The organism is Nocardia sichangensis (genome assembly GCF_047200615.1).
In the GTDB taxonomy this organism is placed as follows: domain Bacteria; phylum Actinomycetota; class Actinomycetes; order Mycobacteriales; family Mycobacteriaceae; genus Nocardia; species Nocardia sichangensis.
The window spans coordinates 169,088-225,369 of sequence record NZ_JBJZOK010000011.1; the positions used below are offsets into that span (position 1 = coordinate 169,088).

At 69.4% G+C, this 56,282-nt stretch carries 57 protein-coding genes (2 of these 57 running past the window's edge); 24 read left to right on the forward strand and 33 right to left on the reverse strand.

From position 1 onward, the window contains the following. From ACL03I_RS17850 to ACL03I_RS17860, 3 genes are all read right to left on the reverse strand, one after another. A protein-coding gene (locus tag ACL03I_RS17850; protein ID WP_412806503.1) for an arylamine N-acetyltransferase family protein crosses the window boundary here: on the reverse strand, positions 1-337 show its beginning. Its footprint begins 524 nt before the window's first position; only the first 337 of its 861 coding nucleotides appear in the window; it begins with the start codon at positions 335-337; the stop codon falls past the left edge of the window. Positions 338-399: 62 nt separating this feature from the next. Further along, positions 400-1,284 carry an alpha/beta hydrolase family protein gene (locus ACL03I_RS17855; protein WP_412806504.1) on the reverse strand — a complete coding sequence of 295 codons (885 nt, stop codon included), beginning with the start codon at positions 1,282-1,284 and terminating at the stop codon, positions 400-402. Between the two features lie 123 nt (positions 1,285-1,407). Next, complete coding sequence (locus ACL03I_RS17860) at positions 1,408-2,628, reverse strand: MFS transporter (RefSeq protein WP_412806505.1); 1,221 nt, start codon at positions 2,626-2,628, stop codon at positions 1,408-1,410. 106 nt (positions 2,629-2,734) lie between these two features. Here ACL03I_RS17860 and ACL03I_RS17865 point away from each other — a divergent pair, with 106 nt between their 5' ends. From ACL03I_RS17865 to ACL03I_RS17875, 3 genes are all read left to right on the forward strand, one after another. Continuing rightward, positions 2,735-3,082 carry an ArsR/SmtB family transcription factor gene (locus tag ACL03I_RS17865; RefSeq protein ID WP_355078280.1) on the forward strand — a complete coding sequence of 116 codons (348 nt, stop codon included), beginning with the start codon at positions 2,735-2,737 and terminating at the stop codon, positions 3,080-3,082. A 117-nt stretch (positions 3,083-3,199) separates the two neighbouring features. Further along, positions 3,200-3,544, forward strand: a complete 345-nt coding sequence (locus ACL03I_RS17870; RefSeq protein ID WP_412806506.1) for a hypothetical protein — start codon at positions 3,200-3,202, stop codon at positions 3,542-3,544. Between the two features lie 29 nt (positions 3,545-3,573). Continuing rightward, positions 3,574-4,752: a winged helix DNA-binding domain-containing protein gene (locus ACL03I_RS17875; protein ID WP_412806507.1), complete on the forward strand. Its 1,179-nt coding sequence runs from the start codon at positions 3,574-3,576 to the stop codon at positions 4,750-4,752. A gap of 106 nt (positions 4,753-4,858) precedes the next feature. On the opposite strand, the gene nadC is transcribed toward ACL03I_RS17875, so the two are convergent. The 3 genes from nadC to nadA all read right to left on the reverse strand — a co-directional run bounded on the left by nadC (position 4,859) and on the right by nadA (position 8,508). Further along, on the reverse strand, positions 4,859-5,719 hold the full coding sequence (gene nadC, locus ACL03I_RS17880; RefSeq protein ID WP_355078283.1) for a carboxylating nicotinate-nucleotide diphosphorylase: 861 nt from the start codon (positions 5,717-5,719) through the stop codon (positions 4,859-4,861). A gap of 67 nt (positions 5,720-5,786) precedes the next feature. Then, entirely contained in the window at positions 5,787-7,355 is a 1,569-nt protein-coding gene (locus tag ACL03I_RS17885) for an L-aspartate oxidase (RefSeq protein WP_355078284.1), read from the reverse strand. Between the two features lie 109 nt (positions 7,356-7,464). Further along, positions 7,465-8,508, reverse strand: a complete 1,044-nt coding sequence (gene nadA, locus ACL03I_RS17890; RefSeq protein WP_364430509.1) for a quinolinate synthase NadA — start codon at positions 8,506-8,508, stop codon at positions 7,465-7,467. Between the two features lie 77 nt (positions 8,509-8,585). On the opposite strand from nadA, the gene ACL03I_RS17895 reads away from it, so the two are divergent. Then, positions 8,586-9,350, forward strand: a complete 765-nt coding sequence (locus tag ACL03I_RS17895; RefSeq protein ID WP_364430512.1) for an NUDIX hydrolase — start codon at positions 8,586-8,588, stop codon at positions 9,348-9,350. A gap of 70 nt (positions 9,351-9,420) precedes the next feature. On the opposite strand, the gene ACL03I_RS17900 is transcribed toward ACL03I_RS17895, so the two are convergent. The 6 genes from ACL03I_RS17900 to bioB all read right to left on the reverse strand — a co-directional run bounded on the left by ACL03I_RS17900 (position 9,421) and on the right by bioB (position 12,988). Next, the gene (locus ACL03I_RS17900) at positions 9,421-9,600 is read right to left on the reverse strand and encodes a hypothetical protein (RefSeq protein ID WP_364430515.1); all 180 of its coding nucleotides are present in this window, start codon (positions 9,598-9,600) and stop codon (positions 9,421-9,423) included. Between the two features lie 140 nt (positions 9,601-9,740). Next, positions 9,741-10,286, reverse strand: coding sequence for a P-loop nucleotide/nucleoside kinase family protein (locus tag ACL03I_RS17905; protein ID WP_412806508.1), 546 nt, complete (start codon positions 10,284-10,286; stop codon positions 9,741-9,743). Positions 10,287-10,438: 152 nt separating this feature from the next. Further along, positions 10,439-10,972 carry a DUF1353 domain-containing protein gene (locus tag ACL03I_RS17910; RefSeq protein ID WP_355078288.1) on the reverse strand — a complete coding sequence of 178 codons (534 nt, stop codon included), beginning with the start codon at positions 10,970-10,972 and terminating at the stop codon, positions 10,439-10,441. 89 nt (positions 10,973-11,061) lie between these two features. Beyond that, positions 11,062-11,715, reverse strand: coding sequence for a DUF2567 domain-containing protein (locus ACL03I_RS17915; RefSeq protein ID WP_397279444.1), 654 nt, complete (start codon positions 11,713-11,715; stop codon positions 11,062-11,064). Further along, complete coding sequence (gene bsaP, locus ACL03I_RS17920) at positions 11,715-11,942, reverse strand: biotin synthase auxiliary protein BsaP (RefSeq protein ID WP_355078290.1); 228 nt, start codon at positions 11,940-11,942, stop codon at positions 11,715-11,717. The genes ACL03I_RS17915 and bsaP overlap by 1 nt, the downstream gene beginning before the upstream one ends. Before the next feature lie 32 nt (positions 11,943-11,974). Continuing rightward, positions 11,975-12,988, reverse strand: a complete 1,014-nt coding sequence (bioB, locus tag ACL03I_RS17925) for a biotin synthase BioB (protein ID WP_355078291.1) — start codon at positions 12,986-12,988, stop codon at positions 11,975-11,977. Between the two features lie 103 nt (positions 12,989-13,091). On the opposite strand from bioB, the gene ACL03I_RS17930 reads away from it, so the two are divergent. Further along, entirely contained in the window at positions 13,092-13,676 is a 585-nt protein-coding gene (locus ACL03I_RS17930) for a TetR/AcrR family transcriptional regulator C-terminal domain-containing protein (protein ID WP_355078292.1), read from the forward strand. A gap of 96 nt (positions 13,677-13,772) precedes the next feature. Here the strand turns inward: ACL03I_RS17930 and ACL03I_RS17935 are convergent, their stop codons facing one another. The 10 genes from ACL03I_RS17935 to ACL03I_RS17980 form a co-directional block, all read right to left on the reverse strand. Further along, the gene (locus tag ACL03I_RS17935) at positions 13,773-14,915 is read right to left on the reverse strand and encodes an alpha/beta hydrolase family protein (RefSeq protein WP_412806509.1); all 1,143 of its coding nucleotides are present in this window, start codon (positions 14,913-14,915) and stop codon (positions 13,773-13,775) included. Between the two features lie 100 nt (positions 14,916-15,015). Continuing rightward, positions 15,016-16,236 carry an MFS transporter gene (locus ACL03I_RS17940; protein ID WP_355078294.1) on the reverse strand — a complete coding sequence of 407 codons (1,221 nt, stop codon included), beginning with the start codon at positions 16,234-16,236 and terminating at the stop codon, positions 15,016-15,018. A gap of 394 nt (positions 16,237-16,630) precedes the next feature. After that, positions 16,631-17,980, reverse strand: coding sequence for an LLM class flavin-dependent oxidoreductase (locus ACL03I_RS17945; protein WP_355078295.1), 1,350 nt, complete (start codon positions 17,978-17,980; stop codon positions 16,631-16,633). Next, on the reverse strand, positions 17,977-18,729 hold the full coding sequence (locus ACL03I_RS17950) for an ABC transporter ATP-binding protein (RefSeq protein WP_355078296.1): 753 nt from the start codon (positions 18,727-18,729) through the stop codon (positions 17,977-17,979). Before ACL03I_RS17950 ends, ACL03I_RS17945 begins: the two co-directional genes overlap by 4 nt. Next, the gene (locus ACL03I_RS17955) at positions 18,705-19,568 is read right to left on the reverse strand and encodes an ABC transporter permease (protein WP_355078297.1); all 864 of its coding nucleotides are present in this window, start codon (positions 19,566-19,568) and stop codon (positions 18,705-18,707) included. The genes ACL03I_RS17950 and ACL03I_RS17955 overlap by 25 nt, the downstream gene beginning before the upstream one ends. Further along, positions 19,568-20,659, reverse strand: a complete 1,092-nt coding sequence (locus ACL03I_RS17960) for an ABC transporter substrate-binding protein (protein ID WP_355078298.1) — start codon at positions 20,657-20,659, stop codon at positions 19,568-19,570. Before ACL03I_RS17960 ends, ACL03I_RS17955 begins: the two co-directional genes overlap by 1 nt. A gap of 64 nt (positions 20,660-20,723) precedes the next feature. Beyond that, positions 20,724-21,887 (reverse strand): alpha/beta fold hydrolase, encoded by a 1,164-nt coding sequence (locus tag ACL03I_RS17965; protein ID WP_397080467.1) that lies wholly within the window; start codon positions 21,885-21,887, stop codon positions 20,724-20,726. Positions 21,888-21,938: 51 nt separating this feature from the next. Next, positions 21,939-22,139, reverse strand: coding sequence for an SRPBCC family protein (locus tag ACL03I_RS17970; protein ID WP_412806510.1), 201 nt, complete (start codon positions 22,137-22,139; stop codon positions 21,939-21,941). 260 nt (positions 22,140-22,399) lie between these two features. Then, a complete protein-coding gene (gene bioD, locus ACL03I_RS17975; RefSeq protein WP_355078301.1) occupies positions 22,400-23,074 on the reverse strand; it encodes a dethiobiotin synthase in 675 nt (224 codons plus the stop codon). Continuing rightward, complete coding sequence (locus tag ACL03I_RS17980) at positions 23,071-24,219, reverse strand: 8-amino-7-oxononanoate synthase (RefSeq protein WP_364430546.1); 1,149 nt, start codon at positions 24,217-24,219, stop codon at positions 23,071-23,073. The genes bioD and ACL03I_RS17980 overlap by 4 nt, the downstream gene beginning before the upstream one ends. Before the next feature lie 59 nt (positions 24,220-24,278). Between ACL03I_RS17980 and ACL03I_RS17985 the strand changes: the two genes are divergently transcribed. Beyond that, the gene (locus ACL03I_RS17985) at positions 24,279-24,674 is read left to right on the forward strand and encodes a hypothetical protein (protein WP_355078303.1); all 396 of its coding nucleotides are present in this window, start codon (positions 24,279-24,281) and stop codon (positions 24,672-24,674) included. Here ACL03I_RS17985 and ACL03I_RS17990 read toward each other — a convergent pair. Next, positions 24,661-25,143 carry a MarR family winged helix-turn-helix transcriptional regulator gene (locus ACL03I_RS17990; protein WP_356967743.1) on the reverse strand — a complete coding sequence of 161 codons (483 nt, stop codon included), beginning with the start codon at positions 25,141-25,143 and terminating at the stop codon, positions 24,661-24,663. The two genes, ACL03I_RS17985 and ACL03I_RS17990, sit on opposite strands and share 14 nt — an antisense overlap. A 61-nt stretch (positions 25,144-25,204) precedes the next feature. Between ACL03I_RS17990 and ACL03I_RS17995 the strand changes: the two genes are divergently transcribed. Further along, positions 25,205-25,576 carry a cupin domain-containing protein gene (locus tag ACL03I_RS17995; RefSeq protein WP_412806511.1) on the forward strand — a complete coding sequence of 124 codons (372 nt, stop codon included), beginning with the start codon at positions 25,205-25,207 and terminating at the stop codon, positions 25,574-25,576. Positions 25,577-25,580: 4 nt separating this feature from the next. Here ACL03I_RS17995 and ACL03I_RS18000 read toward each other — a convergent pair whose 3' ends face one another. Beyond that, positions 25,581-26,861, reverse strand: coding sequence for an adenosylmethionine--8-amino-7-oxononanoate transaminase (locus ACL03I_RS18000; RefSeq protein ID WP_412806512.1), 1,281 nt, complete (start codon positions 26,859-26,861; stop codon positions 25,581-25,583). Positions 26,862-27,027: 166 nt separating this feature from the next. Here ACL03I_RS18000 and ACL03I_RS18005 point away from each other — a divergent pair, with 166 nt between their 5' ends. From ACL03I_RS18005 to treY, 3 genes are all read left to right on the forward strand, one after another. Further along, positions 27,028-27,963: a bifunctional helix-turn-helix transcriptional regulator/GNAT family N-acetyltransferase gene (locus tag ACL03I_RS18005; protein WP_412806513.1), complete on the forward strand. Its 936-nt coding sequence runs from the start codon at positions 27,028-27,030 to the stop codon at positions 27,961-27,963. A gap of 394 nt (positions 27,964-28,357) precedes the next feature. Next, the gene (glgX, locus tag ACL03I_RS18010) at positions 28,358-30,478 is read left to right on the forward strand and encodes a glycogen debranching protein GlgX (RefSeq protein WP_412806514.1); all 2,121 of its coding nucleotides are present in this window, start codon (positions 28,358-28,360) and stop codon (positions 30,476-30,478) included. Between the two features lie 35 nt (positions 30,479-30,513). Further along, positions 30,514-32,922 (forward strand): malto-oligosyltrehalose synthase, encoded by a 2,409-nt coding sequence (treY, locus tag ACL03I_RS18015; RefSeq protein ID WP_356967888.1) that lies wholly within the window; start codon positions 30,514-30,516, stop codon positions 32,920-32,922. Here the strand turns inward: treY and ACL03I_RS18020 are convergent. After that, positions 32,815-34,107, reverse strand: coding sequence for a DUF2235 domain-containing protein (locus tag ACL03I_RS18020; RefSeq protein ID WP_355078309.1), 1,293 nt, complete (start codon positions 34,105-34,107; stop codon positions 32,815-32,817). The genes treY and ACL03I_RS18020 overlap by 108 nt on opposite strands. 93 nt (positions 34,108-34,200) lie before the next feature. Further along, entirely contained in the window at positions 34,201-34,434 is a 234-nt protein-coding gene (locus ACL03I_RS18025; RefSeq protein ID WP_355078310.1) for a hypothetical protein, read from the reverse strand. Positions 34,435-34,522: 88 nt separating this feature from the next. On the opposite strand from ACL03I_RS18025, the gene ACL03I_RS18030 reads away from it, so the two are divergent. Both ACL03I_RS18030 and ilvA read left to right on the forward strand, forming a co-directional pair. After that, positions 34,523-34,957 (forward strand): nitroreductase family deazaflavin-dependent oxidoreductase, encoded by a 435-nt coding sequence (locus ACL03I_RS18030; RefSeq protein ID WP_355078311.1) that lies wholly within the window; start codon positions 34,523-34,525, stop codon positions 34,955-34,957. A gap of 75 nt (positions 34,958-35,032) precedes the next feature. After that, the gene (gene ilvA, locus ACL03I_RS18035; RefSeq protein ID WP_355078312.1) at positions 35,033-36,388 is read left to right on the forward strand and encodes a threonine ammonia-lyase IlvA; all 1,356 of its coding nucleotides are present in this window, start codon (positions 35,033-35,035) and stop codon (positions 36,386-36,388) included. Between the two features lie 460 nt (positions 36,389-36,848). Here the strand turns inward: ilvA and ACL03I_RS18040 are convergent, their stop codons facing one another. Continuing rightward, the gene (locus ACL03I_RS18040) at positions 36,849-38,099 is read right to left on the reverse strand and encodes a serine hydrolase domain-containing protein (protein ID WP_412806515.1); all 1,251 of its coding nucleotides are present in this window, start codon (positions 38,097-38,099) and stop codon (positions 36,849-36,851) included. Positions 38,100-38,212: 113 nt separating this feature from the next. Then, positions 38,213-39,952 (reverse strand): malto-oligosyltrehalose trehalohydrolase, encoded by a 1,740-nt coding sequence (gene treZ, locus ACL03I_RS18045; RefSeq protein ID WP_379255674.1) that lies wholly within the window; start codon positions 39,950-39,952, stop codon positions 38,213-38,215. A 228-nt stretch (positions 39,953-40,180) separates the two neighbouring features. On the opposite strand from treZ, the gene ACL03I_RS18050 reads away from it, so the two are divergent. Continuing rightward, entirely contained in the window at positions 40,181-40,798 is a 618-nt protein-coding gene (locus tag ACL03I_RS18050; protein WP_412806516.1) for a class I SAM-dependent methyltransferase, read from the forward strand. 4 nt (positions 40,799-40,802) lie between these two features. Here the strand turns inward: ACL03I_RS18050 and ACL03I_RS18055 are convergent, their stop codons facing one another. Next, positions 40,803-41,204: a hypothetical protein gene (locus tag ACL03I_RS18055; RefSeq protein ID WP_379255678.1), complete on the reverse strand. Its 402-nt coding sequence runs from the start codon at positions 41,202-41,204 to the stop codon at positions 40,803-40,805. A 156-nt stretch (positions 41,205-41,360) separates the two neighbouring features. Between ACL03I_RS18055 and ACL03I_RS18060 the strand changes: the two genes are divergently transcribed. Together ACL03I_RS18060 and ACL03I_RS18065 are read left to right on the forward strand one after the other, a co-directional pair. Next, the gene (locus ACL03I_RS18060) at positions 41,361-41,933 is read left to right on the forward strand and encodes a TetR/AcrR family transcriptional regulator (protein WP_412806517.1); all 573 of its coding nucleotides are present in this window, start codon (positions 41,361-41,363) and stop codon (positions 41,931-41,933) included. A gap of 73 nt (positions 41,934-42,006) precedes the next feature. Then, positions 42,007-43,203 (forward strand): Cmx/CmrA family chloramphenicol efflux MFS transporter, encoded by a 1,197-nt coding sequence (locus ACL03I_RS18065; protein WP_412806518.1) that lies wholly within the window; start codon positions 42,007-42,009, stop codon positions 43,201-43,203. Positions 43,204-43,280: 77 nt separating this feature from the next. On the opposite strand, the gene ACL03I_RS18070 is transcribed toward ACL03I_RS18065, so the two are convergent. Then, positions 43,281-43,490, reverse strand: coding sequence for a DUF397 domain-containing protein (locus ACL03I_RS18070; protein ID WP_412806519.1), 210 nt, complete (start codon positions 43,488-43,490; stop codon positions 43,281-43,283). Beyond that, positions 43,487-44,380: a helix-turn-helix domain-containing protein gene (locus tag ACL03I_RS18075; protein WP_364430583.1), complete on the reverse strand. Its 894-nt coding sequence runs from the start codon at positions 44,378-44,380 to the stop codon at positions 43,487-43,489. The genes ACL03I_RS18070 and ACL03I_RS18075 overlap by 4 nt, the downstream gene beginning before the upstream one ends. A gap of 161 nt (positions 44,381-44,541) precedes the next feature. On the opposite strand from ACL03I_RS18075, the gene ACL03I_RS18080 reads away from it, so the two are divergent. The 3 genes from ACL03I_RS18080 to ACL03I_RS18090 all read left to right on the forward strand — a co-directional run bounded on the left by ACL03I_RS18080 (position 44,542) and on the right by ACL03I_RS18090 (position 45,817). Continuing rightward, positions 44,542-44,793 carry a hypothetical protein gene (locus ACL03I_RS18080; protein WP_412806520.1) on the forward strand — a complete coding sequence of 84 codons (252 nt, stop codon included), beginning with the start codon at positions 44,542-44,544 and terminating at the stop codon, positions 44,791-44,793. Positions 44,794-44,910: 117 nt separating this feature from the next. Continuing rightward, positions 44,911-45,267, forward strand: a complete 357-nt coding sequence (locus ACL03I_RS18085; RefSeq protein WP_412806521.1) for a hypothetical protein — start codon at positions 44,911-44,913, stop codon at positions 45,265-45,267. Between the two features lie 349 nt (positions 45,268-45,616). Beyond that, the gene (locus ACL03I_RS18090) at positions 45,617-45,817 is read left to right on the forward strand and encodes a hypothetical protein (protein ID WP_355078323.1); all 201 of its coding nucleotides are present in this window, start codon (positions 45,617-45,619) and stop codon (positions 45,815-45,817) included. A gap of 314 nt (positions 45,818-46,131) precedes the next feature. Here the strand turns inward: ACL03I_RS18090 and ACL03I_RS18095 are convergent, their stop codons facing one another. Further along, complete coding sequence (locus tag ACL03I_RS18095; RefSeq protein ID WP_412806522.1) at positions 46,132-46,593, reverse strand: MarR family winged helix-turn-helix transcriptional regulator; 462 nt, start codon at positions 46,591-46,593, stop codon at positions 46,132-46,134. 85 nt (positions 46,594-46,678) lie between these two features. Here ACL03I_RS18095 and ACL03I_RS18100 point away from each other — a divergent pair, with 85 nt between their 5' ends. Both ACL03I_RS18100 and ACL03I_RS18105 read left to right on the forward strand, forming a co-directional pair. Further along, positions 46,679-47,002, forward strand: a complete 324-nt coding sequence (locus ACL03I_RS18100) for a rhodanese-like domain-containing protein (RefSeq protein WP_356967711.1) — start codon at positions 46,679-46,681, stop codon at positions 47,000-47,002. A 285-nt stretch (positions 47,003-47,287) separates the two neighbouring features. Next, entirely contained in the window at positions 47,288-48,457 is a 1,170-nt protein-coding gene (locus ACL03I_RS18105) for an epoxide hydrolase family protein (protein WP_412806523.1), read from the forward strand. A 334-nt stretch (positions 48,458-48,791) separates the two neighbouring features. On the opposite strand, the gene dnaE is transcribed toward ACL03I_RS18105, so the two are convergent. Further along, the gene (gene dnaE, locus ACL03I_RS18110) at positions 48,792-52,340 is read right to left on the reverse strand and encodes a DNA polymerase III subunit alpha (protein WP_355078332.1); all 3,549 of its coding nucleotides are present in this window, start codon (positions 52,338-52,340) and stop codon (positions 48,792-48,794) included. Between the two features lie 494 nt (positions 52,341-52,834). Between dnaE and ACL03I_RS18115 the strand changes: the two genes are divergently transcribed. The 4 genes from ACL03I_RS18115 to ACL03I_RS18130 form a co-directional block, all read left to right on the forward strand. After that, positions 52,835-54,031 carry a sensor histidine kinase gene (locus ACL03I_RS18115; RefSeq protein ID WP_355078333.1) on the forward strand — a complete coding sequence of 399 codons (1,197 nt, stop codon included), beginning with the start codon at positions 52,835-52,837 and terminating at the stop codon, positions 54,029-54,031. A gap of 393 nt (positions 54,032-54,424) precedes the next feature. Then, positions 54,425-55,222, forward strand: coding sequence for a LytR/AlgR family response regulator transcription factor (locus ACL03I_RS18120; RefSeq protein ID WP_364430606.1), 798 nt, complete (start codon positions 54,425-54,427; stop codon positions 55,220-55,222). Further along, on the forward strand, positions 55,219-55,584 hold the full coding sequence (locus ACL03I_RS18125) for a hypothetical protein (RefSeq protein ID WP_355078335.1): 366 nt from the start codon (positions 55,219-55,221) through the stop codon (positions 55,582-55,584). Before ACL03I_RS18120 ends, ACL03I_RS18125 begins: the two co-directional genes overlap by 4 nt. A 139-nt stretch (positions 55,585-55,723) precedes the next feature. Beyond that, positions 55,724-56,282, forward strand: partial view of a sodium/solute symporter gene (locus ACL03I_RS18130; protein WP_355078336.1) — the 5' portion only. 1,196 nt of this gene lie beyond the right edge of the window; 559 of the gene's 1,755 nt are visible here — the first part of the coding sequence; it begins with the start codon at positions 55,724-55,726; the stop codon falls past the right edge of the window.

The window sequence follows — 56,282 nt, forward strand, 5'->3', positions numbered from 1 at the left end:
TGCCCGCGCCCATGCTCACGCGACCGCTGAGGCCGGTGACACCGAATCCGAGCCGTTCCAGCGCGGCCGCGAACAGTCCGACGTTCTCGTAGCAGTAACCGCCGCGGCGGCGCCGCACGAGTTTGTCCTGCAAGGTCGCCAGATCCAGGGGGATCGATCGGCCCAGGATGATCTCCAGGTTCTCGAACGGGATCGCGGTGGTGTGCGCCCGCACCAGCTCGTGCAGCGTCCGGACGGTGGGGGCGCGCTCGCCGTCGAACCCGATCCGGGCCAGGTAGGCGTCCAGATCGAGATCCGCTCCGTTCCAGTGGTAAGCCGGGTCGGCGGGTTTGCTCATCGCGTCCTCACTTCGTCGTCGGTTCTTCTCGGTCAACTGCGCGCAACTGCGATCGTGTTCCCTCACGCCGCGCACTTCGCGCCCGGCGGGGCGGCCGGTGCGGTGACGACGTCGTGCGCGACGTCCACGAGGTAGTCGCGATCCGGGCCGTCGACCGGCTCCGCGCCGAGCAGCAGGCGCTCGACGACGCAACCGCCCTCGAAGAGGGCCGGTCCGACGCTGTGGTCGCCGGGAACCACTTGCCCGTTCAGATCGCGCCCGGTCACGACGGTGTACATCGAGGTGGGTCGGCCCGCGGCGAGCAGCCCCGCGCGCATCTCGACGCTGGTGGCATACGGCACCACGTCGTCGGCGGTGCCGTGCACGAGAAACGCCCGCCGCACGTCCATCCGGGCCGCCAGCAGCGCGGGCGAGCGTTCGGCGTAGCCGAGCGGGCAGGTGGCGGGCGGGCAGCCACCCGCGTCGCGCTCGATCTGCGCGGGCAGCGCCGGATCCACGGACCCGGCGCCCAACCACATCGTGAAATCGTCGGCGGGACCGTAATTGTCGACCCAGTAGTCGAACATCCCGCGCGGGCCGTGCGCCACCGCGAGACCACTGGTGATGCCGCCCTGGCTCCAGCCCCACAGCACCGTGCGGGTGATCGAGCGATGGGTATCCCGGTACCACGTGGTCGCGGCGACGATGTCGCGCCACCCTGCCCACAGATTCCATTCTCCGGTGAGCCACATGCTCTGCGCCGAGCGCAGATCCATCGACAGGATCGGCGTCGCGGTGCGCCGGGCGATCGACTCGAGGTAGCCCGCGAAATCGGCCGACGATCCATCGTGCCCGTGCACCGCGACCACGAGCGCGTGCGCGGTCGCGTCGTCCTCGGCGCACCGATAGGGCTCGTATACCCGGCCGGTCGCCTCCTCCCCGTCCACGGTCAGCGAAACAGGGCGCACCGCCACATCGACGGCGCAGTCCCCATCCGCCGAAACTCGTGGCGCCACAAGAACTGTCGTCAGGAGCACACCGGCCAACGCGCAGCACGATACGAGAGATGCCCATCGCATCCCCGGATGATGTCACGCCGTCAGCGCGGCATCGCGACGCAGGCGCGCCACGACGAGTAGTCCGCCCGCTGCGGCCGCGAGGCCGACCGCCACGCCGAACGCGATCACACCTGCGCTCAATCCATAAGCGTCGCCGAGAAACCCGGCGGCCAGCGGTAGCACCGCGGCGGGGAGATACCCCCCGACGTTCTGCGCGGCGTTGGCCTCGGCCAGCCGCTCGCCCGGCACGCTCGCGCTGATCGCCGTCAGTCCGCCGAACTGGCCGAGCCCCTGACCGGCACCGGCGAGCACGGCCGCCGTCACGAACAGCGGAAGCGAGGTCGCGACCAGTGAGAGCACCAGCGCGGCCATGCTCGTCACGGTCGCGATCGTGCCGCCGAGCAGGATGACGCCCACACCGAACCGCCGGGCCGCGAACTGGACTCCGGTCGCGGCCAGGAACATCGCGAACGCCACCGCACCGGCGAGCACCCGGTCGGCGACACCGAGCAGATGTGCCAGCACCGACGGCCCCAGCGACAGGACGAACGACGTCGCGGTGATGCCCGGTCCGAACACCGCGATCCCCAGCAGCACCGCGGTGCGACCTTCCCTTTCGACCGACGGGATCCGGATCCACGGTCCGCGCCCGCCGGCACCGGCGGGCAGAGGCAACCGGGCCACCACCGCGAAAGCCGTAGTGAGCACGGCGATCTCGACCAGGAAGACCGTCACCGTCGGGCCGGGCAGCGCTTCGGACAGGATGCCTGCCAGCAATGGCCCGCTCCCGGCTCCCAGCACCATCGCCGTGGACGCGGCCAGCGCGGCGACCCGTTTGCGGTCGGACCCGCCCACATCGGTGACCGCCGCCATTCCCGCCGACACCGTCGCGCCGACCGCCAGGCCGGTCAACAGCCGCGCCAGGGCCAGCAGCGGGACCGACTGCGCGACCGCGAACAACACACAGGCCGCCACCGCCGCCGCCACCGCGGGCAGCAGCACCGGTTTGCGACCCACCCGGTCCGACACCACGCCCGCGACCAGCAGCGCACCCAGCAATCCGGCGATGTAGCAGGCGAACACCGCGGTCAGCGTCCCGGCGGAGAAGCCGATCGCCCGCTGCCACACCACGTACAGCGGGGTCGGCGCGTTCGACAACACGAACACCGCGAACACCGGCCACGCCGCCGCCCACACCGAACGTCCGCCCGTCCGTGGTGCTTCCGTGCGTAGCACCGTCACCGTCGATCCCATCACCACTCCTTGGTTCGAATTTTTTCGTACTGGTACGACAGTAATCGAACTTGGCGCCTAGTACGATAGAAGTCGTACAAGTCGTCCGAAATCCGAGGAGAACGCGATGCCAGCGGCCGCCGACACCGCCGATGCCACCTCCGTCCTGCCCGAGCCGGCCCGCGCCGACCTGCGACTGGATCACGTGCTGGCCGCGCTGAGCGACCCGCTGCGCCTGACCATGGTCCGCCGGTTGCTACTGGACTCCCCCGACACCGACCGGTCGTGCTCCTGGTTCGGCATCGATCGCCCCAAATCCACGTTGACGCACCACTTCCGGGTCCTGCGCGAGGCGGGCGTCACCCGGCAGCGACGCTACGGACTCGAACGCCGCAGCCAGGTCCGCGTCGACGATCTCGAGGCGCGCTTTCCCGGCTTGCTCGACCTGGTCCGCTCCTGGGAGCCTGCCGACTGATCCAGAATTTTGGGGGCAGGACCCGACGCCCGAGACCGCCGCGACCTGGCGCGAACAACTGCTCGCCAGGCGGAACGCATCGCGCGGCGGGTCCTTTCGCGACGCCGCCGTGGCCCTGTGCGCGCTGGTCGCCGTGGCCGACGACGCGACGTCGGCGGCGGACGCGGCACCGTCGCCGAACTGGTCGCGGCGGATCCGGTGCTGCGCAACTTCCCGGTCGACGACTCGCGCGCCTTGTTCGAGGACAACTGCAATCGGCTGGCGAACGATCCGGTCCTCGGCTGCGCGCACGTGCTGCGGCAGATCGCCAAAGCGATGCACAAGCCGGCCGAGGCGGACGCGGTCGTCCGCACCGGCATCCCGATCGGCGGCGCGGCGGGCGCGTGCGGCCCGGCGGCGACCGAGGCCGTCCGCGACGCCTGCCGGACGCTGCGCCCGGCTCCGGAGCGCTTCGGCCTCTGACCCGACGGTGCGAACGCTACGATTCGCCTATGCGTTCGATTGATGTCGCCGAGCGGCGCGCCCGGCTGGCGGTGCGACACCGGCTGGCCATCCCGGAGCGGGCCGGACAGGTCGCGGAGATCGCCCGCTCGCTGGTCGCCCTGCACGCGACCGATCCGGCGACTGTCTTCCTCTCCGTCGCGGCCCGCGCCGAGGGGCTGGCGCCCGCGGATGTCGAACAGGCGCTCTACGACGACCGTTCGCTGCTGCGGATGCTGGCCATGCGCCGCACCATGTTCGTCGTGCCGGTGGAGCTGGTCGCGATCCTGCAGGGTTCGTGCGCGGACGCGCTGGCGCACAAACAGCGGCGCACCTACGGCAAGTACCTGGAACAGGCGGGCATCGGGGACGGCGATGTGCGGCGCTGGTGGGCCGAAGTCGAGACCGAGACGCACAAGGCGCTGCTCGATCGCGGCGCGGCGACCGGCGCGCAGCTGAGCAAGGACGTCCCCCGCTTGCGCACCCAGGTGAACACCGCGCCGGACAAGCCGTATTCGAAGCCGACGAACATCACCACCTGGGTACTGGTGACGCTCGGCTGCGAAGGCCGCATCGTGCGCGGACGGCCGAACGGCAGCTGGACCAGCAGCCAGTACACCTGGGCGCCGATCGAATCGTGGTTGCCGGACCCCGTCCCCGTGATTCCGGCCGCAGAAGCCCGCGTCGAGCTGGTCCGCCGCTGGTTGCGCGCGTTCGGTCCCGCGCCGGTGTCCGACATCAAGTGGTGGACCGGGTGGACGCTGGGCGAGGTGCGCGCGGCGCTCGGCGCGCTCGAGCTGATCGAGGTCGACCTCGATGGCGTGACGGGCGTACTACTGGCCGACGACGTGGAGCCGGTCGCCACCCCGGAACCATGGGCGGCATTGCTTCCCGCGCTCGATCCGACGCCCATGGGCTGGCAGGCTCGAGAATGGTTCCTCGGCCCCCACGCACCGAACCTGTTCGATCGCAACGGGAACATCGGGCCCACCGTCTGGTGGGACGGGCGCATCGTGGGCGGCTGGGCGCAGCGCGGTGACGGCGAGATCGTCTACCGCCTGCTCGAAGACGTGGGGACCGACGCCGAGGCGATGATCGCCGCGCAGGCGCAGCGAGTCGCCGAATGGTACGGCGACGTGCGCGCCATTCCCCGTTTCCGGACGCCGCTGGAACGGGACCTCACCGCCTGACCGAGCGCCCCGGCGCACCGCCGGGTAGCTCGGGCGACATGGAGATTCGCGCATTCGCCGAGTCCGACCGAGCCACGCTGCGCGGCTTGCGCGTTCGGGCGGGTACCTACATGTCCAGTCCGAGGTCGAGGACGCGGACCGAGTGGGTGAGCGCGCCGACGGCCAGGTAGTCGACGCCGGTGCGGGCGTAGTCGGCGGCGACGTCGAGGCTCAGGCCGCCGGAGGACTCCAGTTTCGTCCGCGGTGAGGCGGCGTTGCGGCGCTGCACTGCCGCCTGGGTCTGCCAGAGCGGGAAATTGTCCAGCAGTACCAGTTCCACGTTCTCGGCGAGCACGGCGTCGAGCTGTTCGAGGCTGTCGACCTCGACCTCGCAGGCGATGTCGGGGGCGGCGGCGCGGACCGCGCGCAACGCCTCGACCACCGACCCCGCGGCGACCACGTGGTTGTCCTTGATCAGGGCGGCGTCGCCGAGACCCATCCGGTGGTTGACGCCGCCGCCGACCCGCACGGCGTACTTTTGCAGCGCGCGCAGTCCGGGCAGCGTCTTGCGGCTGTCCCGGATGCGGCAGCGGGTGCCCGCGACGGCGTCCACCCAGGCGGCTGTCGCCGTCGCGATGCCGGACAGATGGCACACCAGGTTGAGCATGGTGCGCTCCGCGGTGAGCAGCCCACGGGTGGGCGCGATCAAGGTCAGCACGGACTGTCCGGGCGACACCCGGGTGCCGTCGGCGACGCGGTCGGTGATCTCGTAGGCGTCCGCGCCGATCACCTCGTCGAGCACCAGCAGCCCGGCGTCGAGCCCGGCCACGGTTCCCGGTTCCCGCGACACCACCGATGCCTTGATCACCGCGTCCGCGGGCACGGTGGCCGTCGTCGTGACGTCCGGGCCGTAGCGCAGGTCCTCGTCCAGCGCGGCGCGGATGACGCGCAGCACCTCGTCGCGATCCAGGGCGTCGTCCAGAGCCATCGAAGCGTTCCTCTCTGACCGAGCGGGGTTCTCGCGGTCCACCGGATGCCGCGCTCGGTGCGTGTGATCAGGGAATGGGGGCGTACTCGGGGACGCCGTCGCCGTTGAGCCGGATCGGGAGGCTGTGGCGGAGTTCGGGCAGGGCGTCCGGGTGATCGGACCGGGTGTGACAGCCGCGGCTCTCGGTGCGGGCGAGCGCGGCCAGCAGCAGCGCGCGGGCCGCGAGAGTGAGTGCGGCGTCCTCGATTCCGGCGATCGGGTGGGTGGCGGCGGCGAGCGTGTCGCGGTTGGTGACCACGTCGTCGAGTCGCTTGAGCGCTTCCGCGAGTCCGGCGCGGTCGCGGACCACCGAGGCGTGCGTGGTCATCAGGTGCTGCACTACGTCGCGGTCGACGTAATCGGCTACGCGAGTGGGGATCTCGCTCACCCGGGCCCGCTCACCGAGCCGCTCGGCGGCGGCGGCTCCGGCGCGCTCGCCGACCACCAGCCCCTCCAGCAGACTGTTGGACGCCAACCGGTTCGCCCCGTGCAGTCCGGTGCGCGCGACCTCTCCGGCCGCGTACAGGCCGGGTACTGCGGTACGGCCGTGAGTGTCGGTGACGACGCCCCCGCACTGGTAATGCGCGGCAGGCGCGACCGGGATGAGGTCGGTGCGCGGATCGATGCCCGCCGCCAGGCACGAGGCGGTGATCGTCGGAAACCGCTGCGGGAAACCGTCGATCGAGCGGGCGTCGAGATAAACGTGCTCGGTGCCCAGCGCCCGCATGCGCGCGGCGATGGCGCGGGAGACGACATCGCGAGGCGCGAGATCGCCCCGTGGATGCACCCCCTCGGTCACCGCGTTGCCTTCGGTGTCGACCAATGTCGCACCTTCGCCGCGCACCGCTTCGCTGATCAGCGGCCTGCGCCCGATACCGCCGGGGGTGTACAGCACCGTCGGGTGGAACTGCACGAATTCGAGGTCGGCGACGGCGGCGCCGGCCCACAGCCCGAGCGCGATGCCGTCGGCGGTGGCGCCCGGCGGATTGGTGCTCAGCGCGTACAACTGGCCGAGCCCGCCGGTGGCCAGCAACACAGCGGGCGCGTGCACGACACCGAAACCTCGGTCCGACAGCGCGACCACGCCCCGCACACCGTTCGGCCCCGTGACGATCTCGCCGACGGCCGCGCCGAACAGCACCGGCAAGCCGGCTTCGTTCAGCGCCCGCTGCACCTCGGCGCCGGTGGCGTCGCCCCCGGCATGGATGATCCGGCGGGTGCTGTGGCCGCCCTCGCGGGTCCGCGAGATCTGGCCGTCGCGGCCGAGGTCGAACACCGCGCCCAGGTCGGTCAGCGCGGCCACCGCGTCCTGCCCGCCCTCGACGATGGAGCGCACGGCGTCCACGTCGCACAGGCCGACGCCCGCCTCCACCGTGTCGTGCACGTGTGACTCGACCGAGTCACCGTGCGGCGCCACGACGGCGATGCCGCCCTGGGCGTACTGGGTGGACGTATCCGTCGGCCCGCCCTTGCTGAGCGTGAGCACCCGCAGCCCGCGCAGTGACGCGGTGCGCGCCGCGGTCAGTCCCGCGACGCCACCGCCGATCACGACCAGATCGGCCTCGGCCTCCCAGTCGATGGAAACCCGGGTTGTCATCGCCCCGCGCCTCTCTGTCTTCCGATCCGCGAACGTTCCGCGGCGCGGGCGCTGTGGTCAGCGCGTTGCGCCGGAGAGCGACCCGCCGCCGCGAGGGCAGCGGTCGGACTCATTCACCGCCGCCGGGATTGCCGATCGCGATCATCCGCTGCACCGAGTTGCGGCCCAGCGCGGCGGTTTCCGGATCGACGTGGACCTCGTCACGGCCCTCGACCAGGCAGCGAAGCAGGGCCGCCGGAGTGATCATCTTCATGTACTTGCACGACGCCCGGTCGTTCACGGCCTGGAAGTCGATGCCGGGGGCGGCCTTGCGCAGCTGGTGCAGCATGCCGACCTCGGTGGCCACGAGCACCTGATTCGACTTCGCCGCCTTGGCCGCGTCGATCATGCCTCCGGTGGACAGGATGTGCACCCGATCGGCCGGGAACGCGCCCTCGCCCGCGAGGTACAGCGCCGAGGTGGCGCACCCGCATTCGGGGTGCACGAACAGTTCCGCGTCCGGGTGGGTACGCGCCTGCTCGGTGAGCTCGTCGCCGTTGATGCCCGCGTGCACGTGGCACTCGCCCGCCCAGATGTGCATGTTCGTGCGGCCGGTGACCCGCTTGACGTGCGCGCCGAGGAACTGGTCCGGCAGGAACAGCACCTCGCGGTCCGGGTCGATCGAGGCGACCACGTCCACCGCGTTGGAGGAGGTGCAGCAGATGTCGGTGAGCGCCTTCACCTCGGCCGTGGTGTTCACGTAGGACACGACCACCGCGTTCGGGTGCTCGGCCTTCCAGGCGCGCAGTTCGTCGGCGCTGATCGAATCCGCGAGCGAACATCCCGCACGCTGATCGGGGATGAGCACGGTCTTCGCCGGGCTCAGGATCTTGGCGGTCTCGGCCATGAAGTGCACGCCGCAGAACACGATGGTGTCCTCGGGCGCCTCGGCCGCGATCCGCGACAGCGCCAGCGAGTCGCCGACGTGGTCGGCCACGTCCTGGATCTCCGGCAGCTGATAGTTGTGCGCCAGGATCGTCGCGTTGCGCTCCCTGGCCAGACGCTTGACTTCCTGCGCCCACTCCGGCGTCGCCTCGACACCCGCGAACCCGGAGGGTCCGTCGAACACCTGCCCCATCAGCGGGGGCGCCAGTTTCGCACCCGTCGTCGCCATGGATGGCTCCCTTCCTCGTGCGGTCGGCTACACCGCCGATTCGCACCAAACCAGGTTTTCGACTTATAATCGAAAACGTGGCCCATAGTAGCACCATCCACGAATCGCTCACCGCGGTGTTCCAGGTTCGTCGCTACCCCCGGGACATCGCCGCAGGTCACGCCCCCGCCGACCGGGCAGAAGGCATGCTGCTACGTTGCCCGCCCGACCAGCGGACCGAACTCGCGGTGTTGTTGTGGGAACGCGCACTCGACCCGCAGAAGGGCACCTGGTCGCTCCCCGGCGGACGTCTCGGCGACGACGAGGACCTCGACGCCTCCGCGCGCCGCCAGCTCGCCGAGAAGGTCGACGTGCGCGAGCTGAGTCATCTGGAACAGCTCTCCGTGTTCAGCGCTCCCGATCGGGTGCCGAGCCCGCGCCGCATCGCCTCGGCCTACCTCGGGCTGGTCCCGCTGACCGCCGACCCGCAGCTGCCCCCGGACACCGCCTGGCACCCGGTGTCGGCACTGCCGGACATGTCCTTCGACCACCGCACGGTAGTCGACCACGCCCGCACCCGGCTGGCGGCGAAACTGTCCTACACCAACATCGCCTTCGCTCTCGCGCCGGACCGGTTCACCATGTCGACACTGCGCGAAATCTATTGCGCCGCACTCGGTTACGACGTGGACACTACGAACCTTCAGCGAGTTCTCTCCCGCCGCAAGGTGATCACCCCCACCGGAGCCACCGCCGCCCCCGGCCGCGCGGGCGGCCGCCCCGCCGCGGTGTACCGCTTCACCGACTCCGGCCTGCGCGTGACAGACGAATTCGCGGCGCTGCGCCCACCCGGCCCTTCGTAACCGGCCGGAAAGCCGGCGATATCGGCGGGTACGCCAGATGCCGGCCGCGGAAGCGGCGGTCAGGCATTGCTCAGCCTTCTGCCGCAGTCTTGCGATGCTTGTCCCGGCGACGGTACTGCCGTTTGCTCGGAATGGGCCGCGCCGCATTACCGCGACGCAGCGCATCCCGCCGCCGCCACGCCGCCAGATCGGCCCGTTCGCCCCGCGCAGAAGCCGCCCCGTCCTCCACCGCGTGCGCGGTCTTCACCACCCCAGCCCCTTTCCGACAACCCTCGGCCACTCCGGCCGCCCACCATATCCTCGCGCCCACGTCGGCTCCAACGGATTTTCAAGATCAGCGGCACATGGTTGCGGCATTTCGCGAGAAGGCCCTCCGTCGTGTGCCGTTGATCATGAGGAGGCGTCGAGGAAGGCGACGATCGCCGGGAGGTCGGGGCGGTAGGCGGAGGTGGTGTCGACCTCGAGTGTCGGCGCGTCGAGGGAGATGCGCTGGAAGGCGGCGGGTGCGGGGTGGTCTGGATCGTCGTGGGCGCGGCGGAGCGGATTCGAACGGTGGCGCTGGTGGATTCGCTGTGTCGCGAGAGCTGGATCGATCGTGCAGTGCACGATGCGGAGCTGGGCGTGAGCGCGCAGCGGCGTGAGGCCGGGACGCCACAGCCGGTCTTGGAAGGCGGCTTCGGCCACCACCGTGACACCGGCCCGCAGGAGCAGTTCCAGCGTCTGGAAGAACACCGGCAGCGTGCGGAGGTTCAGCTCGTTCGAGCGGCTCGGGGCGTAGTTCTCCGTCGCGTGGACCATGCCCTCCTTGATCTCGTCCCGGCAGATGGCTGGGCAGCCGATCGCCCGGGCGAGAGCGTGCGCGAGCGTCGTCTTGCCCGACCCCGGCGGGCCACTGACGACGACGAGGGTGGGGAGCCTGGGCGATCCGTCGCTCATATCGGCACCGTAACTCGTGCGCCGCTGCGGCAGCCGAGAACTCGTCCGCGCCGGTGGCGGGTTGCCCGCGCGGATCCGGCGCCCCGGCCGGGCTCGCCGGCGCGAGGCTCGCCAGCAGCGCGCACGAAGTTCGCACCGAGACCCCAGGTCGGTCAGGCGGTCTTCATCTGCGGACCGGGCGGCGGAGCTTCGGTCCGCTGCGTTAGGCGCGACCCGGCCCAGAAGGCCAACTCCACCAACCAGAACAACAGGAGGAACACCGTCACCACGGTCGCGGGAACGGCGAGGAAGAACACCGAAGGGACCGCGACGACGACGAACCGGGCGACGTCGCCCGCACTCGCGCCGCGTAACCGGTGCGCCGCGCGCACGGCCGCCCACATCATCCAGCGGCGTGGCAGGGAGACTCCGAGTTCGTGCAGGCATCGGCGGAAGATGCCGTCGGCGTCGGCCACGCCGACCGTGTTCGTGCTCAGCAGGTAGTCGTGCAGGATGGCGGCACGGGTATAGCTGCCGTAGCGGGGAATCAGCCAGATCAACGGGCGCGGCACCGAGGCGAAGTCCGTCCGGAAACCAGCTGGGACCACGAATTCCTCACTCGCACCGCGATAGACCAGTGGTTCGGTCACCCGCCAGAACTTGGCGTCGAGCTCTTCGACGACCGGACCGCCACCCACGAAGGCCACGTCCCATTCCTTCCCAGCACGCCACGAGTTCCCGACCCCGAAGTGGTTCGGAAAACCTTCCCCGTCGCGGCGACGTGCCGGACGACGCGTCAGCGGCGCTGGCGATATTCGGGCAGCGAATATCCCTCTGGGGCAGGCTGGTAGCCACCATAGGGCAGCTCTGCGCTGCTCGCAGCGTCACCATAGGGCATGAAGGCGCCCTGGCCGTCGTAGGAGGCTTCCTCCTTCCGGGCGGCGCGGCGGCCACTGCCGAGATCCGCCGAGGTACTCAGCGCCGCGAGGAACAGCATGACGAACGACGCGATCAGCGGCTGCACGATCAGCGCGAGGTCGCTGCCGAGTTCGATCGGCAAGGTGACGATCTGGCCCACCGGTGGGTCGTGCGGGCGCGGATGCGACCACTCGGCGACCTGCTCCCCTACACCGGCCATCACCACCGCACCCAGGCCGGAACCGATCAGCAGGCCCAGCTGCAACAGCGGCCCACGCGCCGAGCGCCAGCGCCACACGGCCAGTGCGCACAGCAATCCGAGCACCGCCCCCGCGAGGACGAACAACGCCAGCGCGTCGAACTGATGCGCACTCTCCCCGGTCAGTCCGACACCGCGACCCGGCTCGACCACGAGCAGCCGCTCGGTCGGCGCGAGCAGGCCCCAGCCGACACCGGCGAGCGCGCTCACCACCACCACGGCGACGGCGACCACAGCCGCCGCCCGCACCTCACCGCGCAACGGCGACGCCACTAGCGGCGTTCCAGTTCGGCCGAGTCGACGACGCCGTGCCGGGAGCACTTGGCCCACCAGCCGTCCGGGCTCACCTGCACGATCATGCGGCGTCCGCACTGTTCGCAGAAGCGCGGCGGCTCCAGGCCCAGCGCGGCGGCGGCCGGGATCGCGTCGTCGAGGCCCGGCACGATTCGCTTGCCGGTGAACGGGTTGTAGCGCTCGTCCATGTCCATGACAGTACTCATGCTCGCTCGCCTCTTCGTCGCAACCGAGCCGGTCAGAGCGTTTCGTTGAGCGCCTTGATCGGCATCTTCAGCTCGCCGAGCAGGTCCAGGTCCTGTTCGGCCGGGCGGCCGAGGGTGGTCAGGTAGTTGCCGACGATGACGGCGTTGATGCCGCCCAGGATGCCCTGCTTGGCGCCGAGGTCACCGAGGGTGATCTCCCGGCCGCCCGCGAAGCGCAGCATGGTGCGCGGCAGCGCGAGCCGGAACGCGGCCACGGCGCGCAGCGCGTCGGACGCGGGCAGCACCTCCAGGTCGCCGAAGGGCGTACCCGGACGCGGGTTGAGGAAGTTCAGCGGCACCTCGTCGGGCTCGAGTTGGGCCAGGTTCGCGGCGAACTCGGCGCGTTGCTCCAGCGTCTCGCCCATGCCGAGGATGCCGCCGCAGCAGACCTCCATGCCCGCTTCGCGGACCATGCGCAGGGTGTCCCAGCGCTCCTCCCAGGTGTGCGTTGTCACCACGTTCGGGAAGTAGGACCGCGAGGTCTCCAGGTTGTGGTTGTAGCGGTGCACACCCATGGCGGCCAACTGGTCCACCTGCTCCTGGGTGAGCATGCCCAGCGAGCAGGCGACCTGGATGTCCACCTCGTTGCGAATCGCCTCGACACCGGCGGCCACCTGGGCCATCAGGCGCTCGTCGGGACCGCGCACGGCCGCCACGATGCAGAACTCGGTGGCGCCGGTCTTCGCGGTCTGCTTGGCGGCTTCCACCAGGCTGGGAATGTCCAGCCACGCGGCGCGCACCGGCGACTGGAACAGGCCCGACTGCGAGCAGAAGTGGCAGTCCTCCGGGCAACCGCCGGTCTTGAGGCTGATGATGCCCTCGACCTCGACCTCGGGGCCGCACCACTTCATGCGCACCTCGTGCGCCAGGGCGAGCAACTCCTCCAGCCGGTCGTCACCGAGCCGTAGCACCTCCAGCGTCTGCTCCTGGGTCAGCCCCACCCCGCGCTCGAGCACCTGCTCGCGGGCGATCGACAAGATTTCGGTGTCTACAGGTGCCTGGGTCACTGCACGAATCCCTTCGTCCGGCCGAGGTGGCCGTGCAACTTGAACGGTGTTCAGGCTAGGGTAGCGGTAGGAGTGAGTCAAAGCACGACGGGAAGGGCATCGAGTGCAGCTGCACCGGGCGGACGTGGTCGACGGAGCCATCGCGATTCTGGACCGATACGGCCTGGCCGACCTCACCATGCGCAGGTTGGCCGGCTCGCTCCAGGTGCAGCCCGGCGCGTTGTATTGGCACTTTCCGAACAAGCAGGCGCTGCTCGGCGCGGTCGCGGACAAGATCCTCGCGCCCATGGAGGACCCGATCGCGGCCGAGGAATGGTCCGGGCAGATCACCGAACTGGCGCACCGGCTGCGCGACTGCTTGCTGGCCTATCGCGACGGCGCCGAATTGGTGTCGGCGACCTACGCGTCCCGGCTCACCACGAGCAAAGGGCGAGAACGGCTGGTGAGCGCCGCCATCCGCGCGGGCATGCCGCGCCAGGAGGCCGAACTCGCGGCGTTCACGCTGCTCTACTACGTCCTCGGTGAGACCGTGGACGAGCAGTCCAGGATGCAGATGGACTCGGCGGGCGCCCTGCCCGAGGGCGCCTCGCCGTTGGAGGAGACCACCGACCCCACCGCCCGTTTCGACTTCGGCCTGCAATTGTTCGTCGCGGGCGTGCGGCACTTGCTCGGCACCCGCGTCCGCTGACGCCGGGGGCGTCCCGATCACGGTTCCGCAGTAGGTGTAGCGGCCGTTTCCGAAGCAGTCGACAGCGACTGTTCCCTCGCGGGTGCGCGCCGAGCGTCAGCGCAGGTGCGTGTTCAGGAATCCCAGCGCATCCGGAAGCGATGCCAGGAACGCGCCGCTGTGGTCCTTGCCGGGGTACTGCTGGACCGTCACTCGTATTCCGGGGTTCAGCTCTTGCAGTTCTTTCCCGTAGTTCGCGGTGTCGGTCGGAGGCACATCGATGTCCGCGGTGCCGTAGCCGATCAGGAGATCGCTGGTGAACCGGTCTTCCGGATATCCCGTCAGGGCGGCGATGTCTTCGGCGAAGGTGGGCGTCGGCCGGTCGGGGTCGGCGACGAGCGCCGACGGTCGGCGGCCGTCGGCGCGCTCGACCAGATGCGAAAGGCATTCGTGGGCCGCTCTTTCCACGAAGTCCTTGCCGAAATCGGACAGGTACGGGGTGACGCTGCCGGGGTTCAGTTCCTCCAGCGAGGCCAGATAGTACGCGGCGTAGGCGATCTGGTTCTTGGAGCCGGTCGAGTCCGCCCGGAACATCTCCGGCAGGCTCTTGCTCGGGTCGGTGCGCAGCCCGGTGGCCACCACTCCGCTCAACCCCGTAGCGGAACCGCCTTTCTCGGCATACAGACCGGCCGCGCTCATCACCGCGTGCGCTCCCTCCGACTGACCGACCAAGGCCCATCTGCGTGATAGCGGAATCGGAGTCGTGCGCATCGCCGCGACCGCGTCGATTATCGACATCCCCTCGACGTTCGTGTTGTAGTAGCTGAACTGCCCGCGGGTGCCGAGGCCTTGATAGTCGGGAGCCAGTACCGCGTACCCGTTCTCCAGGATCTGGTCGAAATAGGTGATGTTCCGCTCGGACTGCGGGCGGCGCGACGGCGCGCAGGCATCGCCGATGCCCGCGGTTCCGTGTGCCCACACCACCAGCGGCCATCCTCCCTGCGGCGGCAGGCCCGGGGGCAGATAGAGCGCACCGGATGCCTGCGCGGGTGCGCCGTGCTGATCGGTCGTGGTGTAACCGATCCCGAGCGACACCGCGGCCTTGGGGAAAGTCCACGCGGGATCGAGCAGCTCGATCCCGCTCAATTGCCCGGTCGTCGGGCTTTCCGCTGTCGCAGGGGCCACCCCGAGCGTGACCGCGACGCACATACTTATCGAGGCGGCGACCAGGCCGGATCGCCGAAGGAACGATAGGGACATGCCGCAGCACCATACCGACGCACTCCGATGACCAGACCCTAGCGACACGTGCCACCAGTGGAAATTCTCGAATCCGCGCAACCGCGGCGAGGCCGAGCGCCTACCCGGTCTGGGCCGACCGCCGCCCTGGCGCCCCGACCACGCCCGGAAACCAGCGATGCATCGTGTAGGCGCCCGCCGCGGCGGTGAGCGCGAGCGCGATGGCCGCTCCGCCGAGCACGGTCACGGCGCTGATCGCGCCGACCGCCACCGGTCCGACGAACATGCCGATGTCGTGGGTGAGCCGCCAGGCCCCGAGGAACTCCGCCCGCTGCCCGTCGGGCGCGACATCAGCGCCGACCGTCATGATCAGCCCGTTGCTCATGCCGTTGGCCAGCCCGAGCAGCACAGCGGCGCAACCGAGCCCGAGCACCGAGGAAGTGCACGGCAGCACACCGAAACCGGCGGCGAACAGGACCATCGACGGCACGCCGGTCGCCCGCCTGCCGTAGCGATCCAGCCACACGCCCGCCGGATACGACATCAGCACGTCCACCGCGCCCGCCAGGCCGAACACCAAACTGGTGGTCGACGCGCTCAGTCCGATGTGCGCGGCCCACAACGGAAGCAGCGCCAGCCGGGCCGCACGCGCGGCCCCGACCAGCAGCGCGGCCAGGCCGAGTGTGCCGAGGGTCCTGCGGTGCTCGACCACGATCGCCGTCAGCGCGTGCCCCGCGCCCGCCTCGCCCGATCCCTCCGGCGATCGGATCGCCGCCATGGCCGCGCCGGACACCACCGTGGTCACCAACTGCAACCACAACGCGCCGTTGGGACCGAGCGAATGCACCACGGCCGCACCGAGGAACGGTCCGCAGAAGAACCCCAGCCGCATGGAACCGGCCAGCGTCGACATCGCGCGGCCGAGGTCGTTCGGGGGCACCACGGCAACCAGATAGGACTGGCGAGCCAGGCCCCACACCGCGCCCGCCGCACCGTTGAGCAGCATGCCCAGCGCGAGCACGCCGACATTCGGCGCCACGATCGCCGCGAGCACGCCGATCGCACCGACCACCGAACCCACCGCAAGCGCACCGCGTTCCCCGATGGTCGCGACGACCCGCCCCGCGGGCAGGTCGGTGAGCACCATGCCCAACCCGGACAGCGCGACGATGATCCCCGCCAGCCCGGCCGACGCGCCCAGGTCGAGCGCGCGCAGCGCGTACATCGGCGCCGCCGCGCCGGACCCGATGCCGTACACCACCATCGGCACGAACACCGTCCAGGTCAGCGACCGCAACCGCACGCCGCCGATGTCGCCCGCTACGACGGACCGCTCGCTCATCGCATCGCCGATCGATGCCGCGAGACCGCGCTCCGCCCGATCACATCCGGCCCGAAGCCGCTGCCCGAGGCGAACCGCACAACCGGCGTGGTGGAGGCAACCCGCGACACGACAGCAGGAGACTCGGAACCGGCCGACCACCAGCACCCGGAGCGCACCTGGCTCGCATTGCCCTGGAACCCGACTCGCTGGTTCGAGTCGACCAGCACAGCGTGTGGATCGAAGACGCGCACGCTAGCGTGTGCGACCGACTTCGAATGCCCGACCCGTGAGCGGGGCACGGCGTCGGCCGGCCCCGCACCGAACGCGCGGGGCCGACCCATCGCATGCACCGGCGCCGTCCTGTGGCGGACAGCCCGGCGCCCAGGCGGACAGTCGCTTTCGTCGGCGCCGCTCACCGGGCCAGCGCGGGCTGCGGGGCGAAACGGCTGTCGGGGCGGGGCAGGCCGAAGTGGTCGCGCAGCGTGGTGCCGGTGTACTCGGTGCGGAACAGGCCGCGTTCCTGCAGGATCGGCACGACCGTCTCGGCGAAGATCTCCAGTCCGCCCGGGTAGTACGGCGGCATGACGTTGAACCCGTCGGCCGCGCCGTTGCGGAACCATTCCTCGATGGTGTCGGCGACCTGCTCGGGGGTTCCGGCGAACACCCGGTGGCCGCGCGCACCGGCGAGGCGGTGCAGCAGGCCGCGCACGGTCGGCCGTTCGCGCTGCACGATGCCCGCCACGACCTGCAAGCGGCTCTTCCCGTTGTCGGTCACATCGCCCGCCGCGTCGAACAAATCGACCGGGATCGGCTCGTCCAGCGGCAGGTGCCGCAGGCTGATCCCGACGATGCCCTCCAACTGGGCCAGGCCGTATTCCGGCACGGTGAGCTCGTTGAACTCCTGCTCCAATTTCTTGGCCGCCGCCTCGGTGTCGGCGATGAACGGGCTGATCCCCGGCAGGATCTTGATGTGCTCGGGGTCGCGGCCGAAGCCACGGGCCCGCTCCTTGATGTCGGCGTAGAACGCCTGGGCGTCGCTGAGCCGCTGATGCGCGGTGAAGATCGCCTCGGCGTACTTGCCCGCGAACGCCCGCCCGTCGTTCGACGCGCCCGCCTGCACCAGCACCGGGTGGCCCTGCGGCGTGCGCGGCGCGTTGAACGGTCCACGCACCCGCAGGTATTCGCCGGCGAAGTCGATCTGGTGGATCTTCTCCGGGTCGGCGTACACGCCTGAGGCCTGGTCCAGGACGATGGCGTCGTCCTCCCAGCTGTCCCACAGCGCCACCACGGCGTCGACGAATTCCCGAGCACGGGCGTACCGTTCGGCATGGTCGGGATGCTTGTCCAGACCGAAGTTCGCCGCGGCGAGATCGGTGCCGGTGGTGACGATGTTCCAGCCCGCCCGGCCGCGGGAGATGTGGTCCAGCGTGGAGAACAGCCTGGCCAGGTTGTAGGGCTCGTAGTACGTGGTCGACGCGGTGGCGATGAGGCCGAGATGCGTCGTCGCGGTGGCGATCGCGGTGAGCAGGGTGATCGGTTCCAGGCCGGAGGTCGCGTTGTGCTTCACGTTGTTGTGCAGGGCGGGTCCGTCGGCGAAGAACACCGCGTCCAGTTTCGCCGCTTCGGCGGTGCGTCCGATCTCCTGGTAGTAGGCGACGTCGTAGATCCGTTCGGGGCTGCTCGACGGATGCCGCCATGCCGCCTCGTGGTGGCCGGAGGGGTAGATGAAGGCGTTGAGGCTGAGTTGGCGCGGTGCGGTCATGAGGCTTTCTTCTCGTCGGTGGGCGTGTCGACGACGTCGACGCCCAGGCTGGCCAGCAGCAGGGAACGGTGCCGCAGGAAGGCGGGATCGCCGTGGCGGCGGGGGCGTTCCAGGTCGATGCGCTGGTCCACCGCGATGCGCCCGTCGTCGAGCACCAGGACACGGTCGGCCAGCAGCACCGCCTCGTCCACATCGTGGGTGACCAGCAGCACGGCGGGCCGATGCTCGGCGCACAGGTCCTGCAGCAGTGCGTGCATCTTGATCCGGGTCAGCGCGTCCAGCGCGCCGAACGGTTCGTCCGCCAGCAGCAGCTCGGGTTCGCGCACCAGCGAACGCGCCAAGGCGACACGCTGTTGCTCGCCACCGGAAAGCTCCTTGGGCCAGGCCTTCTCCCGGCCCGCGAGCCCGACCTCGGCCAGTGCCGCGCGACCGCGACCGGCGGCGTCCGAACCTCCTAGACCGAGGGTCACGTTGTCGAGCACCCGCACCCAGGGCAGCAACCGGGAGTCCTGGAACACCACCGAACGCTCGGTGGGCACGCTCAATTCGCCGGAACCCGGCACGTCGTAGTCCAATTCGGCGAGCGCCCGCAGCAGCGTGCTCTTGCCCGAACCGCTGCGGCCGAGCAGCGCGACGAACTCGCCGCGCGCGATGTCGATGTCGATGTCGCGCAGCACCACCCGGTCGCCGAAGCCACGGCGCAGCCGCCGGGCGCGGACGACGTTCAGTCCCCGAGTGTCTGCCGCCATGACAGCGCCTTCCTTTCCACCGCGCGCACCAGGATGTCGCCGAACAGGCCGAGCAGGCCGTAGATCACCAGGCCGACCACGATGATGTCGATCTGGCCGTAGGTGCGGGCCTGGGTCATCAGGTAACCGATGCCGCTGGTGGCGTTGACCTGTTCCACCACGACCAGCGCCAGCCAGGAGATCGTGACGGCCAGCCGCAGGCCGGTGAAGAAGCCGGGCAGCGATCCCGGCAGCGCGATCCGGCGGACGAATCCCCACCGCGACAGTCCGACGGTCTGGGCGAGTTCCACATACCTGGCGTCGACGCTGCGCAGGTGCGCGTGCGTATTCAGGTAGATCGGGATCGCCACGCTGGTGGTGATCACCACCAGCTTCATTTCCTCGCCGATGCCGAACCACACGATGAACAGCGGAATCAGCGCGAGCGTCGGAATGGCGCGCTTGATCTGGATCGGCCCGTCCACCAACGCTTCACCGACCCGGCTCAGCCCGGCCAGCAGCGCCAGCACCAGGCCGATCGCGACACCGAGCCCGAGCCCGATCACGGCGCGCTGCACCGAGGTCAGCAGATTGCTCTGTAAACGGCCGTCGGCGAGCAGGTCACCGGCGGTCTCGGCGACCGTCCACGGCGCGGGCAGGGTCTCCGGATCCAAAGCGCCCGTGGCCGAACCGGCCACCCAGGCGGCGATCAGCAACGCCGGTCCCACCGCGATGCCGAACGGGATGGGGCGGCCAGGACCGAGGCGCGGCCGGGTCGGTTTGCGTTTCGCCAGTATCGGTTCCGCCGTGGAGCGGCCGAGGCCGAAGCGGCGCAGCACCCCGGCGTCGAGGGTCGCCATCAGCGTGCCTTCGGTTCGAACGACGCGCCGCTCTCGGTGACCGCTTGCGTGATCGCGGCGTCGAAGCGCAGGTCGAAGCCGTTGGACGCCTGCACCTTCTTGGGCAGTTCGCCCGCCTTGGCGATGGCGTCGATGGTGGCCTGCTGCCGGTCGACCAACTGCTGGTCCAGATGCGGGAAGACGTAGGTGCCCAGCGAGTCGACGATGCGCTTGGCGTCGTCGGCGCTCACCTTCTGGTTGTCCACGTAGTAGCGGCGCGCCCAGTCCTCCGGGTGGGTGTTGGCCCACTGGTAGGCGCGGACGAACGCGCCGACCAGCGCCCGGGTGGCGGCCGCCTTCGCCGGATCCCGCACGACCGCGCGGCGGGCGTACAGATAGGCGAGACCGCCGTAGAGACCTACGGTCTCGGAGTCGGGGACCAGCGAGGTGCCCGGCGTGCGCAGGAACCGGGTGACGTTCGGCTCGATCAGCGGCGCGACGTCGACCTGGCCGGTGCGCACGGCATCGAGGAACTCGGCCAGTTGCAGCCGGACCAGCTGCACGTCGGAGGTGGTGAGCCCGGCCTTGTCGATGGCGCGCAGCACGGCGGCCTGCTGTGCCGTGCCCTCCGCGTAGGCGATCTTCTTGCCCTTCAGATCCGCGAGCTTCGTCACCGACTTGCCCGGCGCCACCGCGAGTTTCAGGGCGGTGGTGCTGGTCTGGTAGGACGCGATGATCGGGACGTCCTGCCCGGCCACCAAGGCGTGGATCGGCGGGACGTCGCCGACCTGGGCGACGTCGGCGGCGCCCGCCCGGAACGCCTCCAGGATGGCGGGACCGCCGACGAAGTTGGCGAACTCCACCTTGAACGGAAGCTTGTCGAGCTCGCCGGAGATGCGCAGCACCGATTGCAGGCGCTCGGATTGGTCGGCGACCACGAGGGTGGTGCCTGCGGGAACCTCGGTCGGCAGTGGTCCTTCGGCGGTGGGACCGACCGGCTTGTCGTCCTTCGCGCAGCCGGTGAGTCCGAGGGTCGCAACGGTCGCCACGGCGAGCAATGCGGCGGTCGCGCGGCCACGGAGGCCGGACCGGAACGTACTTGGTCGGAACATAAGGCGAATTAGAACAAGACGAAACCGGCGCGAAAACGGTTTGTCTCACCCTGGTTCGAACCCCTCAGCGGGGCGGCGCTGCCACCGTCGTCGACCGGACCTGCTGCTGGTAGCGCTGCACGAACGGCAGAATCTGCTGCTCGATCACCGTGTTGTATTCCCGGGGCCGCTGCATCGGATTCGCGTGCCCGGTGTTTCGCGCCAGCACCACCAGCAGCGTGCCGTCCACTCCGCCGGACCGCTCGATCAGCACCCGATGGGAGTACTCGACGTCGACCACGCGGTCGGCGCTCGCGTCGCGCGGCCGGATGAAGACGATGGCGGGCCGTGGCTTGTCGGCCACGGGCTGGGCGAGGGCGCGCAGGTCGTCCGTCGCGCCACCGGCCACGATTGCGGTGAACTGGGATTCGATCAGACCGTTGCTCGCCGCGTCGCGCGAGACGATCTTCTCCCGCATCACTTCCGCCAGCACCTGGCCCAGTTGGCCGAACCGGATGCCGGGCAGCCCGTCGCCCCGGTCGACGAAACGGTCCCGGCGAGCGTAGGTCTCCACGGCCAGCCGGAGCATGCGGCTTTCCCGCGCACCGGGCAGCCAGCCCATCCACCGCAGCATGTCCTCACCGCGCCCGCGACTTTCCGGACGGACCGCGTTCAGGTCGACCGGCGTGCAGTCCAGGATCACCCCGACCAGTCTGCGGTCGCTGTCCCGGTGGATGTGCTCGGCGACCTCCAGTGCGATCACGCCGCCCATGCTGTGGCCGACGAGCACGATGTTGCGCAGGCCCGACAGTTCGGCGGCGCGCACGACGAGGTCGGCGATCACCTTGGTGTCGATACCTTGATTGTCGTAGCGGATCGCCCACACCATGCCCATCCTGCGCAGAGCGGGCAGCGCGGCGGCGGTGTCACTGGCGTCGAGCCCGCCGAGCCCGACCAGATCCACCACGACGGTGTCCCAGTTCTGCGGGTCCACCGGCGGGGCGACGGGCAGGATGGCGGGCTCGGTGCGCGCCAGTCGCGCCTGTTCCGGCGCGACGTCGTACTTCCAGTACTGCGCGAACACCACGAGTCCGGCCAGCAGCAGTGCGGCCACCCGAAGCAGCGTCACCCTGGTGCGGCGCAACGTCTTCCACCCGTGCCCCAGGCTCGTGTCCCGCAGCCGAGATCGGCGTCGCGCGTCGTCCCAGTCGGAGACGGTGGACGGGTGCCTCTCGTCCATCGGCGACATCCATCCCACTGTAGGCACGGGTGCGGGCGGTCGCCATGAGCCCGCTATCGTTCAGCGTGCCGCCTCGGCCTTGGCCGCGAGTTTGCCCAGCGAGTTCCGCCGCCCGAGTTTGTTGTCGTCGAGCGCGATTAAGCTCGACAGACCGTCGGGTACCTCCTGGATGTCGGTGCCGCCCTCGACATAGTGCCAGGTAGCTGACAGTGTGCTCGTCGCCACCGACGGATCGCAGGTCGTGAATTCGATGATCTGCACCACGTGCTCGTGCGGGCCGCGCGAAATGCTGTGCGCGGTGGCCTTGCCGCTACCGTGGACTCGTCGCGCAAGCGAGCGTGATTCGGAACACGCCGATCTCCCCGGGCATCGAATTCGCGCACGGGTCCGGTCCTGCTGCCTGGCACCATCCACTGCCGCACCGCTTCCGCGCGCAGATGCCACCGAACACGGGTTGCGCGTCCGCACTCAGCGGGTCACCGACAGGTTCGGGGAGACTCGCGTCGCGGAAACGCCATCGATCAGCGGAAAGGCGACCAGGCGGGCTCGAACCAACCCGGGGCGGCGGCGATGAATCGCGCACGCTCCCAGCCGCCCGCGCCTTGCGGCACCGAACCCACCAGGTCGACGCCGCTGACGCGCGGCAGGTCGATGCGATTGCATTCGGCGGCGAGATCCGGTTCGGCGGGCCAAGAGCCGATCACCAGGCCTTGGCACCGCACGCCCGCCGATTGCAGTGCGCGGGTGGTCAGTTCGGTGTGGTTGAGCGTCCCCAGCCCGGCCGCGGTGACCAGCAGGACGGGCGCGCCGAGTTTCTGGGCGAGGTCGAGCAGGGTGAAATCGCCTAGGCGCACCAGCAATCCGCCCGCGCCCTCGACCAGGACGAGGTCGGCGTCGGTCAGGGAATCGACGGCGGCGGCGGTCTCGGCGAGTGTCAGCTCCGGCAGCCCGGCCCGGCGGGCGGCGGTGTCGGGCGCCAGCGGGTCCGGGTAGCGGGCGAGTTCGAGCGTGCGGGTGACGCCGGACAACCGTTGGATCTCCGCGAGGTCTCCGGGTTCGCCCACCGCGACACCGGTCTGGCCCGGCTTGCACACCGCCACCGAACGGCCGTTCGCCATCGCCGCGGCGGCGACGGCCGCGGTGACGACGGTCTTGCCGACATCGGTGGAGGTTCCGGTGATCAGCAGGACGGTCATGCCGGCACCGCCTCTCGCGCCTGCGCCAGCACTTCGCCGAGCACCGTCGCGATGGAGTCGAGTTCGGCCGGTGTGAGATTCGCCCGCGCGGTCAAGCGCAGTCGCGACGTGCCTTCCGGAACCGTCGGCGGACGGAAGCAGCCAACGTCCAGCCCGTGCGCTCGGCACGCCTGCGCGGCGTCGAAGGCCACTTGCGCCGGACCGAGCACGACCGACACCACCGCCGAAGGCGGCGCGGGCACACCGGCGATCCCGGCGATGTCCGCGGCGCGCGCCAGCACCCGCTCGGCCAGCTCCGGCTGGGCGCGCAGCACCCGCAACGCGGCCCGCGCGGCGCCGACGGCGGCGGGCGCGAGACCGGTGTCGAAGATGAACGTGCGCGCGGCGTCGATCAGGTGGGCGCGCACCCGGCCACTGCTCAGCACCACACCGCCCTGCGCGGCAAGGGATTTCGACAGCGTCGCGGTGATCACCAGATCCGGCGCCCCCGCCAGGCCCGACTCGTGCGCCAACCCGCGTCCGCCCGCCCCGCGCACACCGATGCCGTGTGCCTCGTCCACCACGAGCACCGCCCCGTTGGCCCTGGTCACCCGGTGCAGTTCGGTCAACGGCGCGAGATCGCCGTCGGCGCTGAACACCGAATCCGTGAGCACCAGCGCACGTTCCTCGACGCGCTCCGACAGCAGCCGCTCCACCGCCGCGACGTCGCGATGCGGCGCGATCTCCACCCTGGCGCGGGAGAGCCTGCACGCGTCCACCAGCGAGGCGTGGCTGCCCGCGTCGGAGATCACCAGCGAGCCGCGCCCGGCCAGCGCGGTCACCGCGCCGAGGTTGGCCGCGTATCCGGAGGCGAATACGAGTCCCGCTTCGACGCCGACGAATTCGGCCAACTCGGTCTCCAGCAGTTCGTGCTCGGTGGTGGTGCCGGTGACCAGCCGCGACCCGGTCGACCCCGCACCCCAGCGGCGCACCGCCTCGATCGCGCCTTCGATCACCTCGGGGTGGCGCACCAGGCCGAGATAGTCGTTGGAGGCGAGATCGATCGACGGCGCCTGCGGGGCGCGCGGCCGCAGCTCGCGGCGCAGTCCCGCGGCCACGCGCGCGGAAGCGCGTTCGTCCAACCAGCTCAACGGATCGGTAGTCACAGCTCCGAAGCATACTTGAACACCGTTCAGGGCACTCTCCCGCAGGTCCGCTGGTACCGTTGAGCCCATCGTTGGTGGTGTCACCGGCCCGCGGTGACAAGCTGCACCGGGAGGTACACGGCCGGATGCCGCGGTGGGCGATAGTCGTCGAGGAAACAACGGGCTCGGGCGATCACAAGCGCTGGTCACCCCGAATCCTGACGGAAGTGGTCGGCACGCGCGCACAAGCGCTGGCGAAACTGGCCGGAGTGCTGCCCACCTACACCCCGGAGCATCCCAAGCTGCGCGGTCGCCGCGTCGTGCTCCGCGACGGTGACACCTATCTACTGATGGTGCGCGGCTGGTCGGACGACTACCACTGCATCTTCCGGGTGTGGGAGATGCTGTCCGACAGCGATCGTCCCGACCTCGCCGACGGCCGCCCTAATTCGTCCGATCGGCTCACGGACCGGTGAACCAGTTCGGCGTATCCAGCCGGAACACCTCGCCGGGCGTCAGCGAGCGCAGATCGCGCTCCAGTTCGGCCAGCCGATCCGCGCCGAGCAGTTCCGCCCAGCGATCGTGGATCCGGTCGAACGTTCGCGCCGATCGGGTCAGCACGTCATCGGCGCGTTCGGTGAGCGTGTAGACCTTGCGCCGCGCGTCGGACGGATCGTGCCCGCGGCGAAGGTAGCCCAGCCGCTCCAACGCCTCGATATGCTTGCCCGCGGCCTGTTTCGAGACACCGAGCGCGCGCCCCAGGTCGGCGGCCGTGCAACCGTGCGGCCCGCCCGCGCGGCCGATCGCCTGGAAGACGAAGCCGTGCATCGGCCGCAACTCGGCGTGACCGTGCTCGGCCAGATCCGCGTGCACCTCGTCGATCACAGCCCGGAAGCCGAGCAGCATGCGCAGCGGCAGCTCATAGCCACCCCTGTCACTTGACATGATGGACAACCTCGTTGACTATATAGACAACCATGTTGTCTATTATAGAGGTGGTAGCCCGATGACCGTCATCCGACACTCCGACACCCGCCGCACCGAAACCCCTGGCGGCGTCATGACCACGCTCGCCTCCCCCACCCAGGGCGGCTCCGGACTCGCGCTGTGGCGGGTCGAGGTGCCCGCCGACACCGCGGGACCGCTGCACTTCATCGACGCCGAGCAGATCTGGACCGTCCTCGCCGGACGGCTCGACGTCACGCTCGACGGCACGGAACTCACCGCGGCCGAGGGGGATACGGTGATCCTCCCGCCGAACGTGCTGCGACAGGTGCGCACCGGCGACGGCTTCACCGCCATCGTCACCGCCCCCGCGGGAGCGCGCGCAGGCACACCGGACGGCGACGGCACCATAGTCCCGCCCTGGATCGCCTGACCGGTCACCGGCCGATCTGCGCGGCGACCGCGGCGTGCATCCCGGCGGTGATCGTGGCGATGTCGCCGGACGTGCTGATGAACGGCGGCATGGTGTAGACGAGGTTGCGGAACGGACGCAGCCACGCCCCGGCCGCCACCGCGGCGTCGGTCGCGGCGCGCATGTCGACCGGGTGGTCCAGCTCGATCACACCGATCGCACCGAGCACACGGGCCTCGACCACGCCCGGCAGCTCGCGCACCGGGGCCAGGCCCGCAGCCAGCTCCGCTTCGATCCGGGTCACCTCGCCGCGCCAGTCGCGTGAGCGCAGCAACTCGATCGACGCGACGGCGACTGCGCAAGCCAGCGGGTTGCCCATGAACGTGGGGCCGTGCATGAGCCCGCCGTGCGCCGCGCTGATCGTCTCGGCGATCCGCGTGGTGCACAGCGCGGCGGCCAGGGTGAGGTAACCGCCGGTCAGCGCCTTGCCCACGCACATCACATCCGGGCTCACCCCGGCCTGGTCGGCCGCGAAAAGCGTTCCGGTGCGGCCGAATCCGGTCGCGATCTCGTCGAAGACGAGCAGCACCCCGTGCTCGTCGCACAACCGGCGCAGGTCGGCGAGATAGCCGGGGTGGTGCCAGCGCATCCCGCCCGCCCCTTGGACGATCGGCTCCACGATGACCGCCGCGAGTTCGCCCGCGTGCGCGGCGATCATGCGCTCCAGTTCCGCCGCGTATTCCGGGTGGTACTCACTCGGCGGCACCGGAGCGAACAGCTGATTCGCCAGGATGTCGGTCCACAGCGAGTGCATGCCGCCCTCGGGATCGCACACGCTCATCGGCGTGAAGGTGTCGCCGTGGTAGCCGCCGCGCCAGGTGAGCAGCCGCCGCTTCTCCGGCTTACCCAGCGAACGCCAGTACTGCAGGCACATCTTCACGGCGACCTCGACCGACACCGAGCCCGAGTCGCACAGGAACACCTTGTCCAGCCCGGCCGGTGTCGATTCGACCAGCAGCTCGGCCAGCCGGGCCGCCGGCTCGTGGGTGAGGCCGCCGAACATCACATGACTCATCCGCCGCGACTGGTCGACCAGCGCGGCGTCGAGCACCGGGTGCCGGTAACCGTGGATGGCGGCCCACCAGGAACTCATGCCGTCGACCAGCTCGCGTCCGTCGGCCAGGGTCAGCCTGGTCCCCGCGGCGGCGGCCACCACCAGCGGTTCGGTCGTCGCGGGGAAGCCGCCGTACGGATGCCAGACGTGCTCGGCGTCGAGGGCGGTGATCTGGTCGGGGGTCAGTGCCACAGGAATCCTCGCGTCACGGCCCGGGTCTCCCCTGGGCGGCTTGAACACCGTTCAAGTTAGCAGCCGAGCAGGCGGGGCCCGCAAGGGTGGGCCGAGTTCGGCCGTTTCCCTACCCGGTGGCGACGCGGCGGAATATTCTTTGACAAAGTCAAAGATTGGAGCCGCCGTGACCGCTGCCGCGCCCGCCGACATCGCCGCCGTCCGCGAGTTCAACCGCCACTACACGCGCGTGATCGGCGTGCTGCGCGAGGGACTGCACGACAGCCGCTACTCGCTCACCGAGGCGCGGATCCTGTTCGAGCTGGCCGCCTCCGACGCCACCGAAGTGGTCGCGCTCCGGCACGCCCTTGACCTCGACGCGGGCTACCTCAGCCGCATTCTGGCCCGGTTCGAACAGTCCGGCCTGGTGCGGCGCAACCGCTCCGGCAGCGACGGCCGCCGCCAGGAGGTCCGGCTGACCGACCGGGGCAGGGAGATCTTCGCGACGCTCGATCAGCGCTCCAGTGACGAAGTGGGCGCGCTGCTCGACGCGCAGCCGCAAGCGACCCGCGCGCGCCTGATCACGGCGATGCGAACCATTCAGCAGATTTTGGACCGGCCCGCAGACGCACCTGCTTTCTCGCTGCGACGCCCGGGCTCCGGCGATTACGGCTGGGTGATCCAGCGTCATGCGGAGCTCTACGCGAACGAATACGGCTGGGACGCGACCTACGAGGAACTGATCGTGCGCATCGTGGCCGACTATCTGACTTCCCGCGACGAGCAGCGCGAGCGCGCCTGGATCGCGGAATCCGACGGCCGCCCGGTGGGCAGCGTCTTCTGCGTTCGCGAGGACGACACCACCGCGCGCCTGCGGTTGCTCCTGGTCGAGCCGACCGTCCGCGGTCTCGGCGTCGGCTCGGCGCTGGTGGACGAATGCCTGCGCTTCGCCACGGCGGCGGGCTACCGGGAGATCGTGCTGTGGACCAACGACGTGCTCACCGCCGCGCGGCGCGTCTACCAGCGCGCGGGATTCGAGCTCGTCGACCAGAGCCCGCATCACAGCTGGGGGCACGACCTGGTCGGCCAGACCTGGCGGCGGTCGCTCACATCCGCGAAGTGAGCCGCGCGCCCGCTCACGAGCCGCTGCACGATGCGCCGGGTCGCATGCGCTTCCGCTATGTCGAGCACCACACGGCCCGTCGCTGTCAGTGATCCGTATCGACGCACCGCGTGCCGCGGCACCTCGGACGCGTCCGGCGAGGGCTCGCGTCACCGCAACCGCCGCTACGGATGAGCTCGCGACCACCGCGCGCCCCGCTCGGGGCAAGGCCGACGCGGCGTTGGGTCCGTTCGCCCGTGCTGTGCCGCGAGACTGCGCGGCGTTGCCACCGCGGGCCGTGCTCGGTGCTCGCACCATTCCCCGATGGCGCGAAAAATGCCTCCGACCTCGTTCGATCCGGTCACCCACAACCACCCGCACCGCTGGACGCCCGGCTGACGCTACTGTCGTTGCCATGGCTCAGCCCGACGCAGCGCCCGGTGACGCGGCACCTCTGGGTGTCTGGCCCGGCACCGCCTATCCCCTCGGGGCCACCTACGACGGCGCAGGCACCAATTTCTCGGTGTTCTCCGAGGTTGCCGACGCGGTCGAACTCTGCCTGATCGACGCCGACGGAGCCGAGAACCGGATCGCGCTCGACGAGGTGGACGGGTACGTCTGGCATGCCTACCTGCCCGGAATCGACCCTGGTCAGCGCTATGGATTCCGCGTGCACGGCCCATACGACCCCGACCGGGGGTTGCGCTGCGACCCGAGCAAGTTGCTGCTCGATCCGTACGGCAAGGCTTTCGACGGCGACTTCGACGATCACCCCTCGCTCTACACCCACGGGCTCGACTCGCTCGGCCACACCATGACCGGCGTGGTGATCAACCCGTACTTCGACTGGGGCGCCGACCGGCCGCCCAACCGGCCGTACCACGAGACGGTGATCTACGAGGCGCACGTCAAGGGCATGACGATGACGCATCCCGAGGTGCCCGAGGAATTGCGCGGCACCTATTCCGGCATCGCGCACCCGGCGGTCGTCGACCATCTGAAGGGGTTGGGGGTCACCGCGATCGAACTGATGCCGGTGCACCAGTTCCTGCAGGACCGCGTGCTGCTGGACCAGGGACTGCGGAACTATTGGGGCTACAACAGCTTCGGCTACCTCGCGCCGCACAGCGAGTACGCGACGATGGATCGCGCCGGGTCGGCGGTCACCGAGTTCAAGGCGATGGTGCGCGCGCTGCACGCCGAGGGCATCGAGGTGATCCTCGACGTCGTCTACAACCACACCGCCGAGGGCAACCACAACGGCCCCACGATCTGCTTCCGCGGCATCGACAATGCCGCCTACTACCGCTTGGTCGACGACGATCCGTCGCACTACATGGATTACACGGGCACCGGAAACAGTCTCAACGTGCGCCACCCGCACACCTTGCAGCTGATCATGGACTCCCTGCGCTACTGGATCCTGGAGATGCACGTCGACGGCTTCCGCTTCGATCTGGCCGCGACGCTGGCGCGGGAACTGCACGACGTGGACCGGCTGTCGACGTTCTTCGACCTGGTGCAGCAGGATCCGGTGGTGAGCCAGGTCAAACTCATCGCCGAACCGTGGGACGTCGGCGAGGGCGGCTACCAGGTGGGCAATTTCCCCGGCCTGTGGACGGAGTGGAACGGCAAGTACCGCGACACCGTGCGGGACTACTGGCGCGGCGAACCGGCGACGCTGGGCGAGTTCGCCTCTCGGCTCACCGGTTCCTCGGACCTGTACGAGGCCACCGGCCGCAGGCCGAGCGCGAGCATCAACTTCGTCACCGCGCACGACGGGTTCACGCTGCGGGATCTGGTGTCCTACAACGAGAAACACAACGCGGCCAACGGCGAGGACAACCGCGACGGCGAGAGCTGGAACCGCTCCTGGAACTGCGGTGTCGAAGGCCCGACCGACGACCAGGACATCCTCGCCCTGCGCGACCGGCAGAGCCGCAACCTGCTGGCCACGCTCATGCTCAGCCAGGGTGTGCCGATGCTGGCGCACGGCGACGAGATGGGCCGCACCCAGCACGGCAACAACAACGTCTACTGCCAGGACTCGCCGCTGGCCTGGATGGACTGGTCGCTGCGGGAGAAGAACGCCGATCTGCTGGAGTTCACCCGCGCGGTGGTCGCGTTGCGCACCCGGCACCCCGTCTTCCGGCGCCGTCGCTTCTTCGCGGGCGGCCCGGTCCGTTCGGCGGACAACGCCCGCGACATCGCCTGGCTCACCCCGTCCGGCGAGGAGATGACCGGGGCGGACTGGGACAGCGGATTCGGCAAGTCGCTGGCGGTCTACCTCAACGGCGAGGCGATCCCCGAGCCGGGCCCGCGAGGCGAGCGGATCACCGACGACTCGTTCCTGTTGTGTTTCAACGCCCACGACGCGGCTATCGACTTCGTGCTACCGAGCACCGGCGACGGCGCGGAATGGTCGGTGGCACTGGATTGCTCGACCCCGACCGGCATGACCGACGCCAGGTATCCCGGCGGCGCGGCCGTCACCATCGAAGCTCGCTGTCTCCTCGTCCTCCGCCAGGCCGCCTGACCCGAATGCCGATGAACGCACCCGATCCCACCGAGATGCACGTGACCGACCCGGTGTCCCTCCGACGCAAGCCCGCCCGCCAGACGACGATCCGCAGCGCCTACCGGCTACAGCTGCGACCGGACGCATTGACCTTCGCCGAGGCCCGCGCCATCGCGGAATACCTTCAGCAGCTGGGCATCTCGCACCTGTACCTGTCGCCGATCCTGACCGCGGCGCACGGTTCGACGCACGGTTACGACGTCACCGACCCGACCACGGTCTCCGCCGCCCTCGGCGGGCCGACGGGGCTCAAGGCACTCGCCGACGAGGTGCGCAGCCGCGGCATGGGACTGATCGTCGACCTGGTGCCCAATCACGTCGGCGTCGCCGATCCGCGACAGAACGCCTGGTGGTGGGACGTGCTGCGGAATGGCCAGGAGTCGCGGTTCGCGCCGTATTTCGACATCGACTGGAGCCCCGGCAACGGCGCGGGCGGCAGGCTGGCGCTGCCGGTGTTGCAGAGCGAGAACGACCCGGCCGCCCTGACCGTGGACCGCACCGGCGCCGAGCCGATGCTCGCGCTGCACGATCTGCGTTTCCCGATCGCGCCCGGCACCGACGGCGACAACGCCCTGCGCATCCACGACAAACAGCACTACCGGTTGGTGAGCTGGAAGGCCGGGCTGTGCACCTATCGGCGTTTCTTCGCGGTGAGCAGCCTGGCCGCGATCCGTCAGGAGAACCCGGAGGTCTTCGAGCTCACCCACCGCGAGCTCGCCGCGTGGTGCGAGCACGACTTGATCGACGGCGTGCGGGTCGACCATCCGGACGGTCTGGCCGATCCCGCCGGTTACCTCACCCGGCTGCGCAGACTGATCGGCCCGCACCGGCTGTTGCTGGTGGAGAAGATCCTGGCCAACCGCGAGCCGCTGGACGCGACGCTGCCCATCGACGGCACCACCGGCTACGAGGCGCTGGCCGACTTCGGCGGCGTGCTGATCGATCCGCGCGGGGAGCACGCGCTCACCGAACTCTCGCGCCGGGTGGCCGGGCACGGCAGCGACCGGGCTTGGATCGGCGAGACCGAACACCGGATCAAGCGCGCGGTCGCGGAAACCATTCTGACGCCGGAGGTCCGGCGGCTGGTGGCCGCGATCAAACAGGACGCGAACGCCGAGAGTTTCGACACCATGGCGCTGACCAACGCCACCATCGAGGTGCTGGCGTTCATGCCGGTCTACCGGGCCGACTACGCGCCGCTGTCCGGGATGACGGGCGCGGTGATCGCCGAGGTGGAGAAGCGCAACAGCGAACTCACCGCGCCGCTGGCGGTCCTGGTCGCGGCGCTGGCCGCCGACGGGGCCGCGGCGATGCGCTTCAGCCAGGTCTGCGGCGCGGTGACCGCGAAGGCGGTCGAGGACACCATGTTCTATCAGGCCGCGCGGCTGGTCTCGTTGCAGGAGGTCGGCGGCAACCCGGCGCGCTTCGGCCACTCGCTCAACGAGTTCCACCTGTCCAACAGCCAGCGCGCGCAACGCTGGCCCGCCACTCTGACGACGCTGTCCACGCACGACACCAAGCGCGGGGAGGACGTGCGCGCCCGCATCGGCGTGCTGTCCCAGGCCGCGGAGACCTGGGCGCGCAACGTCGACTCCTGGTTGGAGACCGCCCCCGCGCCGGACGGTGCGACGGCGTTGTTCCTGCTGCAGAACATGTTCGGGGTGTGGCCCGCGGACGGGCGACCGGCCGCATCGGTGCCCGGCCTGCGTGAGCGTGTGCACGCGTTCGCCGAGAAGGCGATGCGGGAGGCGAACAGCAAGACCTCCTGGGAGGAGCCGGACGCCGAGTTCGAGGCCGCGGTGCACGCGTGGCTGGACACGGTGATCGATGGCCCGGTGGGCTCCGAACTCGGCGACCTGGTGCACGAACTGGCCCCGCACGCCTGGTCGGACGCCTTGTCGCAGAAGCTCTTACAGCTGTGCGGGCCGGGCATCCCGGACGTCTACCAGGGCTGCGAGCTGTGGGAGGACTCCCTCGTCGACCCGGACAACCGCAGGCCGGTGGACTTCGCCGCCCGTGCGGGCATGCTGCAATCGCTCACCGGCACGCCCGCGCTGGACACCACCGGCGCGGCGAAGATGTGGATCGTCGCCTACGCGCTGTGGTTGCGCCGCGAACGTCCCGAATGCTTCGTCGGCGGCACGTACCGGCCGCTGTTCGCCACCGGCGACCACGCGTCCAAGGTGGTGTCCTACGCCCGCGGCCGCGCGGGCGAGGCCCCCGAGGTCATCGTCGCCGCCACCCGCCACAGCGTGAGCCTGGCCGAGACCGGCTGGAGCGACACGTTCATCGACCTACCCGCGGGCAGCTGGACAGACCGGCTGACCGGCCACACCTTCCAGGGCCGGGCCAGGCTCGAGAAGATGTTCGCCAGGCTGCCGGTCGCGCTGCTGGTGCGCTGACGGCTCGGGCACGGGCGCGCCCGCCTGCTCGAGTTTCTTGGAGAACACCCCGCGGATCTGCTCGAAAGCCGCTTCCGGGATCACACCGCCCAGTTCTTCGCGCCAGCGTCGCAGATTCGCGGGATGGTAGTCCAGCGCGTCCTGCGCGCTCGCGGACAACCGCACGCCCTGATCGGTGGGCATGGACATCCGGCGCCAGGAATCCCAGTGGAACCGGCGACTGCGCGGATTACGCAGCGTCCGAACCACGTTCAGGACGCGGTAGCCGATGCTCAGGGAATCGTGCAGCCGCATGTGGTCGCCGTCGGTGTGGTCGCAGCGCTTCGACAGCGCCGCCAGCCGGTCCCGGTCGAAGGCCAGCCCGACCGACTCCGCCTCCCGGACCATCCACTGCAGCGTGATGTCGGACAGGCCGCATTCGGTGTAGCCGCCACCGATGTCGCTGTGCACGCCGGGGAACCACACCTGCTTGACTCGCTCGAAGCCGCGCCGGTACTTCACCGTCGGTTCGACCGGCACCTCCCACACGGCCGGTTCGAAGTTGCGCCGCCGCTCGTCGATGGCCAGCGCCTGGCGGGCGCAGTGCACGTGCCGGGAGAGTTTGACGTCGTGGAAGCGGTGCCGCAGGGAGGTGATGCCAGGGACGCCGAGCGCGCCGACAGTGTCGAACACGCCGAGGAAATCGATCTTCGCTCGGTGACAATGCTTCCGGCGGAATTCCTGCCACTGCTCGGGCTCGGCCGGATCGGGGTTCTCCCGCGTCGGCGCGGGCGGTCGCTGCCGATAGATGTTCAGGGCGTCGGGGTACTTGCCTTCGATCATCGCTTCGGGGGTCATGATCCCGACACGGTTGATCAGGCCGGCCAGGCTGCGGGCGGTGAAGGCGCCGCGGCTGAAGCCGAAGATGTAGATTTCGTCGCCCTTCTCCCAGTTCAAGGCCAGATGCCAGTAGGCGGACGACAGGTTAGCCTCGAGTCCGAGTCCGAAGGCGCCGCCCATCAGGCGATCGCTGAGGAATCCGCGGGCACCTGGGCCGGAGACGTAGGTGACCCACTGCTGGATCGTCTCCCCCGCCGGTCCGGGCGCATCGAACCGGATCGTCTGCGCGATCTTGACTATGTTCGAAACCGTGCTGCTCGATTCGGCCTTCCAGGTGCCGTCGCAACACACAACCAGACGTTTCATGCGCTGATCCTCCCGCCGGCATCCCACCGAAACCCGCGTATTCGACTACTCGAATTCATCGCCTGCGGCGGGGAAGCGTTAATGCGGGGCGCGCTACGGCGTGCCGCCGGGCCCCTCGCCGAGACCCGCGACCGCCATGCCGATCAGCCACCGCGCCGCGCCGAGCGCTGCCGCGACGAGTACCGCGAGTTGCAGCGATCCGGTGATCAGGGCCAGGACGAGGCAGGTCACCAAGCCGACGACCAGTGCGTCGAGCTTGTATACCGGCCACGCGCTACCCGCGATGTCGATCGTGGTGCCGCGCGCCGAAGAGTGAACGACCGCCATCTCCTCAGGGTAGTCGGAATTGGAAGTTCGGGCCAGCGAACTTTTTGTCGCCGGGAACACAAGTAATCGCCGCGGCGTTGCCGCAGATATGCCACTGACAGGTGAATACGAACCGAGTACATCCGACTGGGCCCGCGAACAGGCCGAGAAGTACGAGAACTCCGGCGGCACCGAGGGCGCGACCTTGCAAGGTGTGCCGATCATCCTGCTCACCACCAAGGGCGCGAAGAGCGGCAAGCTGCGCAAGACGCCGCTGATGCGGGTGGAGCACGACGGCGAGTACGCCGTGGTGGCCTCGCTGGGCGGCGCGCCGAAGCATCCCGTCTGGTACCACAACATCAAGGCCGAACCGCACGTCGAACTGCGCGACGGCACGGTCAACAAGGACTACACCGCCCGCGAGGTGTTCGGCGACGAGAAGGCGCAGTGGTGGGAGCGCGCGGTCGAGGTGTGGCCGGATTACGCGAACTACCAGACCAAGACCGATCGTCAGATCCCCGTCTTCGTTCTCACCCCGCAGTAGCTTCTGCGCAGGTAGCCCGCGTGTCACCGCCACCCGCCGCAGCTCGCCGCCGCGGCGGGTGGCAGCATATTCGGGGTGTCCGATCCGCTTGATGTCCTCGACGCACTGACCGCTTCTCGTCCCGCCCTCACCGCGGACGAGATCGACGCTGCCGCCAAGCGAATTGCCGACGTCATTGATCCGACCCCGCTACAGCGCAGCGAGCGGCTGTCCAAGCTGACCGGGGCGAACGTCTATCTGAAGCGCGAAGATCTCAGCGCGGTCCGCTCCTACAAGCTGCGCGGCGCCTACAACCTCGTGGTCCAGCTGACCGAGCGGGAACGCGCCGCCGGCGTGGTCGCGGCCAGCGCGGGCAACCACGCGCAGGGCGTCGCGTTCGCCTGCCAGGCGATGGGGATCAAGGGCCGTATCTACGTGCCGACCACGACGCCGAAGCAGAAGCGTGACCGCATCCGGGTGCACGGCGGGGAGTTCGTCGAGCTCATCGCGGTCGGCGAGACCTACGACGCCGCCGCCGCGGCCGCCGCCGCCGACGTGGAGCGCACCGGCGCGACCATGGTGCCGCCGTTCGACGACACCCGCACCGCGGCCGGTCAGGGCACCATCGCCGCGGAGATCCTGGAACAGCTCCCCACCACCCCTGACCTGGTGATCGTGCCCGTGGGCGGCGGCGGCTGCCTGGCGGGCATCGGCACCTACCTGCGCGCCCGATCCCCGCGCACCGCCATCCTGGGCGTGGAGCCCGCGGGCGCGGCCTCGATGACCGCGGCTCTGGTGGCGGGCGGCCCGGTCACGCTGCCGGAGATCGATCCGTTCGTCGACGGCGCCGCGGTCCGCCGGGTAGGCGCCGTGCCGTACGCGGCGGTGTCCGGATTCGGCGGGCGCGTGGTTTCGCACGCCTCGCTGCCGTTGCTGACCACCACCGAATCCCCCAGGGGCGCGGGCACTTTCCAGATGATGCAGGTCGACGAAGGCGCGATCTGCACGACCATGCTCGACCTGTACCAGAGCGAGGGCATCATCGCCGAGCCCGCGGGCGCGCTCACCACGACGGCGCTGGCGGAGATCACCGTGGAGCCGGGCTCCACGGTGGTGTGCCTGGTGTCCGGCGGCAACAACGACGTCTCCCGCTACGGCGAGATCATCGAGCGCTCGCTCGTGCACAGCGGGCTCAAGCACTACTTCCTGGTGGACTTCCCGCAGGAACCCGGCGCGCTGCGCCGCTTCCTCAACGAGGTGCTCGGCCCGGAAGACGACATCACGCTGTTCGAGTACGTCAAGCGCAACAACCGGGAGACGGGCGCGGCGCTGGTCGGCATCGAACTGGGCGCCCCCGACGGGCTGGCGCCGCTGCTGGAACGGATGCACCACTCCCCGATCCAGTGCGAGCGCCTCGAGCCCGATTCACCGGCCTACCGCTACCTGACCTGAGCCCGACTCCGGCGGTCAGGCGGCCTCGGGCGTCTGACCGACCGGTATCCGACTGCCACGCAGCCTGGGGCCTCCGCGCGACCGCAATCCGACATGTCACGCTCGGGCCTCCGCGCAGCCGGGATCCGACGTGTCACGTGGCCTTGGGCGTCTGTGCAGCCGGGATCCGACGTGTCACGTGGCCTTGGGCGTCTGTGCAGCCAGCATCCGACGGTCACGCAACCTCGGGCCTCCGCGCAGCGGGGATCCGACGTGCCAAGCAGCCTCGGGCCTCCGCGCGACCGCAATCCGACATGCCACGCAGCCTCGAGCCTCCGCGCAGCCGGGATCCGACGTGCCACGTGGCCTTACGCGTCTGCGCAGCCGAAATCCGACGCGTCACGCAACCTCGGGCCTCCGCGCAGCCGGGATCCGACGTGCCACGTGGCCTTACGCGTCTGCGCAGCCGAAACTCGACGCGTCACGCGGCCTTGGGCGTCTGCGCGGCCGGGATCCGGCGGCGGGACGAACGCAGGCAGTTCAGCATGAGCGGCAGCAACCAGAACGCCGCCGACTGGTCGTAGCTGAGCTGCGCGACGGAGAGTCGGTTGTGCACGAAGCCGACCGACAGGCCCAGCCGGGGTTCGGCCCAGCCGAAGGAGCCGCCGAGGCCGATGTGCCCGAACCCGGCGTGGGCGCCCGGCATCGGCAGCGAGTGGTAGCCCAGACGCCACATCATCGGCAGGTAGAACAGCGCGCGATCGGGCTGGTAGGTCTCGACGCGACGCAGCGCCTTCATGGTGCGGCGGCCGAGGTACCTGTGGTCGGCCACGGTGCCGTCGCCCGCGAGCGCGCCGTACATGGTGGCCAGTGCCGGCGCGGTGGCCACACCGTTGCCCGCACCGAGTTCGGTGTCCAGGATCGGCGGGCTGACGCCCTCGAGGATGCCTTCCAGACCGGGCAGGAACAGGCAGCGGGTGGCGGCACCCAGCGCGCCGGGAATCCGGTGGCTACGGCCGAGAACCGCGGCGCCGAGCGGCTTTCCGAGCGCACTCAGCTGGGTGCCCGACAGCGGGGCGTAGGTGAGCGGCGCACCGGCGGGCGGCCTGCCCAAGTGGAGCCCTTCGATGCCGAGCGGCTCGGCCACCTCGGTGCGGATCAGCTCGCCGAGGCCGGTGCCGGTGATCGCGCGCGTCAAGCCTCCGACCAGCCAGCCGAAGGTGAGCGCGTGGTAGGTGGGCACGCCGAGCAGGCGGTCGGGCTTGGCCGCGGCCAGGCGCTGTTCCATGAGTTCGTGGTCCAGCACGTCGGCCAGGCCGCCGGTGGCGATCGGGGCCAGCGCGGACAGTCCCGCCCGGTGGGTGAGCAGATGACGAACGGTGATCTTGTGCTTGCCGTTGGCGCCGAACTCCGGCCAGTACTCCGCGACCGGAGCGGAATAGTCGAGCAACCCGCGGTCGGCGAGACGGTGCACGACGGTGGCCGCGATCCCCTTGGTGGCCGAGAAGATGATCGTGCCGGTGTCCCTGGTCCACGGAACGTCACCGCCGGAGCCGACCCAGATGTCCACCAGCGGCTCTCCGTGCCGGTGCAGCGTGAACGCCGCCCCCGCGCCCCGGCGATTGCCGAACGCCCGTGCGAAAGCGCGCACGAACGGTGCGAATTCGGCGGCAGCGCTGCCACCCATCCCCGGGGGAAGAACCGCAAAGTCCCCGGAAGCGACGTTGCTCATCTCTCCACGGTAATGGCATGGGACGATTCCGGCAAAGTACCTGTCTCGGACAGTTGTACGCCCGTTACCGGGCGAGTGCTCGAAAGGCCGCCGCGAGCTGGGGTTCCACGCGCTCAGCGCGGGCCGGGCGGCGCCGTCTCCAGCAGGGTGAACGAGTGGCCGGGAACGGTTGTGGCGGAACGGCCGATCGTCGGGGATTCCCAGGACAGCAGCGGAAGGCCCGCGATCGGCACCGCGACCTGGTCCTCGCCGAGGTTGCACACCAGGGCCAGTGTGCCCCGGCGCACGACGATCCACCGCGCGGACTCGTCGTAGTCCACCGAAACGTGGGTCAACCAGGGATCGCTGAGCTCCGCACGATCGCGGCGCAGGGCGAGCAGGGCGCGATAGCACGACAGCAGCCGGGCGTGGCCCGGCTCGTCGGCTTCCGTCCAATCGAGTTTGGAGCGCAGGAACGTTTTCACATCCTGCGGGTCGGGCACCTCGCCCTCGGGCCAGCCGTGCTGGGCGAACTCCTTCTTGCGCCCGGATGCGGTGGCGGCGGCGACATCCGGGTCGGTGTGCGAGGTGAAGAACTGGAACGGTGTGCGCGCGCCCCACTCCTCCCCCATGAACAGCATCGGCGTGAACGGTCCGCACAGCACCAGGGCGGCCTTGATCGCGAGCTGGCCGTCGGTGAGATAGGCGCTCGGGCGCTCGCCAAGCGCCCGGTTGCCGATCTGGTCGTGATCGCAGGTGTAGGCCAGCAGCGCGCTGCCCGGGATCAGGCTGCGATCGATCGGGCGGCCGTGCGTGCGGCCACGGAAACTGGAATACGTTGCGGCGTGGAAGAACCCGTGCTTCAACGTGTGGGCCAGGCAGCGCAGGGAACCGAAGTCCGCGTAATAGCCCTGCCGCTCACCGGAGACCGCGGTGTGCACGGCGTGGTGCAGGTCGTCGTTCCACTGCGCGGTCAGGCCGTAGCCGCCCGCCGCGCGCGGGGTGATCAGCTTCGGATCGTTGAGATCGCTCTCCGCGATGAGCGTCAGCGGCCTGCGGACGTGGGTGGCCAGGCGCTCGGTCGCGACGGCGAGTTCGGCCAGCAGGTGGGTGGCGGTGCGGTCGACCAGGGCGTGCACCGCGTCCAAGCGCAGCGCGTCGATGTGGAAATCACGCAGCCAGCGCACCGCGTTGTCGATGACGTACCCGCGCACGTGATCGGACTGCGGGCCGTCGAGATTGAGGCTCTGCCCCCAGGTGTTGCGGCCCTCGGTCAGGTAGGGCGCGAAGCGCGGCAGGTAGTTCCCGGACGGGCCGAGGTGGTTGTAGACGACGTCGAGGCAGACCGCGAGCCCGCGGGCATGACAGGCGTTCACGAATCGTTGCAGGCCGTCGGGCCCGCCGTAGCTCTCCTGCACCGCGTACCAGAGCACGCCGTCGTAGCCCCAGTTGTGCGGGCCGTCGAAGGCGTTCACCGGCATCACTTCGACCACGGTGACGCCCAGCCCGACCAGGTGGTCGAGCCGTTCGATCGCGGCGTCGAAGGTGCCTTCCGGGGTGAAGGTCCCGATGTGCAGTTCGTAGTAGACCGCCCCGGCCTGCGGCCGACCGGTCCACGCCGCATCGGTCCACCCCGCCGGATCGAGGGTGTGCAGCGCCGAGCGGGCGTGCACGCCGTCGGGCTGGCGCGGCGAGCGGGGATCGGGCAGCACGGTCGGATCGTCGTCGAGCAGGAAGCCGTACCTGGCGCCGTTCGCGGCGGGCACGTCGGCGCGCCACCACCCATCCGGCGACCGCGTCATCGAATGGACGACACCCTCCAGATCCAGTCGCACCGACTCCGGCCGCGGTGCCCAGACTTCGAACACAGTCACCGCGCCAGCATCCCACGGGCACGCCCGGTCCGCCCGATACGGACACCAGTCTCAGGCGCAGCGGCGCGTACGGTCCCGGCTTCCTGACCGGCTGGCCGGAGCCGCTTCCCTCGGTCCCGTGCAGCCACTGGGGCCGGGTCGAGCAGAGGACCGCAAAGGCGCGGAAATCTGTCGGGCTGGGGCCGTGTAGCCCTGTCCGCAATGGGCGATGCCTGTCAGAGTGAAGACGTGGGTGCCTATGCCGAGTATGTGCTGCCGCGGATCGTCAACCGGTCCTGCGGGTTGCGGGAGTTGGCTCCGCTGCGCGAGCAGGTGTGTGCCGGACTGCACGGACAGGTCGTGGAACTCGGTTTCGGTTCGGGACTAAACGTCCCGTTCTACCCGGCGGGGGTCGCGTCGGTGCGCGCGGTCGAGCCCGCCGATCTCGGCTGGCGGCTGGCGAGCGAACGCGTCGCCGCCGCCACCGTGCCGGTCGAGCGGGCCGGGCTGGACGGGCAGGCGCTGCCCTTCCCGGACGACGCCTTCGACTGCGCGCTGTCGACCTGGACGATGTGCACCATCCCCGACATCGCCGCCGCGCTCACCGAGGTGCGCCGGGTGCTCGTCCCCGGCGGGACCTTGCATTTCGTCGAGCATGGGCTTGCGCCCGACGAGAAGGTGCGGGCGTGGCAGAACCGGCTGAACCCGGTCCAGAAACGACTGTTCGGCGGCTGCCACCTCAACCGCGACATTCGCGGCCTGGTGACAGACGCCGGTTTCGAGATCCGCGACGCCGAGTCGTTCTACGGGGAGCACGCTCCCCGCTTCCTGGTCGCCCAGACGCTCGGTGTCGCGATGTCGCCCTGAGGACTCAGACGATGCGCACCGACAAGGTGTAGGTCGCGTTGCCCCGGCTCGGCGCTACCGAGATCGTGTAGTAACCGTTCTGCGGCAAGGTGATCCGGCTCCCGGTCTCCTCGGCGCACAGCACGCGTCCGTCCGGGGCGGTGGCGCTGAACCGCGCGTTGCCCTCGACCGAGATGAGTTCGGTGGTCAGGGTCTGCCCCGCCCGCGCCTCGAGCACGTAGGTGTCGGCGTCGCCGCGCACGACCGCTCCGCCGACCGACGCGTGATCGCTTCCCGGCGCGAACTCGATCAACTCGACCGCGCCCGCGTTCGCGGCGCCCGCGCCGACCGTCGCGACGGCGAACGCGGGCACGAACAGCGTGACGCCGAGAACGAGCAGGCGCAGGGTGCGCAGGATGGCTTGCATGATGATCCTCGTTTCCTGGAGTGGACTCGCTCAGAACTATCCGCGAGCCCGCCTATCGGACGCTTAACAGCCGCTTGGACTCCGGAACAACGCTGGCCAGAAGGCCCTTCGAAGTATATTGGAACGAGCTGTTCAAAACTGTGCTAGCGTAAACCCATGCCACGACCCAGAACCTTCGACGAGGATCGCGCGGTGGACGCGGCGATGCACGCGTTCTGGCGCGCGGGATACGAGGCGACCTCCACCGAAGACCTCTGCGCAGCGACCGGCCTTGGCCGCAGCAGCATCTACAACACCTTCACCAGCAAGCGGGACCTGTTCGGCCGCGCCCTGCGCCGCTACATGGCGACCAAGAACGCCGCGACGTTCGACCTGCTCGACAGCGAGACGGAGGTGCGTGCCAAGATCCGCACCCTGCTGTGGCAGATCGTCGATGCCCCGGAGGAGGACCCACTCGGCTGCCTCGTGGTCAACTCGACGATCGAACTGGCCCCGCGCGACCCCGAACTGGCCGCCGTTCTCGCCACCGATTACCAGCGACGACTCGCCGTGCTGACGGACATGTTCGAGACGGCCAGGCGCGCCGGTGAGATCGCGCCGGACAAACAACCGACCGCCTTGGCGCACTTCGTGATCGCCACGATCGGAGGGATGCGGGTGGCCGCACGCGGCGGCGCGGACCGCGAGACGCTCGCCGCCATCGCGACCACCGCCCTCGACGCCCTCTGAGACTTGTCGGCTTCGGCGACGTCCTTGCCGCGCCCTAATTTTGGATAGATCAGTACAAAATAAGGAGGTACCGATGCCCGTGGCGATCTACGTCCTGGGTCTGTCGATCTTCGCCCAGGGCACCTCGGAGCTGATGCTCGCGGGCCTGCTCACCGAGATGGCCGCAGACCTGGGCGTCTCCGTGCCGCGCGCGGGCCTGCTCATCTCGGGCTTCGCACTGGGCATGCTGGTGGGCGCGCCGGTGCTGGCGGTGGCGACACTGCGCTGGTCGCGGCGCACCGCACTGCTCACCTTCCTCGCGGTGTTCGTCGGCACTCATGTCGTCGGAGCGCTCACCTCGGAGTACTGGGTGCTGTTCGCCACGCGGGTCGTCGGCGCGTTCGTCTACGCCGGGTTCTGGGCGGTTGCCGCGACAACGGCGATCGGTCTCGTGCCGCCCACGGCGCGCGGCAAGGCGATGAGCATCGTCGCGGGCGGGCTCACTTTGGCCATCATCATCGGGCTTCCGGCGGGCACCGTGATCGGACAACAACTCGGCTGGCGCGCGGCGTTCTGGGCGGTCGCGCTGCTGTCGGCGGCGGCCGGGATCGGCGTGCTGGCGAAGATCCCCGGCGGACGGACCGACGCGCCGCTACGCCTGAGCACCGAACTGCGCACGATGATGCGCCCCGCGCTCTGGCTTTCCTATGCCACCACCGCGCTCGCGATCGCCGCCCTGATGGTCACCTTCGCCTACCTCGGCGCTCTGCTGTCCCGCACCACCGGCATGGCGGACGGCTGGATTCCGGCGGTACTCGGCATCTATGGACTCGGCGCGTTCCTCGGCATCGTCATCGGTGGGCGCACCGCCGACAATCACCCGCTGACCAGCCTGTACGTCGGCATTACCGGCGGCGTGCTCACCTCGGCGCTACTCGCCCTCACGATGGAGCACACCGTCCCCGTCGTACTGCTGTCGTTCCTGTTGGGCGCCTTCGGTTTCGGCATCAACCCGACCCTGAACAGCCGCGTCTTCACCCTCGCGGGCAACGCGCCCACCCTGGCGGGAGCCACCAACATCTCCTCGTTCAACGTCGGCATCACCGCAGGCCCCTGGCTCGGCGGCCTGGCCATCAGCGCGGGCCTCGGCTACCCGGCGGTCGCCTGGATCGGCGTGATTCTCGGCCTCGCCGCCCTCGCCGTCGTCGCTTGCAGCCACGCGCTGCACCGCAAGGAGGTTTCACGCGCGTCGGTCGACACACCTGCCCCGACCCTGGCGGAGGTGAACTGATAGCTCCGTCAGCGGCCCTGGCCCGACCATGCGTTGCTCGGGTGCGGGGCCGCTGTTGTTCGCGGCGGGAATCCAGTTCAAGCCGATCGGTCGAACTTCCCGTCACGGATGCCGGAGGCAAAGACATCCCACTGGCCCGGCGCGAAGATCAGCGTCGGGCCGGTTGGGTTCTTCGAATCGCGAACACCGACATGCCCTGCCTCGAGCCAAGCAACTTCGACACATTCGTGTGCCGAAGTGCTACGCGATGACTTGAGCCACTGTGCGTTATCTAGGCCGATGGTCACTGTTCGTATCTCCTTGCCATCTGCCTGAGCAGATCTCTCGACGTTTTCTCCTCGAGCGCGGCGCGCTGAAGGGCCTCGTGAATCTCGCGATATCGTTTCACATCAATACTGTCCTCGAAAAACATCGATCCTGTGAAGGTTTCGGCGTAGACCACAGGTGGCTCCGTCCCAAACTCTCGGCTGCTCAACGGAAAGTTGAGGATGATGTACGGCTGGACCGGGCCCTCATCCACCGGAAAACCAGCCGAGAACGGCAGTATTCGCAACGTAACATTGGGCAGCGTGCTCATGTCAGCCATATGTCGCGCTTGCGCAGACATGACCGCATTCGATCCCACGATCGTATGCAGAACACTTTCGTGCACAACGAAATCGGCTGCGACCGGGCTGTACTTCCGGGTCAGAATCGCCGCTCGACGCAATCGCAGCAGCACACGACGTTCGAGTTCTTCTTGCGTGTCATCCGCGTAATACGGCCGCTCGATACACCTCGCGTAGTCAGCCACTTGCAGCAAGCCGGGAATAATCATCGACTGGTAGACCGACAGATCTGATACGCCGGATTCGAGCCCGAGATATGTTTTGAATACAGGCGCAATCAGGTGATGCGATGCGTGCCACCACCCCTTTGTAGCGGTTTGCTGTGCAAGGGTTTTCAGCTCTTCGATCCGCTCCGAGCCGAGTCCGTACAACTTGCCGAACGCCTCCACGTCGCGCAGCTTGACCTTGTCGTTCTGCCCCTTCTCGATTCTGCCGACCGAAGTCTTGCCCATCTCCATGAGCTGGGCAGCTCGCTCGAGCGTGAACCCGGCACCTTCGCGCGCCTCCCGCAGCGCCCGGCCGAGCTGCCGACGCGGCAGTGTCGAACCAGGCTGATCATCCTTCCCCATCGCTCCCCTTTTCCCTGCTCGGTCCGAAACGGCCCAAACGTCGGTCCGTTTCGGACGTCTGACTATCTGTGGACCGGTCCGGGCTCTGGGCGGATGGCCGACTTCTTCGGACCGTCCGCTTTAGCCGTTTGAATGCTGTTCGCGTGCTGCAACATAGCCGCATGGCCCAGCAACATGGAAGCCTCTCCGCCGCGCAAGTCCGAATCCTGCGGGTGCTGAGCTACGGAGGGATGCTCACCGCATATCAGATCAAAGTGTCGGCCAGTCTCACCGAATGGAAGACCCGCCAAGCCCTGGCGAACCTCGTCAGCCAAGAACTCATCGTGACCGGGCCCCGAATCAACCGTTACGAAATCACCCACCACGGCCGAAACACCCTGGCGACGCAAGCACCCGTCAACCACCAGCCGTGACGGCCCCGAGATTCAAGATCAGCGGCACATGATGGAGAGCCCACTCGCGAAATGCCGCAGCCATGTGCCACTCATGACATCACCAGCCCGACTGGGCAGGAAGGGATAGGAAAGATCGTGCGTAATCAGAAGGAAGGCGGCGTGGTGGTCGCGCCGCCGATAATCTGCGGCTCGGCCGACGTCGAGTTGGCGCACCGGCTTATGCGGCGGCACCGGGGATGCCGGGTCGATCGGTGCGCGTGGAAGTGGGTCGCCTTCTACACCTTGGTACGGCGCGGCCGGATCGTGCCACAGGAGTCGAGCCCGCGTGAACGCGCTCACCGGCGCGGTATCGCGTTCCCTACCGACCACACCGACGACCTGCCGCACCCCGACACCGCACCGGAACTCTGGACGTTCCAGCAGGTTCTGGACGGATTGCACGAGCTCGCCGAGGACCTGCGCACCGGTTCCGGCGACGGCTGCCAGCGGTGAGCCGCGTGGGGATATGGGCCCTGCTGTCGAGCATCGTGACGGTATTCGCGGGATGTGGCGCGGCGCTGCTCGGCGTCGGGTGCGTGTGGCCGACCGATCAGCCGCGCCGATTCGCTCCTCGGCGCAAACCGACTCGCTCGCAGAGTCATTCGCGCCCGGTCCGGTGGCCGGAAGCGTGGACATGCGCCGCACCCGCCCAGCCGCTGACCGTCGCCGCAGCACACCACGCCATGCAGTTACACCGCGATCACGACTGCGCCAGAAAGCGCGCCGCATTCGCCGCGTTGGTCGCCGCCGGGCGCATCACGCCGGATTCCGCACGACAACACCGCCCATGGAGCAATCCCTCATGAATCGAACCGCAGCGGCCGCACCGGATCCGAACTCCGAGCGATTCCGCGACCTCACCGACCGCGCCACGCGAGCGGGCTACTTTCTGGTGCGCGATCCGGTGTCACCGCACGACTGGAAGCTGCTGGACGCCGAAAACGGTGACGTCGTCATCTCCGCCGCGAATCTGGAGCAGATCGAGCAGTGGCTCCATTCCTGACCGCGCACGACCCGCCGCGTCGACCCGGGCTGGGTAGCGCCTCGAAGTCGCCGCCAACGCAGCGGCCGGTGCGCACAGCACCTCGATGCCACCGGTGTGCGCTCCCAGCCGCGCCGCGGCCTGTGGCATTCGAGCCGTTCTGCCTCGGCGAGGCCCTGGGCGGCCACTGCGCCCGGCCCGATGGCGTCGGCCAGGGATTGATCGAGGGGCTTCGAGCGCCGGTCAGCCGATCGGGCGTCAGCGCCGGGCGGCAGCAGCACAGGAACAGGACCGCGCGCGGTGCCAGCGCGATGATGGCGGCGGCGACCGGCTCGCTAGCGCTTCGGATCGGACAGGTCGGCTGGGCCCAGCGCCTTGCGTAGCGCCCCGGCCAGAGCTCGGAGTTCGTCCGGGCTGAGGCCGCTGAACCGGCGTTCGATCCCGGTCAGATAGTGCGGAGCCGCCGCCCGCAGCCGCTGCCGACCAGCCTCGGTGATGCTCACGAACGCTGAACGCCCGTCGTCCGGATTGGGCTCACGGCGCACCAAGCCGTGCGACTCCAGTTCGCCGACCAGGCGACTCACCCGCGTCCGGCTCAGCACGACCCGTTCGCCGAGATCGCTCACCCGCAGCCCCTGCGGTCCGTCGAGTTCCAGAAGGACGTCGTACCAGGTCAGTGGCAGCGCGGTGGCGCGACGTAGTTCCGCGTCCAGCTCCGGCACCAGCTTGGCGTGTACCTGAAGCAGCGCGGACCACGCGCGGACGGCCGGGTGGGAACGGCTCACGGAATTCGGCACGAATCGAAGCATACCAGTTGCGTGCACACGCACACATATAATAGCGTGCGCACGCACATAAATTTCCCCTGAAGGAGGCACTGCCATGACCGAACTGATCACGCGCCAGGAACTCGCCGAGCAGATCGAGGCGGGTTCGGTGACCGTCATCGACGCGCTCGGCGCCGAGTACTACGCCAAAGCGCATCTTCCCGGCGCGCTCAACCTGGTCGAAGCCGACGTGGAAACCAAAGCCCCGCAACTCCTTCCGGCAAAGGACGCCGCGATCGTCACCTACTGCTCGAATGCCGCCTGCGCCAACAGCCAGCACGTGGCCACCAAGCTGGAGGCACTCGGCTACACCAACGTCCGGAAGTACCGTGAAGGCATCCAGGATTGGACCGACGCCGGACTTCCGGTCGAGAGCTGAACGCATCCGAGGGTGTCCGGCGGACGGATCCTTTCGGGCCGCCGGGCATCCGGTAGTCGGACCGCACGGATGGAACGCGGGCCTGACCGAGCGTAGAGCCGGACCGCGCTGCCGAGGGGTGGCTGGACAATGGACGGGGGTCGGTTCCATTGCCGCCGAGTTCATGTGGTGATCCGCTCGGATGCGGATTCCCCGCACCGGAGGCGTCGGGATCGAACTCCGTTACCTGGGCCTGGCGCGCCAACTGGTGAAAACCGTTCAACCGGCAGAGCAGAGAGAACAACCATGACCGACCGCGTTCGTCCCTACCGGATCGATATCCCCGAGGCTGATCTGCGTGACCTGCGCGAACGGCTCCGTCGCACCCGGTGGCCGGAGCGTGAGCCGGTCACCGACTGGTCCCAAGGTGTACCGCTGTCGTATCTGCGAGAGCTGTGCCGGTACTGGGCCGACGAATACGACTGGTCGGCCACCGAAGCGCGGCTGAACCGAATTCCGCAGATCGTCACCGAGATCGACAGCGTGCCGATACACGCGCTCCACGTTCGTTCTCCGTATCCGGAAGCCGTCCCGCTCGTCCTCACTCACGGCTGGCCCGGCTCGTTCCTGGAGTTCGAGCAAGTCCTCGGCCCGCTCACCGATCCGGCAGCGCACGGCGGCGATCCCGCCGACGCGTTCCACGTCGTCGCGCCGTCCCTGCCGGGCTACGGTTTCAGCGGTCGTCCCACCGAGCCGGGCTGGGGCATCCATCGCATCGCACATGCCTGGGCCGAGTTGACGACCCAGCTCGGCTACGAGAAGTTCATAGCCGCAGGCAGCGACTGGGGCAGCAGCATCTCCACCAGCATCGCGTTGCAGCAACCGCACAGACTGCTCGGCCTGCACCTCATCCCACCGCTGGCCGCACCCGAGCACAACGAAGCGCACCTCACCGAGGCCGAACGGCGTGCGCTCAGCGATCTCGAGGAACGCACCCGCACCGGATCCGCCTACTCGGCGGTCCACGCCACGCGCCCGCAAACTCTGGGTTATGGGTTACTGGACTCACCGGCCACGCTGTGCGCGTGGATCATGGAGAAGGTCTGGACCTGGAGCGACCACGAAGATGACCTCGACACCGTCTTGGACCGCGACCGGGTATTGGACAACGTGATGCTCTACTGGGTGACCGCGACCGGCGCTTCCTCCACTCGCCTCTACTGGGAGAGCATCACCGAAGTCACCGAGTGGTTCACCACCGCGGTCGGCGACCAGATCAGAGTGCCGACCGCCGGCAGCGTGTTCCCCGCCGAGGTGCCCCGCCCGTCACAGCGCTGGGCAGCCAAGCGCTTCACCAACATCGTGCACTGGGGACAGCCCGCGCGCGGTGGTCATTTCGCCGCGTGGGAACAACCAGAACTGTTCGTCGCCGAGGCCCGCGCCGCTCGACGAGCTTGCCTTGCCGCTCAACGGTGATCGCTCACAGCGGGAGCGGTGACCATTCGCCCTGACGGGTGCCGTTCCGTCTCCGCGCCGCGGCGAAGCGCACGTGAGGCCGGCACGCGGCCGATCGGCGATACAGGCGGCTGATCGCGGCCGGGCTGGATCCGGCGGGGTCCGTGGTGTCGGCGCATCGGCGGATGCGCCGACACTGTTGCTTTCGGATTGCGGCGACATCGCGGCTGTCGGGTCGATCGCACCGGCCCCACGCCGCCCGACGACGGCGCGAGCGGGCCGGCATCGCTGCGGGTCACACAACCGCCGGACAGCCCGACCGCCGACCCGAACCCGACGGTGCGGAATCCGCCGATCAGCTCGCCAGGCAGCCCGGACCGAGCAGCGCCTTCAGGTCACCCATCAGTGCCGACGACGGTGAGACGCGCAGGCGCTCATCGAGTTTCAGCAGTGTGGTCTTGTCTCGGGCGCCGACGTGCCGGATATGGACATCCGACGTGCCGGGGTGCCTGGACAAGACGCGCTTGAGTTCGCCGATCTTGTCCGGTGTGCACATGCGGGTGGTGACGGTGACCGCGAGCGGCTTGGCCACGCCGACGGCGGAGAGGTCGGGCACGGCGAGATCATTGGCGATCAACGAGATCCGGTCGTCGCGGACCGAGACGCGCGCCTTGACCAGCACCACGGCGTCCTCGACGACGTCCATCCCGTACACCGAGTACGACTGCGGGAAGAACAGCACCTCGATGCCACCGGTGAGGTCTTCCAGCTGCGCCGAGGCCCAGGCCAGACCGTTCTTGTTGATGCGCCGGTTCACCGAGGCCAGGATGCCGCCGACGGTCACCTGAGTGCCGTCCTTGATGTCGCCTTCCAGGATGGCGGGAATCTGCGTGTCGGCCTGCGCGGCGAGCACGTGCTCGACGCCGTTGAGCGGATGCCCGGATACGTACAGCCCGAGCATCTCCCGCTCCAGCGCGAGCCGGTGCTTGGACTCCCACTCGTCCTCGGGCACCTTCACGTTGAACACCGAGGTCACCGACTCGTCCGCGTCCAAGCCGCCGAACAGGTCGAATTGACCCATCGCCTCGGCTTTCTTGGTGGCCATCACGGCATCGATGGCGTCCGAGTGGATCAGCATCAGACCCTTGCGCGGATGCCCGAGGGAGTCGAAACCGCCCGCCTTGATGAGCGATTCGGTGACCTTCTTGCTCGCGGCGATCGCGTCGATCTTGTTCAGGTAGTCGGAGAAGTCGGTGAACTTCGACTTCTCCTTGCGTGCCTGGATGATCGAGGCGACGACGTTCGCGCCGACGTTGCGCACCGCGCCGAGACCGAAGCGGATGTCCTTGCCGACCGAGGCGAAGTTCTGCTCGGACTCGTTGACGTCCGGCGGCAGCACGGTGATGCCGAGACGGCGGCAGTCGGACAGGTAGACCGCGGCCTTGTCCTTGTCGTCACCGACGGAGGTGAGCAGGCCCGCCATGTACTCGGCCGGATAGTTGGCCTTGAGGTAGGCGGTCCAGAACGAGACGAGGCCGTAGCCCGCGGCGTGCGACTTGTTGAACGCGTAGCCGGCGAACGGAAGGATGGTGTCCCACAGCGCCTTCACCGCGGCCTCGGAGAAGCCGTTGGCGGTCATGCCCTCGTGGAAGCCCTTGTATTCGGCCTCGAGCACCTCGAGCTTCTTCTTACCCATGGCCTTGCGCAGCGCGTCGGCCTTACCCATCGAGTAGGAGGCGACCTTCTGCGCGATGAACATGATCTGCTCTTGGTAGACGATCAGGCCGTAGGTCTCGGCGAGGATGTCCTTGAGCGGCTCCTCCAGCTCCGGATGGATCGGCTTGATCGGCTGCCGCCCGTTCTTGCGGTCGGCGTAGTCGTTGTGCGCGTTCATGCCCATCGGGCCGGGCCGGTACAGCGCGAGCACGGCGACGATGTCGTTGAAGCCGGTCGGCTGCATGCGGCGCAGCAGGTCGCGCATGGGGCCGCCGTCGAGCTGGAAGACGCCCAGCGTGTCACCGCGCGAGAGCAATTCGTAGGTCGCGGGATCGTCCAGCGGCAGGTTGTCCATGTCCAGGTCGATGCCGCGGTTGGCCTTGATGTTGTCCAGCGCGTCACCGATGACGGTGAGGTTGCGCAGGCCGAGGAAGTCCATCTTCAGCAGGCCGATGGCCTCGCAGGACGGGTAGTCCCAACCGGTGATGATCGCCCCGTCCTGGGGCCGCTTCCACACCGGGATCGCGTCCATCAACGGCTCGGAGGACATGATCACCGCGCAGGCGTGCACACCGGCGTTGCGGATCAGGCCCTCCAGACCGCGCGCGGTCTCGTAGATCTTGGCCACATCCGGGTTGCTGCCGATGAGCTCGCGGACCTCGGCTGCCTCCTTGTACCGCTCGTGATCGGGGTCCATGATGCCCGACAGCGGGATGTCCTTTGCCATGATCGGCGGCGGCAGCGCCTTGGAGATCTGGTCGGCGATGGCGAAACCGGGCTGGCCGAACTGGACGCGCGCCGAGTCCTTGATCGCGGCCTTGGTTTTAATCGTGCCGAAGGTGATCACCTGGGCGACGCGGTCGGTGCCCCACTTCTCGGTGGCGTAGCGGACCATCTCACCGCGGCGGCGATCGTCGAAGTCGATATCGATATCGGGCGCGGACGGGCGCTCCGGGTTGAGGAACCGCTCGAACAGCAGGCCGTGCGGCAGCGGGTCGATATTGGTGATGCCGAGCGCGTAGGCCACCAGCGAACCGGCCGCCGAACCACGGCCGGGACCGACCCGGATGCCGACCTCCCGCGCGTGCTTGACGAGGTCGCCGACGACGAGGAAGTAGGCGGGGAAGCCCTTCTGCTTGATGACGTCGAGTTCGAAGTAGGCGCGGGTGTAGTACTCCTCGGGCACGCCGCCGGGGAACCGGCGCGCCAGGCCACGGTCGACCTCTTTGCGCAACCAGGAATCCTGGTCCTCGCCCTCGGGCACCGGGAAGACCGGCATGCGGTCCTTGAAGGCCCACACGTCGTCGTAGGACTGGACCCGCTCGCCGATCAGCACCGTGTTGTCGCACGCGCCGGGCACCTCGGCTTCCCAGAGCGCGCGCATCTCCTCGGCGGACTTCAGGTAGTAGCCGTCACCGTCGAATTTGAACCGGGTGGGGTCCGACAGCGTCTTGCCGGTCTGCACACACAGCAACGCCTCGTGGTTGCTCGACTGGTCCTTGGTGACGTAGTGGCAGTCGTTCGTGGCCAGCGGCGGAATGCCCAGCTGCTTGCCGACGTTCAGCAACCCCTCACGCACCCGGCGCTCGATGGACAGGCCGTGGTCCATGACCTCGAGGAAGAAATTGTCCTTGCCGAAGATCTCCTGCCACTTCGCGGCGGCCTCCAGCGCCTCACGGTCGTGGCCGAGACGCAGACGGGTCTGCACCTCGCCGGAGGGGCAGCCGGTCGTGGCGATGATGCCCTCGGCGTACTGGGCGATGATCTCCGCGTCCATGCGCGCCCACTTGCCGAGCTGGCCCTCGATGGAGGCCAGCGAGGAGAGCTTGAACAGGTTGCGCAGGCCGGTCGCGTTCTCGGCGACCATGGTCATGTGCGTGTAGGCGCCGGAGCCGGAGACGTCGTCGCCCTTCTGGCTCGGATCGCCCCACTGCACGCGCTTGGTGTCGAACCGCGAGGCGGGCGCGATGTAGGCCTCGATGCCGATGATCGGCTTGATGTCGTGCTTCTTGGCCGAGTTGTAGAACTCCGACGCGCCGTACATGTTGCCGTGGTCGGTCATCCCGACCGCGTTCATCCCCAGCCGTTTCGCCTCCGTGAACAGTGGCGAGATCTTCGCCGCCCCATCGAGCATGGAGTACTCGGTGTGGTTGTGCAGATGGACGAACGATCCGGACGAGGCGGCCAAGACGGTCCTTCCTCCCAAGGTCTCGACGGGGGTTGGCTGGACCGATTCTAGGCGGGCGCACCGACTGGTTCGGAACGGCTCGCGGACGCTCCTCGGGCACCCGGCGTGTCGGTGGGGAAGATCACCGGCGCGTCCTGGCGACTCGCCGTCTGAGCGGCCGATTTCCGCGAGTGTCGCGATCGTGCCGAATGCCGGAACACCCCGAGGACTCGGCCCGTCGGGCGACCGCCGTCTCGATCGACTGTCGTGAGCGCCCGCGCCCGGTGGCCCGCCCGTATTCACGGCCGTCACCATGCCGCACACGATCCGGAACGAAACTCCCGGCAAGCCGCACTGCGCCCGCGGCGCGCCCCCATTGCCGGATTCGGCCCGTTCGCGCAGGCGCTGTCTTGATCGGATGCGCACCCGCGTCCGCACCACATGGCCGCCACCTGCCGCACGCGATCGGAGCACCGCGATAATCGGCCCATGAAGTCCCCGCGCCGCTGCCCGCCATGACCACCGCGCTGGCCGTCGTGGCCGCGGCCGCGTTGATCGCCGGTGCGTTGCTGATCTGGTCGCGCACCCGCAGAGTGGTGACCACCCCCGCCGAGCGGGCGGTGCATTCGGCGCTGCACACCGCGTCGCTGGCGGCGGTTCCGCTGCGGCGCGGGCTGACCGAGGAGTCCGCGCGGGAAGCCGCGCCCCATCTGCGCGCGCTCACCGGCGCCGAGGCGCTCGCGCTGGCCGACGCCGACGGCACGGTGCTCGCCTGGGACGGGCCGCACGCCGAACTGGCCGAGTACTTCGGCGAAGCCGCCGAACGCGCCGTCGCGGGCCAGCGTCCGGTACTCGTCGCCGGACCCGGCCGCGGCGAACACGCCGGGCGCACGCTGATAGCGCAACCGTTGCTGATCGAATCCAACGGCGTGGCCGGTGTGCTGGGCGTCGTGAATACCGGGCAGCCGGGGCCGGGGCGGCTGGGTGCGGTCGCCGAAGTGGCGCGGTACGCCTGCGGGCAGCTCGAATTGGCCGAACTGGACGCGTCGCGGGCCCGGCTGGACCGGGCCGAGGTGCGCGCGCTGCGGGCGCAGATCAGCCCGCACTTCATCTACAACGCGCTGAACACCATCGCCTCGTTCGTCCGCACCGATCCGGCGCGGGCCCGCGAGCTGATCCTCGAGTTCGCCGACTTCACCCGCTACTCCTTCCGCGCCGCGGGCGAGTTCACGGTGCTGTCGGACGAGCTGCGCAACATCGAGCGCTACCTCGCGTTGGAACGCGCCCGCTTCGGCGACGCCCTCCAGGTCCGGCTGCGGATCGCGCCCGAGGTGCTCGGCGTGGTCCTCCCCTTCCTCGCGCTCCAGCCGCTGGTGGAGAACGCGGTGCGGCACGGACTGGCGGGCGCCGCCCACGGCGGCACCGTCAGCATCGTCGCCACCGACGCGGGCACCGACTGTGTGATCAGCGTCGAGGACGACGGCGTCGGCATGGACCCGGACCTCTTACGCTCCGGCGCGCTGGACGCCGTCGACACCGGGACCGGCCCCGCGGGCTCCGGAGAGGCCGCGCACGTCGGCCTGGCCAACGTCGACGACCGATTGCGCGCGGCCTTCGGCGACGACTACGGCTTGGTCGTGGAGACCGCGCCGGGCGCGGGCACGAAGGTCAGCCTGCGGGTTCCCAAATTCCGCGCGGGCATCCGGCCGTGAAACCGGCGCGCGACGCGCCCTAAGCAGGACAGCTCGCGCCCACAACGCACATCGGGCCCGCACCAGCTCGTCGGTTCGGCCGCTGACCGCTGCGGCCAAGAATTCCTCCAACAACGCGAATCGGTGTCGATCGCCATGCTCACGCTCATGGAACGCTCACCGCCAAGGAACGCGTGGTGTACGTACTGCGTGAGGCCTTCGGGTACCCGCACCCACGAAACCGGCACACGCAACGCCCGGACGCAGGCACGAGACCACCCATGCAACGCCTCGAAGCACGGGCCCGTGCCCACCAGGCATCCCGGCTCGAACGCGGACGCACACGAGTAGGCAGCATCACGCCGACAGCACCGGCTCGGCTGCCCAGCGCGAGCCCCTTACGATGGAGCGATTGTGACCCGCGTTACCGGCAAGCCGGCGGGCGCGCTGCGCGTGCTCGCCGTGGACGACGAGAAGCCCGCTCTGGACGAGCTGGTGTATCTGCTGCGCGCACGGGCCGAGATCGGGGAGATCCACGCGGCGGGCGATGCCACCAGCGCGTTGCGGGTGCTGCGCGCTCATCCCGTGGACGCGGTGTTTTTGGACATCAACATGCCCGGCCTGGACGGTATGGAGCTGGCGGGCATCCTGTCGGAGTTCGCCAATTCGCCCGCCGTGGTGTTCGTGACCGCCCACGACGACCGGGCGATCGCCGCATTCGATCTGGGCGCGGTGGACTACCTGCTCAAGCCGCTGCGCGAAGCGCGGCTCGCCGAGGCGGTGCGGCGGATCGCGGCGTCCCGCAGCGCGCCGCACCGGCCTGCCGCCGACGAGCGCGCCGATCCGAGCGAGGTCATCCCGGTGGAACTGGGCGGAGTGACCACGCTGGTACCGAGGTCGAGCGTGAGTTGGGTGGAAGCCGACGGGGATTACGCGCGGCTGCACACGAGCGCCGGATCGCATCTGGTGCGGATCCCGTTGTCGGCGTTGGAAGCACGCTGGCACGACGCGGGATTCCTGCGGGTGCACCGCTCGTATCTGGTGGCGTTGCGGCTGGTCACCGGGCTGCGCACGATAGGTTCCGGCACGGTGGTGTGCCTGCGGGCCGAGGGCGACGCGCAAGCGGTCGAACTGCCGGTGAGCCGAAGGCAGGTGCGTGAACTGAAACAGCGGCTGGTGCACAGGCCCCGGCAACACTGGGGCAATCAGTGACCGCGCCGCAGCGTCCGGCGCGCGAGCGCGTGGTGCTCTCCGAACGACGCGGCGCGCGGCGAGTGCGCACGAGAGTCGAGGTCGCCGAGCAGACGGAGTTCGGCGAGGCGCTCATCGGCGGCCTGATCCGCGCGCAACTCGGGCTCGCGCTGCGCGTGGGCCTGGTGACGATCGCGCTGCTGTGCGCGCTGCCCATACTGTTCGGCATCGGTTCGATCGGCTCGTTCACAGTGCTTGGCATCCGGCTGCCCTGGCTGCTGCTCGGCGGCGCCGTGTACCCGCTGCTGTTCCTGATCGGCCGGACCTACGTGCGCCTGGCCGAACGCAACGAACAGGACTTCCTCGAACTGGCCGAGGACTGACGGTGCGACCGGCCCGAATGCCTGCCGCGGCGCGGACCACGGTATCGATGCGCTCCGGTCCGACGGGCTTCGTTCGTCGCTCGGCGTATCGGTGCACCTGGTCCGAGAACACGCGCGCCGCGTTCGAGATCGGTATGTCATGACCTCCGGCACGGCCCCCGCGCTGACGGTCGCGGCGCTGATCCTCGCGGCCCTGGCGACCGTCGCGATCGGCGCGTACGGCGTGCGGCTCGCGCGCACCACCTCGGACTTCCTCGTCGCCTCCCGCAGCGTGGGGCCGCGCTGGAACGCGGCCGCGATCTCCGGCGAATACCTTTCGGCCGCCTCGTTTCTCGGGGTCGCCGGGTTGATCGCGAAATACGGCGCGGACGCGCTGTGGTACCCGGTCGGCTTCACCGCCGGATACCTGGCGCTGCTGCTGTTCGTCGCCGCGCCGCTGCGCCGCTCCGGCGCGTACACGGTGCCCGACTTCGCCGAATTCCGTTTGGGCTCGGTGCGTTTGCGCAGGCTCGCGGCCACCGTCGTGGTGCTCATCTGCGCGGTGTACCTGATCCCGCAATTCCAGGGAGCGGGACTCACGCTGCACATCCTGCTCGGGGTGCCGGACTGGGTGGGCGCGGTGGCGGTCGGCGCGATCGTGATCGCCAATGTGGTGGGTGGCGGGATGCGCTCGATCACCTTGGTCCAGGCGTTCCAGT

Bases quoted from the DNA above. Each gene is read 5' to 3' on its own strand.
- ACL03I_RS18065 (WP_412806518.1), top strand. From the start codon at position 42,007: ATGCCCGTGGCGATCTACGTCCTGGGTCTGTCGATCTTCGCCCAGGGC.
- ACL03I_RS17955 (WP_355078297.1), bottom strand. From the start codon at position 19,568: ATGGCGACCCTCGACGCCGGGGTGCTGCGCCGCTTCGGCCTCGGCCGC.
- ACL03I_RS17885 (WP_355078284.1), bottom strand. From the start codon at position 7,355: ATGACAACCCGGGTTTCCATCGACTGGGAGGCCGAGGCCGATCTGGTC.
- ACL03I_RS18090 (WP_355078323.1), top strand. From the start codon at position 45,617: ATGAATCGAACCGCAGCGGCCGCACCGGATCCGAACTCCGAGCGATTC.
- ACL03I_RS18105 (WP_412806523.1), top strand. From the start codon at position 47,288: ATGACCGACCGCGTTCGTCCCTACCGGATCGATATCCCCGAGGCTGAT.
- ACL03I_RS18075 (WP_364430583.1), bottom strand. From the start codon at position 44,380: ATGGGGAAGGATGATCAGCCTGGTTCGACACTGCCGCGTCGGCAGCTC.
- ACL03I_RS18080 (WP_412806520.1), top strand. From the start codon at position 44,542: ATGGCCCAGCAACATGGAAGCCTCTCCGCCGCGCAAGTCCGAATCCTG.
- ACL03I_RS17940 (WP_355078294.1), bottom strand. From the start codon at position 16,236: ATGAGCGAGCGGTCCGTCGTAGCGGGCGACATCGGCGGCGTGCGGTTG.
- ACL03I_RS17860 (WP_412806505.1), bottom strand. From the start codon at position 2,628: ATGGGATCGACGGTGACGGTGCTACGCACGGAAGCACCACGGACGGGC.
- ACL03I_RS17965 (WP_397080467.1), bottom strand. From the start codon at position 21,887: ATGTCGCCGATGGACGAGAGGCACCCGTCCACCGTCTCCGACTGGGAC.
- ACL03I_RS18030 (WP_355078311.1), top strand. From the start codon at position 34,523: ATGCCACTGACAGGTGAATACGAACCGAGTACATCCGACTGGGCCCGC.
- ACL03I_RS17950 (WP_355078296.1), bottom strand. From the start codon at position 18,729: ATGGCGGCAGACACTCGGGGACTGAACGTCGTCCGCGCCCGGCGGCTG.
- ACL03I_RS18100 (WP_356967711.1), top strand. From the start codon at position 46,679: ATGACCGAACTGATCACGCGCCAGGAACTCGCCGAGCAGATCGAGGCG.
- ACL03I_RS18040 (WP_412806515.1), bottom strand. From the start codon at position 38,099: ATGAGCAACGTCGCTTCCGGGGACTTTGCGGTTCTTCCCCCGGGGATG.
- nadC (WP_355078283.1), bottom strand. From the start codon at position 5,719: ATGGCTCTGGACGACGCCCTGGATCGCGACGAGGTGCTGCGCGTCATC.
- ACL03I_RS17935 (WP_412806509.1), bottom strand. From the start codon at position 14,915: ATGTCCCTATCGTTCCTTCGGCGATCCGGCCTGGTCGCCGCCTCGATA.
- ACL03I_RS18025 (WP_355078310.1), bottom strand. From the start codon at position 34,434: ATGGCGGTCGTTCACTCTTCGGCGCGCGGCACCACGATCGACATCGCG.
- ACL03I_RS18115 (WP_355078333.1), top strand. From the start codon at position 52,835: ATGACCACCGCGCTGGCCGTCGTGGCCGCGGCCGCGTTGATCGCCGGT.
- glgX (WP_412806514.1), top strand. From the start codon at position 28,358: ATGGCTCAGCCCGACGCAGCGCCCGGTGACGCGGCACCTCTGGGTGTC.
- ACL03I_RS17875 (WP_412806507.1), top strand. From the start codon at position 3,574: ATGCGTTCGATTGATGTCGCCGAGCGGCGCGCCCGGCTGGCGGTGCGA.
- treY (WP_356967888.1), top strand. From the start codon at position 30,514: ATGCACGTGACCGACCCGGTGTCCCTCCGACGCAAGCCCGCCCGCCAG.
- ACL03I_RS17960 (WP_355078298.1), bottom strand. From the start codon at position 20,659: ATGTTCCGACCAAGTACGTTCCGGTCCGGCCTCCGTGGCCGCGCGACC.
- ACL03I_RS17990 (WP_356967743.1), bottom strand. From the start codon at position 25,143: ATGTCAAGTGACAGGGGTGGCTATGAGCTGCCGCTGCGCATGCTGCTC.
- ACL03I_RS17905 (WP_412806508.1), bottom strand. From the start codon at position 10,286: ATGAGCGACGGATCGCCCAGGCTCCCCACCCTCGTCGTCGTCAGTGGC.
- ACL03I_RS18055 (WP_379255678.1), bottom strand. From the start codon at position 41,204: ATGCAAGCCATCCTGCGCACCCTGCGCCTGCTCGTTCTCGGCGTCACG.
- ACL03I_RS17995 (WP_412806511.1), top strand. From the start codon at position 25,205: ATGACCGTCATCCGACACTCCGACACCCGCCGCACCGAAACCCCTGGC.
- ACL03I_RS18020 (WP_355078309.1), bottom strand. From the start codon at position 34,107: ATGAAACGTCTGGTTGTGTGTTGCGACGGCACCTGGAAGGCCGAATCG.
- ACL03I_RS17945 (WP_355078295.1), bottom strand. From the start codon at position 17,980: ATGACCGCACCGCGCCAACTCAGCCTCAACGCCTTCATCTACCCCTCC.
- ACL03I_RS18060 (WP_412806517.1), top strand. From the start codon at position 41,361: ATGCCACGACCCAGAACCTTCGACGAGGATCGCGCGGTGGACGCGGCG.
- bioD (WP_355078301.1), bottom strand. From the start codon at position 23,074: ATGACCGTCCTGCTGATCACCGGAACCTCCACCGATGTCGGCAAGACC.
- bsaP (WP_355078290.1), bottom strand. From the start codon at position 11,942: ATGAGTACTGTCATGGACATGGACGAGCGCTACAACCCGTTCACCGGC.
- nadA (WP_364430509.1), bottom strand. From the start codon at position 8,508: ATGGCGACGACGGGTGCGAAACTGGCGCCCCCGCTGATGGGGCAGGTG.
- ACL03I_RS17865 (WP_355078280.1), top strand. From the start codon at position 2,735: ATGCCAGCGGCCGCCGACACCGCCGATGCCACCTCCGTCCTGCCCGAG.